The following is a 57,671-nucleotide window of genomic DNA, read 5'->3' as shown; positions in this document are numbered from 1 at the left end:
GATAGAACTTGGCCCAGCGCGACGCCCATACTGTCCAGTATGCCAGCCGAAGCACAGCCGCACCCTGAGCACCAGCCGCATCCTCCCATTCTGCCCTCATCTGTTCCCAGGAGATCCAGAACTGCTCACGCACCTGTTGTCGCTCGGTCTTGCGATTAGCAGCGCTTCTTGCCCCCGCTGACCGCCTCTGCTGAACCAGCACCGCATGCTCCTCACGCCAACGTGCAACAGTCTCGGCAGTGATCGCCATGATCTCACGCCTATCGTGAACAGCGAAGCGACACATGCGCCCGGAGATCCGCACCTCACGATATTCCAGCACCGGCAGCTTGCCTTCCCGCGTCCAGCGCTTGCGTTCGGTAGCCGTACAGTGCAAGAGCTCCTCCAGTTCGCCCGGCACAACGGCTAACTCTATTGGAAACATCGCGAGCAGCCGCTGCATCTCCTGCGGGTCGCTTTCAACCAGTTGACATACCCGTTCCACCAGTTCCGCTTTATAGATTCCTTTCCGGGCAGACACTCCCAGAAACGCACATAGTTGCTCCTTGAGCAAAAGAGAGACCAGTTTCTTATACATACAAAATCTACAACTCCTTTTTGTGGTTTTGTAGAGAAGAAATACCCGGTCTCCTCGCAAAAGCGGAAAAAAGAAAAGGGCACAGGCCCTTTTTGGTCTGTGCCCTGCCACAACAAAATAGAGAATTATGGATGTAACTTCTCTAATTCTTCGTCCAGGCGCTTCATATGCTGACGCCGAATCCGAGCACGCTCGATTCGAGCGGCCTCTTCCTCATCGGCAGGTTCAAGCGGTGGAACAGGCGTCGGCTTGCCTTGCTCATTGAGCGCGACATAAATAACATAGCTGCTTGCGATCTTTCGCACCTCACCGGTCATCAGATCCTCAGCAGTGACCTCAACGCCTACCTCCATACTGGTTCGTCCAACGTAGTTTAACGCGCAATCGACCGTTACTACATTGCCAATGTAGGCGGGAGCCACAAAGTCAAAGCGCTCCACACGAGCCGTCACACAGGGTCGCTGACTATGTTTGATCGCCACAATAGCGGCGGCCTCATCAACCATACGCATAATGACCCCACCATGCACGTTCCCCTGTGAATTGCCGTCGATCAGTTCCATGATACGACGCGTCACACTGCGCGAATACGCGATACTGCGTCCCTTCGTCAGGTCAACCTCCGGGAAACGCATCGCTCTTGCCTTTATATCGTCAAAAGGTTGCATTTGTGATATACCTCATAGCTTCAGGGTAATTTTAGATGTATTATAGCATTTCGTTGATAGCTTTCACGCTTTTGCTCAAGACAGAGTACCGGCAGAAGAGAGGCGCTCTTTCTCTCATTTTTTTTCGAGGGGCGCAAAATATGTCGCAAAAACACTTGACAAAGCTGGTGGCTTTTCTGTATAGTTACCTATGTAGACTACTTGACAAACAACAAATTTCTCGTGAAATGTCAGGTACAGTGACTGCGTGATTGGAGGACAGCATGACACAACGCCTTTTGCATGTTCGCTTTAATGGTCGCAGCGAAGAACTGAGTCTGGCTGCGCTGCATCTGGGCAACCAGGCAACAGATCAAGAGATCAAGCAGGCAGTCACTCACTACCTCGATTTACCCACCCACATACTGGACGACTATGTGATTGTCCGCACCGATCAGGCAGTCATTGTGCGCCCAGAAGCACTCTATGGATAATAGTTAAAAAGACAGACAATAATCCGGGACGCACTCTCACAGATTGAGCGTACATACACATCCGTGGGTTCGAATCCCACTATCCTTTATGGATATGGCCGAGTGGTCAAAGGCAAAGCCCTTTACTGGCTTTTGTTTTTCAAAGCTCTTTCAACTTGTGCGTCTCGACTTCAGCCCGGATCCAGCACATATCTACGCGCGGCGCTATTCGAGCTGAGGCGTGTTCTTACCGATTGAGCTTACACACTTTTGGCAGGTATTGAATGAACAATTCAATACTCGGGTTCGAGTCCCGGCTGATCTACACGATCACAACATCGTTGAAGCTCTTTCGACTCACACGCTTCAGCCCGGATAGCTGTCAGCTATGCGAAAGTGAAACGCGCTCCTACAGGAATGAGCTTACACACTTTAATCTGAGGGTTGCGGGTTCGAGTCCCGCTGGCCGCATATCGTGCGGCCATAGCTCAAATGGGAGAGCATCAGACTTTGCTATCGCTCTTCTAACTCGCGCGTTTCACTTTCCCCGGACTGTTTGTTCGAGCCGAGGCGTGCCCTTACCGATAGAGCTTACACACTGGTAGAGCATCGGGCACTCATCCGACGGTCGCAGGTTCGACTCCTGCTAAGTCCACCTTTCAGGGCTTATAGCTCAGCACACAATAGCTCTTTCGACTCACACGCTTCGGCCCGGAGAGGCAGTCCATAAGCCGACGAGATATCGGATTATCCCGGGAACTTGTATAGAGCATCAGCCGTGCCCTGTACTCTCACGAAAGGAAAACGCATGAGCGATATTCGCACCGCTGAACAGGACGTTCGCATTCAGGTTCTCAACAGCTTCCTCACCACACCACACCGAAAGCTGGATGAGCTTGCTTCCATCCATACCAGCGCGTTGGAGCGAGACCCCCTCTTTTACGGCCATCTTGCTCCCTGGTACTTTGCCAAAGGTGAGGTACGTGACCACAAAATTTTGTTTGTTGCCCACCTGGCAACCAGTGAGTACCCTGAATTCCGCGAGGCGGCCTGGGTCCTGCTGCAACAACTGGCTCCATATGAAGTCGCACGCGTCCTCGATCACGCCAAAAAGGTTATCGGGAAAGTGCCGCGCTCACTGAAAAACGCGATCACATACTATCTGCGGACCCGCGAGGCCAACCCCAGACAGTTCGATGGCGCGGCGCTGCGGGCACGCACAGCCTTGAAGCATCTGTATGCCAGCCTGCGCATCAAGCCGAGTCCCCGCGCTCAGGCCATTCTCTTTGATGAGAAACCGCCCGCGGACAGCCCGCTTGCTGGATTGAAGCAACTGGCGAAGGCACAAACAACGGAAGAGCAGGCAAGCATTATCATCGAGAATAAGATCCCGTATACGACGGCGATTGGCGCTCTCCGCCATATCACGCCCGCGTTGCTGGTCGCGCTCATTAATGCTATGACACCTCAGGAAGTCATCAATAATATGGCGATGCTGAAGCGTAAGGGGGCGCTGGACCATCAGGAAGTCAAGGAGCTCATCAACCAGAAGATCGCGGACTCCCGAACGGATAAACGAGTCTCCACGCTTAAGGCGAAAAAGGCCATTGAGGTGGCAAAGTTGGATGAGGAGACCGAAAAAGAGCTGACCAAAGTGACGGACCAGCGCGTTGCCGCGACGGTCGAGATTAAGCGACCAACCGCGCTGTTTGTCGATAAAAGTAGCTCGATGACGACTGCCATTGAGGTGTCAAAGCAGCTTGCGGCTCTGATCAGCGCGGTTATCAACGCGGAATTCAAGGTATACGCCTTTGATAGTACTGCCATCGAGATCAAGGTACAATCAAAGCAGCCACGTCCAACTATGAGCGAGTGGGAGAAAGCGTTCAAGTTCATTAAAGCTAACGGTTCAACGTCTATCGGCTCAGCGCTGGCAAAGATGACGAAAGAGCGCTTCTATGCGGAGACCATCGTGATTGTTACCGATGAGGGCGAGAACACTGCCCCTTACTTCCGCAAGGCCTATGCAGAGTACAAGCAGCAAATGCAGGCAGCTCCATCGGTAGTCATTCTTCAGGTGGACGGCGGGGGACATGATTTCTTCAATAAAGGCCTGATAGAAGATGGCATTGAGGTCATTCGCTATACCTTCAACGGCGACTACTACTCACTGCCCAACGTCTTAAACTTGCTGGCAATGCCAAGCAAAGCCGAGCAGGTTGAGATGATTATGCAGTACGAGATACCGAGCCGCGCTCAGGTCGCCTGAAGCGGGTGTGGGGAACCGAGTTTTTCCCCACACTGTTTTTCTGTCCGTTACCGCTCTCCCTGTTTGCGTCGATAGATATCGGGATTGGTAATCTCCATTATACGCTCGGGCGTTTTCGGGCCAGTAAAGCCAAATTGTTGATAAAGGCCATGTGCATCCCGAGTCATCAGCATCCAGCGACGCAAGCCCTGTAGCTGTGGATGCGCGGTCATCACTTCGATTAACCATTTGCTCAGGCCTCTTCCACGATACGGCTCGCTGATAAATACGTCGCTAATATACGCAAATGTAGCATAGTCAGTCACTATGCGTCCAAAGCCAATCTGTTGTTCATTTTCATAAATACCAAAGCACAGAGAATGCTCTATGGCACGCTCAACAATCTCTTGCGGAATGCCCTCCGCCCAATATGAATGGGAAAGAAAAGCATGGATAAAAGCAATATCAAGTTTTGTTTTATCTGTGCTGATACAATAGCGATCTCGCCGCCAGTCCTGTTGCATACCTGTCATCTCCACTCAAGCTGAATATAATGAGAACGAGAACAAAGAATATACTGTATTTTCGATGCAAGGACAACAGCCAATACCAGCCCATCCCGCCTGGCGAAACAGCCAATTTGAGAACAGAAAGGGAGCATCACGATGGCTCATGAGCGACGCATTGATCCCCGGGCCCTGATTGCAAGGTTACAACAGGAGAGCCAGAGGCTACTACAACGAGATATTATCGCTCCTGTCATTCATGGAAGCCGCATTCGTACGCGCTTGAATGGTCTGGTCTATGAGTTCCGCCAGAAGAGCTCTTTTAGCGGATGGGGCTGCTTCCGCCCACGCAATGAGCGCGAGGCAGAACTTCAACGCGAAGCGCAACCCTGGGAACGTGGCGCCTATCTGGAACTCTTCCCTGTCTTGCGTATGATACTCCTCTGGCCCGATATTCAACACCCATCGATGTGGTGGGCCATCCCGTTCAATGAGAGCGATGCCCGCCAGCGCTTCGGAATGCCGCCTGAGCCACACCCCGTCCTTCTCTGTGATCCCACCAACGGCGCGGACCGCTTTGAGCGCGTACTTGTACGCGTTGATGGGCGTACGCTCTGGTATGAGGGCCCGGATTTGCTGGCAGATCCAATACAGGCTGAGTGGCTCCGCGATGCCTCCAGTCAACAAGACGAGGTCAAAAATTTCCTGCCCGGTCTGGCGCAAAGTCAAAGGCTGGCCCTGCTCTTCTGGCAGATTCATCGACTGGAGGTAAACGAGCGCCAGGAGCGTGAACAGTTCGAGCTGCGGCTGCACCAACAGCTACGTCATCTGCCCGCCTCACAACGTCTGGCGCGGCTTCAGCAGGAGCGTCATCGTAGCACGCTGGAAGGGCAGCTACAACATGCCCTGGCGAAAGCCAATGCAACGCTTCACAGCTACAGTGAGATCCCCGGGGGACAACTGGTTGTTGAATGGAGCGAACGGGACAATCATTACCGCTATCGCTCAGTGGTCAACCGTCGGCTTGAGGTCATCTCAAGTGGTATCTGTTTAAGTGGCCGAGATCGTGACTTCGATCTAACCAGTCTGGTCAATGTTGTTAGCACAAGCCCGGATTGGGCACAATACGAGGATTAGCAGGCACATTATGGCACAACAGCTTCATTCAAATAGTCCGTTTTTTCATGAGGAACGGCATGCATCGCTTGCCCCCTTCGTCGAGCAACGCATTACTATCTGTGGCGCTGGCGCTCTGGGCGGCAATCTCTGTGAAACCCTCGCAAAAATGGGCTTTACCAACATCAAACTGATCGATAAAGATCGCGTCGAGATGCGCAACCTTTCAACGCAGCCATACGGTCGGGCGGAAGTCGGGGCGCCCAAAGCCCGCGCCCTGGCAAACACACTCTATCGGGCTATTCAGACCAAACTGGAACCTGTTGTAATCGAGCTCACCGGGAAGAACGCAACACAGCAGCTCAAAGACAGCACCGTTATCATCGACGCATTTGATAATCGTCAGGGGCGGCAGGCCATCAGCGATATGGCTCGTTCGCTGCACATTCCCTGCCTGCATATCGGCTTCAGTGGTGACGGACTTTATGGTTCCGGGATCTGGGAGCCGGATTATATCGTGCCACGGGACACGCCCGGCGATCCATGCGACTACCCATTGACCCGCCCATTCGCGCTGCTTATCAGCCAGTTAGCGGCTCGTTCGATTGCTGATTTCTTTCAGGAGGGAAAACGGTATCATTTTGAAGTTACATGGAATGACCTGAAGATCACACGCACTGAAAGCAAGAACACGGCTGGATAATGTCCAGCCATGCTCTTCTTTCTTTGTATCATTAGAGGTTCAAGGCTTCGATCGTCTGTAAAACCTGAGCGGCATGCCCATCCGGCTTGACCTTCGGCCAGATCTTGCGGATAACGCCTTCCTTGTCGATCAGGAAGGTCGCACGCTCGACACCCATGTATTTCTTGCCGAACATGCTTTTTTCCTTGTAGACATTGTATGCCTGAGCGACGACTTTATCGGTATCGGCAAGCAAGGTAAAAGGCAGGCCATATTTCTCGGCGAACTTTTGATGAGAGGCCAGTGAGTCGGTGCTGACACCGAGCACAGCGACGCCCCGCTGCTGCATTTCCTGATTGGCATCGCGGAAAGCACACGCCTCAGCCGTACAGCCAGGGGTATCATCCTTCGGATAAAAATAGAGCACTACCACGCGCCCCTTAAGATCCGCCAGATGTACCTGTCCATTCTTGACGATCGTATCAGGTCCGATAGCAGGAACGGTAAAATCAGGGGCAGGCTGCCCCTCTCGCAGTTCCTGAACCTCGTTTGTTGTCATGCGCTTCTCCTTCTACTACAAAACACAGTAGACAGTACTGCCCGTGGAACAAACAGCGTTCGCACGGCCAGTACTACAGTAACGCATTCTGACAGTTCTGGCAACTCTTATCCCTTCATTGCCAGCATGCGTTCAAGCGCCACACGCGCCCAATGAGCGGTTGTCTCATCGACGCTGACCTGATTGATCACCTCGTCGTTGACCAGCGCCTCCAGCACCCAGGCCAGGTAGGCAGGGTGAATCCGATACATGGTCGAGCAAGGACAGACCACCGGGTCCAGACAAAAGATAAACTGCTCAGGGTGCTCTTTTGCCAGGCGGTGCACCAGATTGATCTCGGTACCGATCCCCCATCGTGTCCCCGCCGGGGCGTTCTCCACCTGCTGGATAATATATTCTGTTGAGCCGTAGAGATCAGCAGCCTCAACGACTTCGCGCCTGCACTCTGGATGGACCAGAATTTTCACATCGGGATACTCGGCACGCGCTTTCTCAATCTGTTGCAGGCTGAACCGCATATGGGTCGAGCAAAAACCCTTCCACAGAATGATCTGCGCTCGTTCAAAAGCCTCTTCCGCATCAGCAGCAGCAAAGGGATCTTTCGGATTCCAGACGGCCATATGTTCTTCAGGAATGCCATACTTGAGGGCCGTGTTGCGTCCCAGGTGCTCATCAGGGAAGAACAGGACGCGCTTCCCCTGGGAGAAGGCCCACCTCATTACCGCTGGAGCATTCGATGATGTGCAGACAATACCACCATTTCGGCCACAGAACGCCTTCAAGTTCGCCGCCGAGTTCATGTAGGTGACGGGGATAATACTTGCATCCTCACCAAGCAGCTCATGCAGCGTCTCCCAACATTCTTCTACTTCGGCAATATTTGCCATATCAGCCATAGAACAGCCGGCCGCCGGGTTTGGTAGCACCACTTTCTGATGAGCCGCGCTGAGAATATCAGCGCTTTCGGCCATGAAGTGAACGCCACAGAACACAATGTAATCCGCTTCTGGACGCCCTGCTGCAAGCTGAGCCAGCTTGAACGAGTCGCCGCGATAATCTGCATATTGAATGATCTCATCGCGCTGATAGTGGTGTCCCAGAATCACCAGCCGCGAACCAAGTGCCTCCTTTGCAGCCGCAATCCGACGATGAATCTCCTCCGGCTCCATCTCCGCATAGAATGTTGGAATGATATCAACGCGCTTTGAAAGGTCATGCTTTGCCCGTGTTTTTGGTGTAAGCAAGGGAAGAATGCGTGCTTCCTGGCTCTCTGCACATTGTGTATTGATAGCCATTGATTCTCTGTCTCCTTTCACGATGCTTGCAGCCGATCAAGCAAATTCCAGTGAGATATCAAATTGTGGAGCCGAGTGCGTGATTGCTCCTAGAGAGATAAAGTCAACCCCGGTTGAGGCTACCGCTTTCAGGCGCTTCTCATCAGTTCCGATGCTCCCGGAGGCCTCAATCAAGACCTGTGGGTTCTGCTCACGAATAGAGGTAACGGCCGCTTGCATCACCTCAACACTCATATTATCCAGCATGATGACGTCAGCCCTTGCCTCCAGGGCCTCCTGCACCTGCTCAAGCGTCTCACACTCTACCTCGACCTTGAATAGATGCGGGGCCATACGTCGCGCGGCCTCGACCGCCTGGGTGATCCCGCCCGCTGCCTTAATATGATTGTCTTTGATCAGAATGCCATCGTCCAGCCCAAAACGATGATTCTGCCCCCCGCCAAGTCGCACCGCCTGCTTCTCAAGCATCCGCAGCCCGGGCATCGTCTTACGGGTATCCAGAATATGCGCTCCTGTACCCTCGATTGCACTGACGCAGTGCGCTGTCAGAGTAGCGATACCTGAAAGATGCCCCAGAAAGTTGAGAGCCGTTCGTTCAGCACTCAAGATGGAACGTGCGGGACCACTGATCGTTGCAAGGCGCTCATCAGGCTTGACGGTCGCGCCATCCTGAACCAGCAAGGTCACCGTAATGCGAGCATCAAACAGCGTAAACGCCTGAGCCGCGACTTCCAATCCGGCAATCACGCCCGCCCGCCGCGCGATTATCGCCGCCTGTGCCTGCTGTGTCCCGGGAACGGTACTTAATGTCGTGATATCGTAATATGCGCCATCCTCTTCAAGTGTTCGTTTGATGATATCGGTAAAAGCGCTATTCATACACCCCTTATACTTTCTTTTCATGGATACACACTACCTGATGAGAAGAGAAGCGCTCTCCCTATTTTCTTGATCAGATGAGCCACTCAGGCGACGCTGAAACGCGAAATGGCGTTGCTTCAGTCGTTCGTCCGTGGTCGGGAAGTCACTTCGCCAGTGACTTCCTCGACTCTCCCATCTGGTCAGAGCCGCGACAATCACCAGTTCCGCGACCTGTAACATATTCGCGGTCTCCTGCTCTTCGCGCGAGCGCTGTTCCGGGAGACTGGCCTTCAAACTTCTTACCTGCTGCAAGGCTGCCGTCAGGCCTTCCGCATCTCGGGAAAGCGACACCGAACGCCACATCGTCTGGCGCAGCGCTTGCCTGATCTGTGATATCGATAGCGCCTCTTCTCCTGAAGCTGGTATATCCTCTTCATATTCGATCATCTGCGCCGAGTCACGCAAAGAATACGCCTCGGGAGCCGGTAGGCACGTTCCCGCTTTGAGCTGCTCAACCAGATGACAGGCTGCCTGTATCCCGAAGACGAGGCCTTCAAGCAAGGAATTACTTGCCAGCCGATTGGCTCCGTGCACGCCGGTACAGGCCACTTCCCCTACCGCATATAGGCCCGGCACCGTCGTTCTTCCCACTGTATCTACCATCACGCCACCCATACAATAATGCGCGGCAGGAGCCACCGGGATAAGATCCTGAGCCAGATCAAGCCCATAGTGTGAACAGATTGTGGAGATTGTCGGGAAACGTGCGTGCATTTTTTGTGCAGGGAGATGGCGCAGATCAAGATATTGATGCGCAACTTCTTCGATTACCATTTCTTTGAGAATTGCTCGTGCGACCACATCACGCGGCGCCAGCTCAGCTTGTTGACTGTAGCGCAACATAAAGCGCTCTCCGGCGTGGTTGCGCAAATAGGCGCCCTCGCCACGTACTGCCTCGGAAATCAGATGAGAAGCACCCTGGATAGCCATAACGGTTGGATGGAACTGCATAAATTCCAGATCCGTAAGGGCTGCTCCGGCTCGCCAGGCCAGCGCAATCCCATCAGATGTAGCGCCCCCGGGATTCGATGTATGAAGCCAGAGCCCACCAGCTCCCCCACTGGCAAGCACGGTAAAACGTGAGGAAAGGGTAAAGGAGTTCCCGGCACGATCGAGCGCGCGAATCCCTGTACAAATTCCAGCTTGCATCAAAAGCTCTGAAACATAGGTTTCTTCATACACAACGATTGAGGTGCGCTCATGCAATGCAACAAGCAAGGCTCGCTCGATCTCGGCCCCGGTCGCATCCCCTCCGGCATGCAATACACGCCAGCGGCAATGAGCCCCCTCACGGCCAAGCAAGAGACCATCAGCCGTAACATGGAGATCGCCCGGCTGCGCCTTATCAAACTGAACTCCCATCTGAATCAGCCATCGGACCGCTGCTGGTCCCTGTTCTACCAGCGTTCGTACTGCTGCCTCGTCGCAGAGCCCGGCCCCGGCTGCAAGCGTGTCCTGAAGGTGAAGTTCCGGGGTATCATCTTCACCAAGTGCAACAGCAATTCCCCCCTGGGCATAGCGCGTATTACTCTCGCCAGCCTTGCCCTTCGTTAACAGTGCCACACGCACCGTCTCCGGGAGCCGTAAAGCCAGCGACAGCCCGGCAATGCCACCACCAATGATGACAACATCAAATGGTTGGTTCTTCTGGGTTCGCATTCTTATTCTCCTTTGAATAAGTGTAATTTGTACACTTACTTGCCGGACAAAAAAGAAAAGGGAATGTGTGAGAAATACACTATCCTTTTGGGCAAGTATACCAGACATTTTTTTGAAAAACAAGGGTAGAATAAGTAGCTTTTGTACCTGACCAAAGTCCCGAACACGACTTACAGGTTTTAACATTGTCTCATAGATAAGGCATGAGCAACAGAAAAAAGGCCGCTTCCAGACAGTGAAACGAAGCGACCGTCAGAAGTGGCAAGAATTAGAATGTCGAGAGATGCAGGGTACGCTCGCGCGGTCCATCCAGCTCAACCAGAATCACGCGCTGCCACACGCCAAGCATCAGCCGCGACTGTTGATAGGGTATTACCAGCGACGAACCGATGATCGAAGAAAGGATATGATCGGGTGCGTGGGCCGGATTATGCGGATGACGATAGCGCAGATTTGGTTGCATATGGCGGAGCGCATCCAGCAAATCCAGATCGGTTCCGGGGTCAAGGTCTGCCGTGGTAATCGAGCAGGTTGTGTGTGCCACAAAGAGCGAGCAGAGGCCCTCTGTCTTTTCGGCCTCACGCAAATATTGCTCTACAGTATCAGTAATATCAACGACCTGATCTTTCTTGTGCGTCGAAACGGTAAAGGTTCGTAACATGCTTTCCCCCATTCTCTGACTTATTCGCCAATCACTTTCACAATGACACGCTTATCACGTTGCCCATCAAACTCGACGTAAAAAATCTGCTGCCAGGGGCCAGAATCGAACTGCCCGTCAGTAATCGGTATAACGACCTGATGGTGAAAGAGCAGGTTTTTTAAATGGGCATCGCCGTTGTCTTCTCCTGTGCGGTGATGTCGATAATCAGGCTTTTCTGGCGCAACCTCTTCCGCCCAATCGAGCATATCCTGCCATAGCCCTGACTCATAGTCCTGTACAATCACCGCCGCAGTAATATGCATTGCCGATACCAGCGCCAGCCCCTCCCGCACACCGCTTTCCCGAATAATCTGTTCTACCTTCTCAGTAATGGGCACAATCTCTTTGCGCTTGCGAGTATGAAAGGTAAGATATCTGGTATACGATTTCATCTCCCAGTCTCCTTGAATCAAGGGTAAGGGAAAGGCTCACAGATAGGCCTTTCCCTTTCTATTAAGATGATACTCGCCCTCAAGCAGAGATGCAATGAGAGCCCGGGAGACTTATTGTGAGGCCTGACGCTCAAGAGGATCAGCGAAATGGTGTTCCATGATGTTATTATGATAGGGAGCCACCAGTTCTTGATAGGCAGGAAACAGATGCTCGGCAAAGGGTGTGAGCGGCTCCTGAGCGGGCAACACACGCCATGAACGCTGCCCCGGGAGATCAGAGCCCCGCGACATGATCTCCGTTCCCAGACGATTCATCACCATCATATTTTGCTGCGCAAGCACCTGATGAGGCACAAAGGCAAACAGAGGAGACTCCATCTGTGCCAGTTGCTGTTCGATCTGTTCCGGTGTATGGCCATAGCGCTCACAGGCCTGTCGTACCTGTTGCAATAGCTCGGGCTCTGGAAGGGTAAAAAGCGTCTCAAGCGCCTGCATCAAATTCATACAGCGATTTAGCAAAACCAGGCGACCGTGAAATAGCCGCTCTCCAAGTCCATGTTCTCCCTGCCGACATTGCACTTCATGAATCTGCCTGGTCAATTCAGCGAACGGCATCAGATCAAGCCGGCGCTGTAAGAAATCAACGACCGATGCCGTATCCTCCTTGAGCTGCCAATCGCGCAGCAGCTCAAGACAAAGCTTCCCTTCATACATCTTTGTCGTACGTGGCACACTCAACAAGTATCCTTTACAGTCGCAGATCCAGCGGGCGTGAAGATAAAAGACCACATCCGAGACCGAACACGTGGAAAAGCGTTTCTGACCGTGCACATCTTGTACGAACCGGAAACATGTCTCAAATTCAGGCAAGAGATGCTCAAACGCTTCTAACTTCTCTTGCACCAGAGCAGGCACTACCTTTGTGGCCATAGGAACCCTCCATCTGCATTTCTGGAAACAGTAAGCGGCTACTTCCTTCACGGCTCGGAGGGAAAAAACGTTACGACTCGCTGGCCTTGCATCCGCTATTCATCAGCGCGACGCACAAGGCCCTGCTGCCATGCACAGACAGCCGCCTGTGTTCTATCGGCTATATGCAATTTACTCAGAATATTGCTGACATGGCCCTTCACCGTTTGCTCACTAATGACAAGCTCAGCGGCAATCTGAGCATTTGAATAGCCATTTGCTATCAGGCGCAACACCTCAAGCTCACGCTCGCTCAGTTCGGTAAAGAGATTGGGAGCACCATTGCGTTCACCGCGCACTTCCTGCACCACACGCGCCGCCACCCGAGGATGAAGAACGGATTCACCCTTCGCCGCCTTACGGACAGCATCAGCCAGCTCGCGTGCATTCACATTTTTGAGAATATACGAGAGCGCTCCCGCTCGTAATGCAGGGAAAATGTATTCATCATCATGATACGAGGTTAACACGACAATCTGAGAATGAGGGCTCAGCCGCTTTACCTGTCGTGTCACCTCAACACCATTCATCCCCGGCATTGCCAGATCCATCAACACGACGTCGGGCACAAGGTCGACCACCTGCCTGAGCGCCTCTTCGCCAGACTCAGCCTCACCTACCACGTCAATATCAGCCTGCGCATCGAGAAAAACTCGTATCCCCTGACGCACAATACTATGATCATCAACCAGCATCACCCTGATGGATTCAACATTCTGTTCTGCCATATCAAACCCGCATCCCGCACGACAAGCAGGATGTGGCCCTCCTTTCTCCAGCACTACAGGCTTCCCGGGATAAGCGAACTTTTCACCAGCTTAACTGCCACCCTGATCGTCGTTCCCTTTCCCGGGCTACTTTTTAGCACAAAATGCCCGCCAATCGCCTCGACACGCTCCTGCATTGAGTACAAACCAATTCCGCGCTTAGGTAAATCTTTCACATGGAAGCCCTTGCCATTATCACTGATCTCCATAATCGCTTCATCCTGCTCACAGAACAGTCGAATCAGCACACGCGTTGCCTTGCTATGTCTCCATACATTGGCAAGCGCTTCCTGTGCAATACGGAAGAATGTTTCCTCAGCGAGCAGGGGCAGCGCAATCTCATCCTCAAACGAGAGCTCCACGCGGATCTTATGCTGACCGGCCCAACGCTCACTGTACTCGCGCAAGGCATCAACCAGTTTCTTTTCTGCCAGAGGAACCGGACGAAGCTGATAGATCAGTGTCTCGAGTTCCTGTTGTGACTGATTCACCAGCCTATCCACATCGTTGAGCCGCTCTTTTGTCTGCGCAACGTCACTCTCAATCAAGGTTTGAGCACTGGCAATCTGCATTGAAATGGCGAACAGTTGCTGTTTGATGCTATCATGCAGATCGCGCGCCAGACGGTTACGCTCCTCAAGCGTGGCGATCCGCTGTCGGGTGTGAAGCAGCTCATCGAGCTGCCGGGCCATTGAATTCAACTGCAAAGAGAGCTGACCTATCTCGTCATTGGCCTTATCCTTGATGAAATGCGAAAAATCTCCCCGACTCCATCGGGCCGAGATCCCCTGCATCTTCTGAAACCGGGAGGTAAACCAGCGCGACACAAAGAAACCAACCACACAACCACCCAGAACCGCCATAATCGTGGCGAGAATCAGACTGGGCCCAATCAGCGGTATCATGGTATAAAGCACCTTCCCCAGGGATGGGATTGCCTGTTGTGTTAAGAGCACAGCAACTACCTTGTGATATTTGTTCAGAACCGGCGTTGCCGCAAGAATAACCTCATCAGATCCCTCCACGGTTACATAATTGGCCAGAGTATGCCCATTTAATGCCGTTAAGAAGATTGCCATTCCACCCGAAGGAAGATAATGTTGAATAGAGCTTCCTTGCTGTACACCTAACTTGCCTTCAACATCACTGGTCGCCAGCACACGGCCTCCGGGATCAATCAGCGCGGTAACACCTGGCTCGACGACCAGTGACACGCTGACATCGGTGCCGGGATTAATATAAGGACGTTGATAACTCTTGTTGATATTTGCCAGTGTTTCGTTCAAATTAATATGGCGTTGCGGGTAGACAAATGCGCCCGGAGGATACCCCTTCATCACCTCTGCACTCTTTTTAAGATCATTCTCCAATAATTGCGGATACCGATTAATCAGTAGTCCGCCAATAATGAGGATACCGAGCACCTCAAAGATCAGCAGGGTTATCGTTGTAGTCAACGCATATGAGAGCGTCAATTTCCATTGCAGACGCCCAAGAAGGGCTGCAAAATGGCGGGTCAACTGTTGCATCCTGGTATGTATCATACAGCACTTCTTTAATTAAGGAAAAGCAAAGGGCACTCAAATCGCCTGTACCAGTTTTCCTTTCAGTATAGCATAAAGAATGCTATATGAAATCTATTCATCCCGCTCATGAATTTTCTGCAAGGCATAGCCAATATAGGGAAGTTGTCGCCGATGCGGGAACACCAGATAGCGGCTCTCCCAGATAGGGTGGAACTTCTTCTTAAAAGAGACAAGGGAACGAGCATGCCCCAGATTTCCATAGCGCGTCACCAAAGCATCAATCCAGCGCTCAAGCCGGGTCTTCTCCTCACCACTCATATTGCACAGAGGTGCTAAACCCAGGCTCATCATCTTTGCCCCCCGCTCTCTGAAATGCTCGATCGCAGCCGTAATCAGGAGCTCCATCGTACCGGGGATCATATCATCAGCGCGCCGCATCAGATCCAGCCCCCACCCATTGCGTCCGTAAATGGGCACAAACGAGACGAAGCCATGCACTTTGTCCTTCTGGTCAATTGCCAGCGCAAGTACCTGCTCGGGATCATGTAAAGCAGCCTCCAGATGCCCCATGCTGAACCCCATTTCATGACCACCCTTGTGCTCAAGCCAGCACTGAGAGATACTTTTCACCTGGTCAAGGCAGTGCTCCTCAATAATGCTCCCCTGATAAAAGCGTACATACACGCCCTCTTTCTCCGCCCGTCGTCGCGAGGTGCGCACATTCGCGATTGCGCCCCCCTTCAAGGTAAATTTGTCAAGCTGCAAAACAGCATCTTCACCAATCTTCAGACAACGCATCCCGGCCCGCCGATAGAGCGGCACCAGTTCAGCCCGCGCCTGCCAGAAAGCAAGCAACCATCCACGTTCATGGCAGTATGAGTGAAAGGCATTCAACACAGCAGGAATCTCATCTAGCGGCCCGACAGGATCACCAACTACAATCGCGACTTTCGCGAAAGCTACCTTTTCAACTGCATAACTGATATATGCCAGCCCCGAAGGAGAAAAGAAACACTGCTTCTCGCGACGCAGACCAAAATACACAATAGAGTTATATCCATAAGCGCATGTTAATACATAAGCACGTCCTTTTTCGTCGAGGCTGGTTGAGCGTGTTCGCTCCGGTAAAGTCAGCACCGAGGAAGGAGCCATAAAAGAAGGAATGAGCGGTTGACTATGTTGCATCTCATACATTTTTGCATACCTCGTATCACCAACTAACATCAGAGTATCAGAATATCTATAAGGCAACTGCACCAAGCTGCAAGCCGTGATATCTCTTCAATTCACGTTCATAGGGAACGTCGTTTTCGTTCCGTACCAGAAGAGTAGCATGTGTTCTTTCTTCTGTAATGCCTCTGAAGGGGGGTTTCCGCCCCCACAGGAGTATTGCAGAGCCTTATCGTTTCAATGCCCTTCTCAAGTGGATGCGGAGCCCTCTCAGCGGTTCACAGGCACAGAACAGACCCCCTCTCAAGAGGGGTGTGATTACCTCCTGCGGGGGCATTCATTTCAGCGCAAAAAAGCGTATGCTCTGAACCACAGGATGAACTCTCTACCACAAGCTTCATTACAGGACAAAATATGTATGCGAAAACTTTTGCTCATAGTGCCACAGACACTCACATTCTTGCTGGCGCTCCTGCTAGGCTCTCTTCTGGTGACGTATCACTTTCAGGATCGTATTATCACGGCGCTATTGACTGTCGGCCTTGATCCGCAACGGTCTCTGCTGACAGCGATGCTAGCGCTCACCGCATTGAGTGGACTGCTTGCGACTATTCTCTTCAGGCGCAAAGGTGGCGCAATCCTCGGTTCAGGCCTTGTGTTTGCCCAGAGCTACCTGATTCCCTTTCTTCAGGAACAGCTTCAACCCCAACGAGACCCGGGCGGGCACCTCTTACCGCTCGATCAGCAGGCATTTATCCAGACCGCACTTATTATGAGCGCCCTTGCTCTCCTCAGCGCCTTTATTGGCTCCGCCGTCGGTCAGGTGGTCGGCGAGGTACTCCTTGATCCCTGCTACACGCTTGCCAAACGGGTCTACAACTTCGGGATTGAGCAGGCCCAAAAGCGGGACATACAATGGGCGCGAAACTGGGAGGAGCGCAGACACAAACAGATCGAGCTTCGAGCCGCACAACAGACGCATCCGGCACTCTCTCTGCTCGGGAAATGGACGGCAGCGCTCTTCCTGGTGCTCCTGATCTACCTTTCCAGCCAATCGGTTTCGCTTTTCCTTTTCGCGCCAGACGTCGGACTGCATAAACCCCCACAGACAGGGAAAGGAGGCGAGGGATCTGCCGTTGCCGGAACTGTACTTCAAGATTCGGTCATCAGTAAGTCGCTTCAAGGGCAGCGCCGCACATTTATGATCTACCTGCCGCCTTCCTACTACACAAAGGAAGGGGCTCAACTCTCCTATCCGGTCCTCTACCTGCTTCACGGAGCGCCCGGACGACAGATAGACTGGATTCAGGCAGGAAGCGCCGTCGAATCGGCTAATACGCTTATCAATCTGGGCCAGATCCATAACCTGATTATGGTCTTCCCTGATGGGAATGGCCGTCCGGGCCCTCCTAGCGAATGGGCCAACACAGCCCACAATCAGAACATGGAGGATTTTATTGTCAAAGATCTGGTCCCCTATGTTGATAGCAAATACCGTACAGAGGCTGATAGTGAGCATAGAGCAATCGGAGGCCTTTCAATGGGCGGCTATGGAGCAACCAACATCGGGGTACATCACCCTGAACTCTTCGGCACCGTTATCACGCTTGGAGGCTACTATAAGGCAGAGGGAGACATCTGGAACAAGGATCAAAAGTTAATGCAGGCAAACAGCCCGCAACTGATCCTGCCCAACAAAAAAGAGGCCTGGAATATCCGCTTCTATGTTGGTGCAGCGACCAAAGATCAGCCTTATTACACCTATGCACAGCAATTTGTGCAATTACTTAAGAAATACCACATCACCTATACCCTTGACGTGCAGAAAGGCTATCACTCCTGGTCCGTCTGGAGAACCCAGCTCTATAACGCGCTGCTCTGGTTGCACTGGCAAGATCCAGAAAAGGGCTAAACCCTGAACGAGAAAACCGTTTTTTCCTGAAGAACGTACCTTAAAGAGAAAGGCATCAACAAGGAAAACACACCTGTGAAGTGATATCTTCACAGGACATCGTGAAAGGAGCCCTATGAAAAAGGAAACACGAGAAATTCTAGCGCCGCCACCCCTCGTCTATGGTGGAGCTTTTGCCCTGGGTATGTATCTGGATTCCTGGTTGCCGCTCCGGCTTTTTCCGCGAAGTTTCCGCACCTTCGTTGGCGGCATCCTGCTCGGGGTTGGAGGCGCGGTCGGGCTACTCTCGTTAAAAGCCATGCGTCAGGCGAACACATCACCCGCACACAGTGAGCCAACAACCACCCTGGTTGTTGAGGGCCCCTATCGACTGAGCCGTAATCCTATCTACGTTGGCATGACAGCGCTCTATATCGGGCTCTCTGTCCTTCTCAACCGCATCTGGCCGCTTGCCCTCCTGCCAGTGGTCCTCAAATTCATCAATATTGGCGTCATCGATCAGGAGGAAAAAGTGCTTGAGCAGCAGTTCGGGGACGAGTATCGTCAGTACAAAGAGAGCGTTCCTCGCTGGCTGCCAACCAGGTAAGCGTGGTGCAGGCAGCCTCTCTATGGCTGCCTGCATGCTTTTCAATGCAATGGCTGACGTATGATAGCAATATCCCAGAAGCAGGACCGTTGCATATGTCCAGTGTCTATTGCGGCTTTCTCATCAACCAGTGAAGCGATATGGATCCCCAATTGAGCTGCTCCCTCAACTGATCCCACGCCTTAGCACTTCATGGGCAAGCGCTCCTTGCTTGCAGCCACGCTATGCCTCTATCAGTAAAACGACTCTCTGGATCCTGCATCTGCTGCCATACTGCGACTGCTACAGGTCGTTTCCCGAGGTATCGGATAACCCGGATAGTTCTGCAATAAGACAAGCGTTTTTGGCACAAGAGGGGAAAATCCTGCCGCTGTACACTCTATTCTCCAGGCATTTTTGTATCAGCGTTGCCGTTCATCCGGGATCTGTTCGGCGAACCAGAGGAAAGTATCCATTGCTTGCGTGAGCGGTGACACAAACCATTGCGCCAGTATCATATTATCCTTTCACTTTCTCACGTACTCAGAAATAATGATTTTTCTCACCATAGTAATGCAGTACATCTTTTTCCGTTTTCATATCGCTATCCGATGTCACTCCTCCGCACCGCCACAACGTATACCAACTAAGGAGGATCGAGAGAGTGAAGCGAAAAATACAACGCAATCCCGCCGACTACGGCTATCCCACAGACGATATTGCCGCCCTATCCCAAAAAGCTTTAGAAGTCACGCACCGCCTGACCGAGTTCTATGGTGTCGCGCCCTGGCCGACCAAAGATCCCATGAGCATGCTGGTTGATATCATTCTGTCCCACCGCACTCGTGACGAACAGACGGCAGCCGCCTATGATAACCTGCTCAAACAGTTTGGCTCCTGGGAAGCGGTCCGCGATGCACCCACCGAGCAAGTGGAGGCAGTAATCTCTAATGTCAACTGGCCCGAACAAAAAGCGCCCCGCCTGCAAGCGATTATGCGGCGCATCACCGAAGAAAAAGGCTCGCTGAATCTGGATTTCCTGCGTGATATGCCACTGGAAGCTGCATCCAACTGGCTTGGTCAACTTGAAGGGGTAGGCCCTAAAACCAATGCCTGTGTCTTGCTTTTCAGTTGCCGCAAGCCAACACTCCCCGTCGATGTACACGTGCATCGTGTCTCGATACGACTCGGGCTTATTGGAAAAAAGGTCTCAGCAGAGGCAGCTCACACCCTCTTACAGGCCCTGCTGCCTCAGGATGCCCAGGTTATCTACAACTTTCACAAAGGATTGCTACGTCATGGACAGCGTATCTGCGTCTATGAGCGTCCTCGTTGCAAGAAGTGTGTGCTCACAGATCTTTGCAACTATTATCAACAAGTTGTCCTCCCAACCAATGTATCCCCTTCCTGATCAGGGCATAAGCAAGCGGGCGTACTATTCAAAGCAAGCAGAGTTTGTTATAATAAAGGCGCTTTTATTCATACATGTGTACGTTTGCATCGACTCTTGCAGGGCAGGAGCAATGCAAAGACGTACACCCATTTTTATATTTGGCCTTATAGCTTGCTGACCACCATTGGCGCCAAGCCCCGCTATTCCAGAAAAGCCCGCAAATCTGGCGAAGAAGGAGAAATGTTTTGAAGAAGATCACTCTTGCCCTCCTCGGTGCCGGGCATCGTGGTATGTTATCTTATGCCCCCTACGTCCTGGAAAATCCGCATGAAGCAGAATTTGTGGCCGTTGCTGAGCCGGATCCCGTACGACTTGAGCAGTTTAAGCAGCAATATTCCATTCCCGATGATCGCTGTTTCACTGATTGGCATGACCTTCTTGCACAACCCCAACTGACCGACGCAATTTTGATCTGTACACAGGATCGCATGCACTTTGAGCCAACGATAGCAGCGCTCAAGGCCGGCTATCACGTCCTGCTAGAGAAGCCGATGTCTCCTGAGCCAGCAGAGTGCATCGAGATGGAGCGATGTGCCCGCGAGCACAATCGTATCCTCTCTATCTGCCATGTCTTGCGTTACACCGACTTTTTTGCAACGATCAAAAAGTTGCTTGAAGATGGTGCTATTGGCCGCTTGATGTCTATTCAGCATAACGAGAACGTTGGCTACTGGCACTATGGGCACAGCTTTGTGCGCGGCAACTGGCGCAACTCGGATCTCTCCAGCCCGATGATCCTGCAAAAATCCTGCCATGATATGGATATCCTGCTCTGGCTGGCGGGCGCTGATTGTGTTCATATTTCCTCTTTTGGCACCCTCACGCACTTCCGCCCGGAGAACGCCCCCGAAGGAGCGCCGCAACGCTGTCTTGATAACTGTCCAGTGGCGGAAACCTGCCCCTGGTACGCGCCCAAACTCTATCTGACCGGCCAAACAGGCTGGCCTGTTTCCGTGATTACCAACGATACTAGCCGGGAAGGAGTTATCAAGGCACTGCAAGAGGGCCCCTATGGTCGCTGCGTCTACCACTGTGACAACAATGTGGTTGACCATCAGGTCGTCAATCTGGAATTTGCGAACGAGGTGACAGCCGTCTTTACCATGAGCGCCTTTACAAACGACGTTGATCGCACGCTCAAATTGATGGGAACGAAAGGTGAGCTTCGCGCCGCAATGGGCAAGAACGAGATCGAGATTACCGATTTCTCAACCGGGCACAAGCAAGTGATCAACCTGAGCAGGCCTAAAGGTCACTATGGTCACGGTGGTGGTGATGGCGGAATCATGCGAGACTTCCTTAAACTGGTGCGCAATGATGGGCAGGTCGAGGGATTGACCTCAGCCGCAACCTCGGTGCAGAGCCATCTGATGGCCTTTGCCGCCGAGCAATCCCGCCTGGAACATAGGGTTGTTCATTTACAGGAATATTATCAGCAGTTTTAAATCACAAAACGGTATGAGCAGGCCTGGCATGCTGTGGCAGGCCTGCTTTTTTCTCTTGCTCTTACACCATATTTTTGCTTCTTTCCCCATCTTCTACCAGCTTATACCAACACATTTTCACGAAAGCAGCGCTTGAAGTGTGAGACAATTCATTGCCTCAGATCCCAAAATCAAGTATACTCACCATGTAACTGCCGGGTTGCTGTTGAGGATTACGCATATTCAATAGCAGAAGGTCAGAGTCAAGAGCCAGAAGAAGCACCCTCTCAGCGGGGAGCAAGCTGCAATCATTCTCTTTCAAGCTTTTTTTGCTATACAGAGGGGAAAAAATATGGGTAGCAACTATAATCCTTATGGGCAATATCCTGAACGCCCTTATGAGGGACAACCGTCTGTTCCTCATTCCTGGCCTCAGGAGGGACAACCGCCAGCATATCCACCAACAAACTATACTGATCCATATCAGCCACAAAATCCGCCAGCATATCAAAATCCTTATCAGCAGCCGACTCCGCCACCGCCGGGACCACAGCCAATCAATATCGTGGTGCAGAACGTACATTCGCAGGCGCAATCACAGGCCCAGGCTGCTCCTATTTACGTGGCTCCTCCCAGACAATCAAATGGCCTTGCCACAGCCGGTCTGGTATTTGGTATTATCGGGCTGGTGTTCTCCCTCTGCGCCGGGTGGGCAGGTCTACCATTCTGTGTGCTTGGCGCGATTCTATCAGGTATTGCGATGTCTTCACGTCAGAAAGGCAATGCAGTCACAGGTCTTGTCTGCTCCCTGATTGGTATTGGTTTAGCTATTCTCAATATCCTGTTCCTGGGTGCGCTCTGGGCCACAATAATAACGACATCCTAAATCAGAATATCTAAATACACGCACGAAGGAGGCTCCTTTGCAAGCTAAAGGAGCCTCCTTCGTTTTCTCACTTAGAAAGAGACAGGCTTACTGATAATTGGCTTTAACGCCGGATAGAGAGCACGATAGATTCCATACGCCTGCTCGTATACCGCGGCACGTTGCGGCTCTGTATGCTCAACCACACGCACAGTCCGCTCGCAGGCCTCTACCACAGAGGCATAGACCCCGGCCGCGACACCAGCCAACAGTGCAGCCCCAAAAGCAGGCCCCTCGGTCGCATTGGTCGTGACCAGTTCAACACCAAGCACATCGGCGATGATCTGACGCCAGAGCGGGCTTTTCGCACCGCCACCCGTTGCCCGAACCTGTTCCAGCGTCAATCCCTGTTCCTGGATAATCGAGAAGCAATCTTTCAGGCTGAATGCGACCCCTTCGAGTACCGACCGGATCAGATAGCGCCTGTCATGGCTTGCAGTCAGGCCAATCCAGCCACCGCGCGCGTAGGCGTCAAGATGGGGGGTGCGCTCACCCTGCAAATAAGGAAGAAACAGCAAGCCATCACAACCGGGCGGCACGCTCTCTGCCTCCTGGGAGAGGGTTTCATATGCATCGACGCCGGTCCAGCGTTCAAGCGCTCGCTCCGGCAAGCCAATATTGTCACGCACCCAACGAAGCGAGAGCCCTGCACCTTGAGTGACTCCCATCAGATACCAGGCCCCGGGAACCGCATGATTAAACGTATGCACCCTCGGCACGGGCCCGGAAGTATCAACCTGCGGGGTCTCGGCATGCGCAAGCACAATACCGCTTGTTCCGACCGAGACCAGAGCCAGCCCTGGAGAAACAACCCCATTGCCCACAGCTCCACAGGCATTGTCAGCACCGCCGCCAGCTACCGGGATTCCTGAGGGTAAGCCTGTGAGCGCCGCCACTTCTTCACTGATGGTCCCACAAGCTGTATCGGCAGGCACCACCTGAGGAAGCAAGGCGGGGTCCAGTTCAAGCGCCTGTAGCACCTCCTGGGACCAGACACCACACCTGACATCCAGCAGGCAGGTCCCGGCTGCATCGGAGATCTCCATCGCGATGCGCCCGGTCAGGCGATAGCGGATGTAATCTTTCGGCAAGAGCATAGTACGTGCCCGTGCGAAGAGCTCCGGTTCATGCTCACGTACCCAGAGTAGTTTGGGAGCCGAAAAACCGGTCAGCGCAGGATTTGATGTGTACTCTATCAGTTGTTTCGCGCCGACTCGCTCCGTCATCCAGCGACACTGTGCATCGCTGCGCTGATCGGCCCAGATAATACAGGGTCGCAGCACCTGCTGCTGTTCGTCCAGCAGAACCACCCCATGCATTTGACCGGAAAGCCCTACTCCACACACCTGTAATTGTTGCCGAGCGCCCTTCACCAGACAGGCCTTGATCGCGGCTATCGTTGCCTGCCACCACTCTTCCGGTTGTTGCTCCGCCCATCCGGGAGCCGGGTGATAGAGAGGATAATCAACAAACGCGTCCGCCAGCACACGACCATCCTCTACGGCAAAAAGAGCAGCCTTCACCCCTGTTGTACCGAGGTCAATACCCAAAAGTGTCTGCATCATGTGCTCCTTCATACAGACCAAAAATAACAACTATCTGCTCTCTATTCTAACAACTTTTTCGCCACTTGACCGAAAAAAAATCATCTCCCTCATCCAGGAGGGAGATGATCCAACAATGTTCAAGTTAGTCAGGCGCGTTTCGAAGTGGCCATGCGACTGTTATGCTGTTACGGTGAAATGCACAACCTGAGCCAGCTCACCATCACTACAACTGGACGAACGGCACCAGTACAGTTCTGCCGCGCCCTCACCTGGGAGCTTATACGTGATGCCAAAGTAGCCACCCGGTGCTGTGTAGGTTGATGAATCGATCTTTAAGGGATCCGCTTTAGCGTTCTGTTTCACGCCTTCAAGGTAATAGACAACACCGATATAGGCAGTATCCCCTTGCTTGAAGTTCAGGCCAGACTTTGAAGCATTCAGGTCAAAGGTGATATACACATCGCTGTTCAGCTTAAAGGTCGATGTTGTTTTCGTTGGCTTGGCCGATTCCTCATCAATAGCGCTGGCAGTCTGTGCATTCAAAATGATCGCCGCCGCAGTTGGTGAAATGGGCTTTCCAGAGGGAGTGTCACCGTTATCACCACTATCAGATGTCGGTGAAGGCGGAAGCGTTACCGTTGGTATCTCAATTGTTGACGTTGGCGCCTGGGTTGGCTCGGTCGTCGGTGTCGGATCACTATCCGCCGTTTTTGTATCCCGCCCCAGAGAAAGCGCCCAGGCACCCAGGCCGCCACAGGCCGCGATCACAACCAGCACCGCCACAATCACGCCGATAATCAGTCCTGTATTCTTCTTTGGAGGACGCGGAGGAGGAGCATAAAAGCCTCCCGGTCCCTGCGGCGTACTGCCATAGGGAGGCGGTCCCTGCTGATAAGAGGGCGGCGGTGGTGCATATGAGGAGCCACTTCCGTATTGTTGTCCGCCATTATACGGATCTTGTATATGCGCGTTATAAGCATCCCCGGATTGATTTGCCAGGACGGTCGGTTCAAGGCCTTCCATAGATGGGCTATTATTCGGATTTGCCCCCGGAGGATAATTTGTATAACCTTGAGGTGTTCCACACACAGGGCAAGTATAGGCACCACTTGGCACTGTTGCCCCGCACTTTTTACATTGCACGCTTTATCTCCTTCCATGCCCCTGTAATATCAGAGTCCTGGTTCATAGTGTGATCACATTCGTTTGTTCCCTCTAGCTTACCATGCTTCTTCAAGAAGAGACATGTCTTATGCCACTTTCTGGCAGTGATCTCTTTCACACTTTCCTTGTGCTCTCTCTTGGGGCTCTTCGCAGTGCATGCCATTGTTCGACTCAAAATAACTGCTTAACCTCAGCAGTTCAGGGGAAAAAGAAGAAAGCGGTGTTCAGAAGACCGCTTTCTGTGATACCTTCTCACCTCAGGAAAGTTGTCCGGCATTGCCGGAGCGTTGCCCATGAGCAACCCCGACCTTCTCCATAGTAAGCCGTGCCGGGACAGTCTGCCCGCTGAGCGGGAAAGTCAGCACGAACACACCGTTCCCATAGGAAAGATTGGCGCGTTCAGCATCGACATTATCAGGTAGTGTAACTTCCCGATAGTAGCCGCCAACGCTCCATTCATCGAGCAACAGTTCCTTGATCTCCTTCAATGAGCCACGCAGCTCCCCCTGAAGGATCAGGCGATTATCGTCCGTTACCTCTGCCTGAATATCCTCGGGTTCCAGACCAGGCATCGGCACCGCAACCATCAATCTATCAGTCGATCTATAGATTTTTAAAGGCACATGTTGCACCTTGAGCTTTTCTGCCATTCGCTTTTTACCTCCTCATTTTCATGGCCGGGGCGGCTGCTTGAAGCTATGCTGTGGGGTTTCCCTCTTCGGGAGAATCGGTCGTATACTCTTTGCTGTTCGCCCAGGCAGTCCCTTCCTCTCGTCCGGGTGAGGGGACACGCGCACCGGGGCGCTTACGTGAAGATTGTACACCACTATGAGCAGGATCATATCCTTGCTGAGCCGGGTTTTGAGACGCAGGCTGACCCACTGTATTATGAACCTCTCCATAGCCTCGCCGCTGCGTCTCTACATACCCATCCATCCGCTCGCTTTCCTCATCGTGTAGATTGGCCTCGCCCGGATGGTGCATTGAGACGGGATAGCTCCCGGTTCTGCGTCTGTACTCCTCCACCTGCTGGATTTTCTGCATTGAGTGCACAATATTCATTACCACTCTTTCCCGCGTGGTTCCTGCGGCCCTGGCGGCCTCATCGATATCGCGTAGAGTGATATTGCGTGCATCACCATGATCATTGTTGGGATCTCCACACCCGCAACTCAAACACATAAGAACCTCCCTGTCAGCAGTAAAAACACCCTGATAGTGGCTGAACTGGTATCAGTGTACAGCACTGGAAACATATCAATTCCACGAATGCCGATAAAAAGAAGTTTCAATGGGGTTGTCAAGGGGAAACTCCATAGACAACCGCTTCCACTTTTGTTACTCTGACAAAGAAGACTTTATCAGACCACAAAAAAAAGATCTGAGTGGAGCAACTGAGTGGGTTTACAGATCACAAAAGAACAAGTTACAGCGATGGCTCCAGATTCCAGCTCTGCTAAAAACGGGCAGAAGCTGAGTGCCATGAAAAACTGGCAAAATCTGGGTCAGAATGAACAGGCACTCTGGGGAGAGTGCAGAGGCAGCGCCATCTATCAGGTAAAAGTTGATGCGGCAACGCTCACTGCTACCTGTAGCTGCCCGAGCCGGAAAATTCCATGTAAGCATGGGCTCGGCCTCCTCTTTTTGGTTGCCAGCACCCCTGATGCGCTCCCGACAACTGACCCTCCTGAATGGGTTGAGGCATGGCTGACGCGTCGCGCAGAAGCGGCAAAGCGCAAAGAGGCGGCGCCCAAAAAGAGCGCAAGCGTTCCCTCTCAAAAGGCCGTTGAGAAGCGCAAAGCGCTGGTAGATAAAGGGATTGAAAGGCTTGACCTCTGGTTAAGCGATCTGGTACGCAATGGGCTGGGAGGCGCTGATACGCAACCTCAGGCCTTCTGGAAAAGCGTCGATGATATCGCGAAACAGATGGTAGATCATCAGGCCTCCGGCCTGGCAAACCGCCTGCGCCGCCTGACAGAGATTCCCGGATCTTCCCCGGACTGGCCGAAACAACTGCTTGCGCAATGTGGCAAGCTTGCTCTGCTGAGCGAAGCATATCGAAATATTGACAGACTCCATCCTGCATTACAGGAAGATGTCCGTCAACTTATTGGCTGGACGCTTAAGGAAGATGAGGTGCTTGCCCGTGGCGAGAAAGTAGCCGACGACTGGTTCTTTCTGGGACAGATTCAAATTACGGCAGATCGAGGTGTCACCCAGCGTACCTGGATGATTGGACGACAGACAAAACGGCCTGCAATGATCTCGCAATTCTCCTTGAATGGTACGGCATTCTCGCAGGTCTATCCTACTGCATCTGTTCAACAAGCCGAGGTTGTCTACTGGCCCGGAGCGGCCCCTATGCGGGTTGTGCTCGCGTCACGAAACGGCGCCTTACAGCCACTCACGGAGCACCTGCCCGGGACGGAAAGTATTGACCATTTTCTGGGTCAGGTTGCGCAAATACTTGCCCTGCAACCCTGGCAAGATTACTTCCTGTGTGTCCTGAACACGGTAATTCCGTTCTATGAGCATGAAACAGGCCATTGGTGGATACGCGACGCCCAGAACAAGGTGTTGCCACTGGCCAAAGGGAATTACTGGAGCTTACTGGCGCTCTCAGGCGGGTATCCTATCGATATCGCGTGCGAGTGGAACGGCGCTACGCTGACGCCGCTTGGCGCCCTGATCGAGAAACGCTACCACAGCATTGTAAGGGAGGGCGTATGAACAAGCTGATTACCACAGCCATTGTGGGCACCGGTCAGATACCACAGCCCGATATCACGACGGGAACGCCTGTCGATACACTCTCCCAACAGTTGAGCGGCGATATAGAACGCAAGCTGCTTCTGACAGCAGGAGTACTGAGCAACTACCAACAGGCGGGACAGAAAGCACCCGAGAACACTGTTTCCTTTTCACCAGCCCCACCCGAGCGGCTTCCCGTCTTTGCTCCTGCGTCATCGGCACTGGAAACCATTATCACGAACTCGCAGAAGGAGCATTTTAAGGGACTGCTCCTCGATGCCTGTCGGCAGCTTCAGGCGCATAAACTGATCCTGCCATTTCACCTGATGCCACAGGTACTCAATCCCGGCCTCACCCATCAAAACAGGATACAGTTACGCTACCATCTGGCGGCAGTGCTCGGCGAAAGGGGCCGCTGGCTGAGCCAGTTTTACCCGGAATGGTCATGGGTGGCCACCTATCAGGCCCTGCACGAGCAGGATCCGACAACATTGCACACGCTCTGGCAAGAAGAGGGACAGTCATTCCGCCACGAAGTGCTGCGCCGTGTCCGTGCAATCGAGCCCGATACAGCACGTGAATGGCTCCAGACCTCCTGGAACGAGGAAAAAGCCGAGGCTCGGGCGCTCTTCGTCAGCGTACTGAGCGATCAGCTTTCCGAAAAAGATCTGCCATTTCTAGAAAAGGCCTTCTCGGATCGTAGCGCACGTGTATGCGGCGAGATCGCGAAGCTGCTGGTACGCATACCGCAAACGGCCTTTGCTCGGAAAGTTTATGAGCAGGCTCCCGAGTTTCTCACTATAGCCAACGGTACCTGTAAGATCCATACGCTCAGCGATATTGGTGAGCCCTGGCTTACACCGACAAAGAATCAACCAACCAATGCTACTGTCCAGCTGCTGGCACTGGTCCCGCCGCGCATCTGGGAAGAACGAACAGGCCTCACGCCAGAGGGCATCATCAACAGCGCTGAAGGCACACGGACCATGTTGATCGAGATCCTGGCTGCGGCGACCATCCTGCATCGAGATGTGCGCTGGTCCCGGGCGCTACTGGACCGCTTCTACCGAGAAGATGACATGGATATGCTTCGCATGAGTTCAGAGGTCGTTGTGGAACTATGCGAGCTCATTCCAGCGGAAGAAGCTGAAGCGTATATGGAACGTGTTCTGACAGCACGAGGCTTCTGGCTATATGTTCTGCCCACGTTGCCACAGCCCTGGAGCGAGAACCTGAGCGCACGCATTCTGGACACAGTGCGCTCTCAGAGCACTCAAAACAGATTCTGGCGTGAACAGCTTGACCTGTTTGCAGCAGGCATAGCCCCTTCGTACCTCGCACAAGCAATAGAGACACTGCAACAGGCAAAAGAGCAAGTCAAAGAAGGCTATTATATTGAAAGCGCGCTGGAAAAAACTATAGAAGCTATTCAGATACGAAAAAATTTGATAGAGGAGTTACCGTAAACATGAGCACAGTCAATGGTCATAATCAGAAAGCCGAAGTTGCCAAAAAAGCCGCTGAAACCGTCTTACGTCAGCATGCCGAACAGCAATTCGCTGAGGAACTGGAAGAACTGGCAAAGATCGACACCCGCAAGCGTCCACCTAACTGGAAGCTGTCGCCCTGGGCTGTTCGTACATACCTGATGGGCGCAACGCTGCCGAACGGCTTTGAGATCACCCCGAAATATATCGGCAATCCCCGCCTGATGGAGATCGCCATTGCAACTCTGGCAACCGACCGTGCGCTGCTCCTCTATGGAGTGCCAGGTACGGCCAAATCCTGGGTCAGCGAACATCTGGCAGCAGCCATCACCGGTAACTCCACCCTGCTCATTCAGGGTACCGCTGGCACCGATGAAACCGCGATCCGCTATGGCTGGAACTATGCCCGCCTGCTTGTCGAAGGTCCCTCCCCGGATGCGCTGGTTGTCAGCCCGATGATGCAGGCCATGCGTGAAGGCAAAATCGCACGTATTGAGGAATTGACCCGTATTCCTAGCGAGGTACAGGATACCCTGATCACGATTCTCTCAGAAAAAACCCTGCCCGTACCCGAACTGAATATGGAAGTTCAGGCCAATAAAGGCTTCAACGTGATCGCGACCGCCAATAATCGCGACAAAGGCGTCAATGAGCTGTCCAGCGCCCTGATGCGCCGTTTCAATACCGTTGTGCTGCCCACACCTGATAGCATGGAAGCCGAGGTCGAGATCGTCGAGCGACGCGTTGCCAGCCTGGGGAAAGCGCTTGAACTACCTGCTGAGAAGCCCGCGCTCGAAGAGATCCGCCGTGTCGTTACCATCTTCCGCGAGCTGCGCGAGGGCCGCACCCTGGATAGCAAGACAAAAGTCAAAGTCCCGAGCGGCACCCTTTCCACTGCGGAAGCCATCTCTGTCATCAACAACGGCCTGGCAATGGCCGGGTACTATGGCGATGGCGTTCTACGCGCCGACGACCTTGCCGCCGGTCTGACGGGCGCGATCGTGAAAGATCCCGTTCAGGATCGCGTTGTCTGGCTGGAATACCTGCAAACCGTTGTGAAAGAGCGTGAAGGCTGGAAAGATCTCTATCGAGCTTGCCGCGAGGTGTTGTAGTGAGTATTCATGTCTTCGGTATCCGTCACCACGGTCCGGGGTGTGCGCGTGCTCTGCGCGCCGCCCTGGATGAACTGAAACCGGATATTCTTCTGATCGAAGGGCCGCCCGACGCCGAACATGTGCTGCCATTACTGACAAAGGAGGAGATGAAGCCACCGGTTGCGTTGCTCGTCTATGCTGCGGACAAGCCCAATCAGGCCGTTTTCTTCCCGTTCACTCATTTCTCGCCCGAGTGGCAGGCGCTCACCTACGGCATGCAACATAATGTTCCAGCACGCTTTATGGATCTGCCCCATGCTATCCATTTTGCGCGTCAGCGGGAAACAGATGAAGAGAACCATAGCGAGACCCCTATTGAGGCCGAGGACGAGCATAAGTCCACCCAATCTGTAGCGGTGCCGCAAGAGGCTGAGCAGCTTCTTCAAGATGATCCACTTGCCATGCTCTCCTATGCCGCAGGCTATGAGGATCATGAGGGCTGGTGGGAGCAACAGATTGAGCAGCGCCTTGATACAACCGGTCTCTTCGAGGGCATTCTAGAGGCTATGACAGAACTCCGTTCGGGACGGCCCCCCAAGAACGAAGAGGAAGCGCTGCGCGAGGCCTATATGCGTCAGACGATCAAAGCAGCCAGTAAAGAGGGCTTCCAGCGCATTGCAGTTGTCTGCGGCGCATGGCATGCACCGGTATTGGTTGATCCTGAGGCACACAAGGGAGATACCTCCCTGCTTAAAGGTCTGAAAAAGGTAAAAGTCGAGGCAACCTGGATCCCCTGGACCAATTCGCGTCTCTCATATCGCAGCGGCTACGGCGCAGGCATCTACTCGCCTGGCTGGTATGAGCACCTCTGGGCCTTTCCCGGCAACGCAACGCCGCACTGGATGGCTCGTGCCGCCCATTTACTGCGTGAACAGGGAATGGACGCCTCATCTGCAAGCGTGATCGAGGCCGTACGTCTGGCCGAGTCTCTGGCCGCCTTGCGCGACATGCCTCAGCCCGGATTGGCAGACGCACACGAGGCCATCCTGACAGTTCTCTGTCATGGTGAACAAGCGCCAATGAACCTGATTCGCGAAAAGATGGAGATCGGAGAGCGCATGGGAACAGTGCCATCCGATGCGCCAGTTGTCCCCTTACAGCGCGATCTTGAAATGCATCAGCGACGCTTGCGCCTCAAGCCTTCAACCGAGATTGTCACACTTGATCTGGACCTGCGCAAAGAAACGGACCTGGGCAGAAGCCAGCTTCTCCACCGGCTGCAACTCTTGCATGTTCCCTGGGGAACTCCAGTGCACGTCTCGGGCAAAAGTGGAACCTTCCATGAATACTGGCGACTTCAATGGAAAGTTGATTTTGTCATCGCCTTGATCGAAGCTAACGTCTGGGGAAACACTATCGCCGAAGCAGCGGCGGCCTACGCCATTGATCAAGCACGGAATACAGAGTCATTACCCACGTTGACATCTCTGCTGAATGAATGTATTCTGGCAACACTTCCCAGAGCTGTTGAGCAGCTTCTACAAGAGCTTCAGAAGCGGGCTGCGGTGACAGCCGACATTCATCATCTGATGCGTGCACTTCCCCCGCTAACAACGATTGTGCGTTATGGCGATGTGCGCAACACCCAGGCAGATTTCATCCTCCCGATCATTCAGGGGCTGTTCGAGCGCATTGTTATCGGGCTCCCGGGCGCATGTTCCTCGCTCGACAATGACGCCGCCAAGCAGATGATCGAGAGCATCAATCAGGCTCAGAGTAGCGTTGCTCTGTTAGAGATCGAGGCTCTGCAAGAAGAGTGGTATGCAACGCTCAAGCGTATTATGGAGGACGAGCAGATTCACGGTCTGGTCCGGGGACGTTGCTGCCGTATTCTGCTCGATCAGCAGATATTGCCAGAGGAAGAGCTACAGCGCCTTACCGGTCTGACATTGTCTCCGGCTGTTCCAGCTACCCAGGCAGCCTTCTGGATTGAAGGTATTCTACAGGGGAGCGGACTGGTGATGCTACATCAGGATAATCTCTGGCGTGTGCTAGACGGCTGGGTCTCTATGCTCACTACAGATACATTCACCCAGTTGCTACCCATTCTACGCCGCGCCTTCTCAGGTTTTGCGTCCCCCGAACGGCGTGCAATGGGCGAGAAAATCAAGCATCTCCATACGCAAACCACCCAGCCAACGAAGAGCGTGACAGGGCAATCCAGCGAGGCATCATTTGACGCTGCCAACGCACGCCTCGTTCTGCCTACCCTGGCACAGATATTAGGAGTCACATTCGATGACAGGTAATAGAGTAGAGCCACAGGAGCAAGAAAGATTACGCCGCTGGCGTCTGATTCTGGGTAAGGCCGCTGAACAGGGGTTAGGGATCAGAGTCAGCGGAAATGGCGCCGGAACCGACGAAGGTGAAGACGAAGGGAGCTTTACGCTCAGTGACGTAGATCAGGGTATGGATGACGTCCTTGCAGCGCTCTATGATGCAGATAAACAGTCCGGACGTCGTGGCGGCCTGGGCGCTTCGTCACCGCGCATTGCTCGCTGGCTCGGAGACATTCGCACCTACTTCCCGACCTCGACTGTACGCCTGATGCAGCAAGACGCCCTTGACCGGCTAAATCTCACTGAGATGCTGCTTCAACCAGAGATGCTGGAGCAGGTCGAACCAGACATCCATATGGTTACCACGCTGCTTACCCTGAATAAAGCAATCCCGGAAAAGACAAAAGAGACTGCCCGCATGGTGGTGCGCAAAGTGGTTGAAGACCTCGAACGCAAGCTCGCGAACCCACTGATGCAGGCAGTTCGCGGGAGCTTGAATCGTGCCACCCGCACCCGGCGGCCTCGTGCCAACGAGATTGACTGGGATCGCACAATCAGAGCCAACCTGAAAAACTACCTGCCAGAAAAGAAAACAATCATTGCCGAACAACTTATCGGCTATGGACATAAGCGCTCTTCTCTGCGCGACATTGTGTTATGTGTGGACCAGAGCGGTTCTATGGGCACATCGGTCGTGTATTCTGGCGTCTTTGGCGCGGTTCTGGCAACACTGCGAGCAGTCTCAACAAAGATGGTGGTATTTGATACCTCCGTCGTCGATCTCACCGAGGATCTTCAAGACCCGGTTGACCTGCTCTTCGGGACACAGCTTGGGGGTGGTACCGATATTAATCGTGCGCTTGGCTACTGTCAGCAGATTATTACCAAACCCAACCAAACCATCCTGGTGCTTATCACCGACCTCTACGAGGGAGGAAACGAGCGCTCAATGCTGCAACGGGCCGCCGAACTGGTTGCCAGCGGTGTGCAGGTAATCTGCCTGCTTGCGTTGAACGACACAGGTGCGCCGATCTACGATCATCGGAATGCTGCACGCCTGGCCGGCATGGGGATTCCCACCTTCGCGTGTACTCCTGATCTGTTCCCGGACCTGATGGCCGCCGCCATTATGAAGCAAGATCTAAACCTCTGGGCTTCACAAAACGATATTGTGACGGCACGTGGCGACGCGAACGATCGGTAGTCAGACCATCGTACGGCTTTCTACAGAGGGCAGATACGCTGCTCTCTGTAGAGCGCATTCGGGATTCTCGCTTGACGCGCTTTGACTACCAGCCTACAATACAGTTCAGATATATTCCCGGAGGTTTCTCTTGACCGTTCAAGCCGATACATTATTAATTGACGGGCACAATTTGTTGTTCCGCTATTTTCAGGGTATGCCTCGCTCCTTGATCTCTCCTGATGGTACCCTCTTTCATGGGGCCTACGGCGCGATCGCAGGCATTCTCAGCCATATCAAGCAGTTTCAGCCACGGAATGTGATCGTCTGCTTTGACACCCCTTATAGAACACAGAGAAGCCTCTTACTGGAAACCTACAAGGCCAATCGCCCGCAATTCGCGCCCGACGATCCAGAGAACCCGTTTACACAGCTTCCTTTTCTTCAGAAAGCCCTGCAACTGCTCAACATATATACCATTGAAATGCCGGGAGTTGAGGCTGATGACTTGATTGGGAGCTATGCACAGCTTGCTCGCAATCGCAATCAGCGCGTCATGATCATCTCAACCGATCGGGATCTGATGCAACTGGTTGACCCCACCACCCACATCTACGTACGTCGAGGAAAAAAGGAACTCTTTTATACACCGGAACTTGTCGCGGAGACTTTCGGCGTGACACCAGCGCAGTTTATCGACTTCAAGGCGCTGGTTGGTGATACCTCAGATAATATTCGGGGTGTGCCGGGCATCGGTCCGAAGACAGCCGCTTCTCTGCTACAAACCTTCGGGACGCTGGAAACGCTCTATGCCAACCTTGCGCAGGTGAAGCCACGGATTGCAACCAAACTACGCGAACATGAAGAGCTTGTGATCCTGAATAAGCAGATTGTCACCATTGATTGTCGGGTTGCTGTCGAGTCAAGCTGGATTGAGCAACCGCAGACGATAGTGCCACTTTCCGCCCGCGATATTTTTGCTCAACTCGGCTTTTTCTCACGCATGGGGCGCGACCCTGGTGATCTTCCAGTGAGCGCCGATTGAACCGATAAAAAAAACAAATCAGGGGTTGATTTTTTGGAGATTTTCAGGTATACTTTATTACGTATCTTCGTGTGAAGCCTTTCCCCCTTACAACCAAACCCATCCCGTATTTTTATCCCCAAAACAACATGTAGCACGTTTTTTACATGCACAAGGGACAGGGCGTTCCTGTCCCCTGGATTTATGAGGGCTGCGATACCTGCGTGCTATCTTCCACAGGCGAGGCAACTTTTAGCGGCAACACGACTGAAAAGACGCTTCCCTTTCCCGGCGTACTCTGAACATCAATACGTCCACCATGTCGCTCAACAATCTGATTGGAGATATAGAGTCCGAGTCCAAGCCCGATGCTAGAACCACGCTGGACTTCAATGCCCGGGACGCGGTAAAAGCGCTCAAAGATGTGCGGCAACACCTCCGGAGGAATCCCCACGCCATCATCAGAAACCGAAATGATGCATTGCTCATCCTCGACACGCACCGACAAACGAATCGGAGCGGAAGAATATTTCCGTGCATTCGACAACAGATTGATAATGACCTGCCCGAAACGATCAACGTCGATAGCCATTTCAATCTTCTCTGCTGGTAAATCCACCTCAACAACCGGAGGCGGATTCGTGCCTACAATGTACTCATCCACCAGGCGACGGCAGAGCTCGTTTATATCGGTCGGCTGCTTATGGAGGACAAACATACCCATTTCGATAAACGAGATGTTCAGCAGATCATTCACCAGCAATTCCATGCGGCGAATGGAGTTCTCCATACTCACCAGACGGATAACGTCGCTTGAGCCAGCACGTTCCAGCTTACGCCGAAGGAGCTGCGTCATCCCCTTGAGGCTGGATAGAGGAGTCTTCAACTCATGCGAAGCCATACTCAGAAACTCATCCTTGGCGGCATTCGCGGCAATCAGCTCACGCGTTCGCTCCTGTACCGCCTTTTCAAGCGAGCGTGCATGCTCTTCCAGCGCTCGCTGCTGCTCTGCCACCTGACGCCGAAGCTGTCGCGTCTGGATCGCCCTGTAGAGTGCGGCAACAAAGTAATCACGGTCGATTGGCTTCTGAATAAAGTCATACGCACCGCCACGCAGGGCCTGAATAGCGAGGTTGTGATCTCCATGACCGGTGATCAGCAGGGTTGGTGTATCCGGGCGCAACTCCTGAATCTTACGCAACAGCCCGAGTCCATCCATGCCTGGCATCTTGATATCGCTGACAATCGCGTCATAGTCTTTGTTGCGTATCAACTCAAGCGCCGTGAGAGCAGCATCAGCCGTTTCAACCTGCACATCTTTCATGCGCAGATGGACGGCCTGTGGAAGCGCCTGCAATAAGGCAGTATCATCATCAACGATCAGAATATGTGCCTGTGCCACCAACTATTCTCCTACAGAGTCATCCGCCCGAAGCGGAAGCTGGACCAAAAAGAGTGCACCCGATCCGGGACGGTTCTGTACAGTAATCATCCCTCGATGCTCCTTAATAATGCCATACGTAATTGATAATCCAAGTCCTGTACCGGTCCCAACTTCTTTGGTCGTGAAAAACGGATCAAATATCCGTTGCTCCAGTCCGGGAGGAATTCCCGATCCGGTGTCAGCCACGCTGACCTCTACCATGTCATTGACTTGTTTGCATTCAATAGTGATAAGTTTCGTTTTCGCACCTGAGAGAGCATCGCGCGCGTTTGTCAGCAAATTAATAAAAACCTGCTCTAACTGAATAGCATTACCGGTCACAACCAGATCTTCAGAGTGAAGGTGTATGCGCACTTCGATCTGGCGCAGCCGTAACTGCTCCCGCATCAGCGAAATGGAGCGCTGGACGACTTGCGGAACATTGACCGGCTCCCAACTCACTGGAGCAGCCCGGCCAAACGTGCGCAGGTGCGAGATGATCTCGGTAGCCTTCCGCACCTGTTGCATTGCGCTATGCAGTTCCTGTAAGATCCGCTCAGGCTCCGTATCAGCCATGCCAAGCTCAATCAGATCAATTGCATTCCCGACAAACAGCCCGATATTGTTCAGGGGATTATTCAACTCGTGAGCCACGCCCGTTGTCAGTTCACCCAATGTCGCCAGCTTTCCCGCCTGCACCAGTTGCTCCTGTTTCTCGCGAAGCTCCTGTTCACGCTTACGTACTGCCTCAGTCGTATCCTTCAGATCACTCATAATGTGAATCATTGCTTTGCGGCTGTTTTCTAACCGCAAATTCGACTTATGTGAATCCTGCAAAATGTGAAGCAGTGCGCGACGGGAATTGTCCAGCCGCTCTGTCTGTCGTGCCAGCCGCCGCCTATCCTGTTCGTAGTCGGCAAGGATGTGAATCATCGCTTTCCGCTGATCTGCCAGCTTGCTATTCATTGCTGTCAGGTCGCTCAGGATATGGATGAAGGCACGGCGGCGCTCCTCGCTTTTCTGTACACGCATTTCCAGCTGTTCCTTCTCTTCCAGCAAAGCCATGTACGCCCGGCGCAATTCCTCCAGGCTGACATGCTCGCTATCTAAAGAAGGCGGTTGTTGCGGTACTACGTCCATCGAGTATGACCCCTGTCCGATTCACGATGAAGACCTTGTGAGCGATATTTTTCCAGTTCCTGCTTCAGGTTCTCGATCTCCTTTTCGAGAGCGATCATCTTCAGTTCGCGTCCGACAACGACCTCCTCAAACTTCTCAAGATCAAGGATCTTTTCCTGTAACTCGGATTTCGACTCCTCAAGATCATGCAACACTTTCTCATATGCTCGCATATCGCGCAGGATGCCGATTGCCCCTATCACTTTGCCGTCCGAGTCTCGCAACGCTGAGGCATTGAGCGTCGTCGGTATCACTTCCCCTGAGGCTGTTCGCGGAGTCAGACGCGCATTTCGCGTCACACCCTTCTCGATCACTTCACGCAGGGCTGCCAGAAACTCACGAGTCTCTTCCGGGCTGATAAAGCGCGAGAGCGACTGTTCCAGCACCTCATCTGGCCTGAACCCCAGCAACTCATACACCGCGTCGTTCGCCTGTTGGATCTTCCCTTCCAGATCTGAAACGAACACCGGATCTGGCGCGTTCTTGATCAGGTTATCCGAGTAGGCCCGGGCTTTATCCAGCTCTCGCATATCGCGCAGGATGCCGATCGCTCCTATCACTTTGCCGTCTGAGTCTCGCAACGCCGAAGCATTCAAGCTTGTGGGAATCACTTCCCCCGAGGCACTCCGCGGATTCAGTCGTGTATTACGGATCACGCCTTTCTCGATCACTTCCCGTAACGCGGCGGTGAACTCACGGGTCTCTTCCGGGCTGATAAAGCGCGAGAGCGACTGTTCCAATACCTCATCTGGCCTGAACCCCAGCAACTCATACACCGCGTCGTTCGCCTGTTGGATCTTCCCTTCCAGATCTGAAACGAACACCGGGTCTGGCGCGTTCTTGATCAGGTTATCAGCATAGGCACGTACCTTATCCAGCTCTCGCATATCGCGCAGGATGCCGATTGCCCCTATCACTTTGCCGTCTGAGTCTCGCAACGCCGAGGCATTGAGCGTCGTCGGTATCACTTCCCCTGAGGCTGTTCGCGGAGTCAGACGCGCATTTCGCGTCACACCCTTCTCAATTACCTCGCTCAATGCGGCCAGAAACTCACGGGTCTCCTCCGGACTGATAAAGCGCGAGAGCGACTGTTCCAGCACCTCATCTGGCCTGAACCCCAGCAACTCATACACCGCGTCGTTCGCCTGTTGGATCTTCCCTTCCAGATCTGAAACGAACACCGGGTCTGGCGCGTTCTTGATCAAACTATCTGAGTAGGCCCGGGCTTTATCCAGCTCTCGCATATCGCGCAGGATGCCGATCGCTCCTATCACTTTGCCATCTGCATCACGCAACGCCGAGGCATTGAGCGTTGTGGGAATCACTTCCCCCGATGCGCTCCGCGGATTCAGTCGCGCATTTCGCGTTACCCCCTTCTCGATCACTTCCCGTAACGCGGCGGTGAACTCACGGGTCTCTTCCGGGCTGATAAAGCGCGAGAGCGACTGTTCCAATACCTCGTCTGTACGGAATCCTAGCAACTCATACACCGCGTCGTTCGCCTGCAAGATCTTTCCTTCCAGATCTGAAACGAACACCGGATCAGGTGCGTTCTTAATTAAATTATCAGCATCCAGAGATCGAGAACTGGTCCCCACACCATTCATGGAGTCCATCTTCTCGGTGGTTGAGGTATTAGAGGATACCGCTTTATCGGCCATCAGAAATATTCCTCCCATCATTGACAAGGCAGCCATTCTGACGAGGTAGACCTGATCGTGTCCTCGTCCGCTCTATGTACGATGTATTTCATGCATTGTCTCTGTTTAGAGCTCAACAGATTGTTTTTTCAAAGTATACAGAAAAAGTCCCATACTGACAAGGAGACCATATTCCGCTGAGGCTTTTTCTGGAATCCCCTTGTGCTCCTCTTCAGTACGTTGACATCTGTTGACATAATACTCCATCACCCGATGAGAGTAAAGGGGGATAGCAAGGATAGATCGCGCTCGTATTTTAGCTCATCCATAGAGAACGCGTCTCTCTGATGCATCCTCACGCTTGTACACCCCATGATTCACACAATAAAAAATTACAACTTTTTCATTTTAGGCACAGTGACACATTTTTCTCAATGTCTATGATATACTTGGATCAAGTGCTTGGCAGCACCTTTTCAGCAGTTTCCCCATGAACCAGATGACCTGTTTCTTTTTTTGGGAGTGTTTAGATTGACACATTCACACCTATCGCAACACGCTAAACAAAAAGTAGTAGGACCAACCAAGGAGAATGAAACCATTCCGCTCTCATCTGAGGCGCAAGCGTTTATTACAGCAAGTCGTTTCTGTGCTCTGGGCTGTACAGATCCATGCGGGGGCCTTCGAGGCCTGTTCTTAACGGGAGATATTGCCTACGCGCCCAACGCTTCCACCTGTCTGGTACAGATCAACCAGCAGTTCCATACCATGCCCACTTTTTTATATCTCTGCCGTGCCCTGAGTATGCAACAGGTAGTCACTCCGGGCCTCTGTTTTCTACACCATGATCTTCGGCAATGCCTGAATGTGAGAAGTATTGCAGAGATGGCGCTACTTGAAAAGAACGGTGTCGCCTGGCTGCGTTTCCAGGTCACGCAGGCAACGACGCAATCACTTCCAGAGAACAAAGAAGAGGCTCTTGCATACCCATGTGCCACCCTCTCCCTGTATCAAATGCTGAAGCATACGAGCGGGACAACAACCATCCCATTCCCCTGCCAGCAGCTTGGTTTCTTCTGGACGGAGCCCCTCAGAGACAGCGCAATGTTCGCAGGCTCTCTATTCAGTATGCTTGCGGTGAGCCCACAAGAAAAGACCGTGTACCTGAAACAGGTCTCTCATATATTTCCGACCGTGACGACAAACAACATGCATTGCTCTCTGATGCTCCCGGATATCCAGCAACAGCATACCCTCTGTCTGAGCGGTCAGGCACGCATGCAGCCCATCGAGGCCCTTTCAGCAGAGCTACACGGCTCAGTAGCACATCATGTACTGGCCTTTCAGGTCCAGAGGGCAGAACTTCAGCGGGCAGACGGCACAATTGAAATCGTTTAGCAGACCACCTCATTTCCGTCTGTCTCTCCAGAGAAGCTGCTGTCATCTCTTGCAGAACAGCGGCTTCTCTCTTTCTACCTACTTGAGCCTCTATCCCTTATTATTGAAAAAGCTCCACCCGGAGTTGTCCGGGCAGAGCTTTCATGCTGCATAAACTTAATCGCCAACAGGTGTCTCAATCTCAAGGCCAAGCCCACGAGCAACACGAGCACCATAGTCAGGATCAGCGCGATAGAAGAGCTTCACCTGACGCTCGGCAATCTCTTTGTGCTTGATATTCTTCATATGCGAAACGATGTTATGCACAAGACGTGCCTTCTCATCCTCGCTCATCAAGCGATAAAGCATGCCGGGCTGCACGAAGTCATTATCCTCCAGATTATAGGCGATACGGCGTGCGGTGCCCTGGACTGGCAGCTCTTCCTCGTTCTGATAGAACTGAGGGGCCGCAACAGGACCATTGAAGCTATTCGGCTCATAGTTCGGGCGCGAACCACCATTATCATCGAAACGCATTGCACCATCACGGCGATAGTTTTGCACCTCAACGCGCGGGCGGTTGATTGGCAGCAGCGCGTAGTTTGTGCCCAGGCGATGGCGATGCGTATCCGGATAGGAGAAGATACGACCTTGAAGCATCTTGTCAGGCGAGAACCCGATACCTGGAACAATATTGGTCGGAGCAAATGCGGCCTGCTCAACCTCGGCGAAGTAGTTCTCCGGGTTGCGATTCAGCACCATGCGACCAACTGGGATTAACGGATAATCTTTATGTAACCAGACTTTAGTGACATCGAATGGATCGAAGCGATACGTTGCAGCATCCTCAAGCGGCATGATCTGCACGTAGAGCGTCCAGGTAGCCTCTCTGCCAGATGCGATATGCTCGAAGAGGTCCTGTGTTGCATAGTCGGGATTCTCACCGGCCATGCGGATCGCCTCTTCGTTAGTCCAGTTCTCAATACCAGCATCGGTCTTGAAGTGGTACTTGACCCAGTGCGCCTTACCCTCAGCGTTGATCCACTTGAAGGTATGGGAACCGAAGCCGTCCATATTGCGATAGGTCTTCGGGGTGCCACGATCAGAGAAGAGGATGGTAACCTGATGCAGGGACTCAGGAGTCAGAGAGAAGAAGTCCCAGTATGCATCGGGATCTTTCAGGTTTGTCTGTGGGTTGCGCTTCTGCGTATGGATCAGGTCCGGGAACTTGATCGCATCACGAATGAAGAAGACCGGAGTGTTGTTGCCGACAATGTCATAGTTCCCCTCTTCGGTATAGAACTTGACAGCGAAACCACGCGGGTCGCGGGCGCTATCGGCAGAACCTTTCTCTCCACCTACGGTCGAGAAACGAACGAAGAGCGGAGTGCGCTTTCCAACTTCGCTCAGGAAAGCTGCTTTCGTATATTTAGTCACATCATGAGTTACCTCAAAATAACCGTGTGCACCAGCGCCCTTTGCATGCACAACACGCTCAGGGATACGCTCACGATCAAAATGAGCAAGCTTCTCAATCAGATGGAAATCTTCAAGCAGGGTGGGTCCGGGGTAACCCGCAGTCAGCGAGTTTTTGTTATCCGGAGCAGGAATACCAAAATCAGTCGTTAGATAATTTTTCTTCTCGTCAGCCATGAAAAACCTTTCTACATTTCCGAGGAGAGGACAATACCATCCCCCAAAGATAAGACAACAACGCTACCGCTTGAGTAAGCTCTGCTGTCCCGATCACTCAGGGCAACCCCCATCTTGAAAACGGATAAGGCCCTCATAGTCGATCGCCTCTCATCCACGGCAAGCCTACAGGATGAAAACGAATAAACAGCAGAAAGACACCGCTGTTTCTACTTTTCTCTCAGGGGAACGTGTCCCTTGCTTGAACAAGCGTACCAGAGAAAAACCAGGATGTCAAGCGGCTTTAAACAGCGAAAGGCTTCTTCTTTAGAACAACCTTGCCTGTCTCCAAGCCTATTATTGCCTGCGCATAAAAAGCAATACAAACAGGCCGGTCATTATCTTCAACTCAATCTTTGCAAGTTTATTACGTACAACACTATACTACTGTTTTCGTCGTATGACAAGAGATGCCATATAGTACCATTTACCCAACCACTACCTGTCCATTCTGCCAGGGAACAGGTGCTTCCTGAGAGGGCTTCCCTTGTCAGGAACAGCTCTCGTGTTGTCTACTAAACTCAGTTTTGTACAGCGCTCTTTTCTTAATTCGCTACGAACAGGAGCACAGAACCTATGCAAGTACTGGTTATCGGTTGTGGCATCTCCGGATTGACAACCGGGATCAGCCTGTTGCGTGCCGGATATTCGGTACATATCAAGGCAAAGGACCTGCCACCCAATAACCACCTCAAACATCGCAGCCGCGGTCTGGTATCCCTACAATGCCTTCCCTAGAGACCGAATTACCGCGTGGGGCAAAATCGCGTTTCGTATCTTTCAGACTCACGCTACAAAGCCGGAAACAGGGGTGCTGATGCGCTCTTTTCTGGAAGTCAAGCCTGCGCCTGTCGGTGATCCCTGGTGGCTCGAAGCCGTTGAGAGCTTCAGACATGCCACACCGGACGAGCTCCCCGCAGGGTACGCCGATGGCTATGTCTTTGAGACCCCTGTCATTGATACCAGTCGCTACCTTCCCTACTTAATGCAGGTATTTCAGCAGGAAGGCGGACTCATTACCCGGGAAACTGTGACTACGCTCGGCGACGCTTTGACCGAATACCCGATCGTCATCAACTGTAGCGGCCTGGGAGCCCGCGAACTGGTTGGAGATCGCGATATCCATGCCGGACGAGGCCAGACCATTCGGATCAAACAGAAAGGCTTCCAGCGCGTCATTGTAGACGACGAGGGGCCTAACAAACTCGCATACATTGTACCACGCACCTCTGATATCATTCTCGGTGGTGTCGATGAAGAAAACAATGAAAACACGAGTATTATTCCAGAACAAAATAGTGGCATTTTACAACGCTGTGCCAACCTTGCCCCACAGTTTGCCAATCTCAAGCCGGAAGATATTCTGAGCGTCCAGTGCGGGCTGCGTCCCCTGCGCTCGCGCATTCGTCTTGAAGCCGAGCGCCCCGTTCCTGATCGCCTGCTGGTGCATAACTATGGACATGGCGGATCAGGTGTAACGCTTTCCTGGGGATGTGCAACAGAGGTTGTCACGCTCGTTAAACAACACACAGCCTGAACGTTTATGGATCCAGGGGAGCTGCATTCAACACCAGAGGCAGGGTGAACCAGAAAGTTGAGCCGACACCCGGCCTGCTTTCGGCCCCTGTCGCTCCCTGATGTAACTCGATGATCCTGCGGCAGAACGCCAGCCCCAGGCCCAGACCAGCCCCGCCTATCGCCTGAGTAGCGGGGTCCAACGCCTTCGCATCAGACCGATAAAACCACTCCCAGATTTTTTCCAGCTCTTCCGCACCCAGACCGGGCCCCTCATCGCGTACCGCAACATATGCACAGGTTTCTCTGCGCTCAAGGGAAACCTCTATTCGGCCATCGCTGCGCCCATACTTCAAAGCGTTCGTGACATAGTTATTAATAACCTGAGTGATACGGTCTGCATCCATAAAGACAAGAAGCTCATCTTTCACTGCCAGCGAAAGCTGAATGCATCGCGCCGGAAATGCAGCCTGTAACGCCGCCACGCTCTCCGAGACCACTCGAACCAGATCACCGGCCAGCAGCCGTAACTCTAACCGGTTGGTCTGCATCCTGGTGACATCCTGTAAATCGTCGACCAGACGTTCCTGTAGTTTCAGTTGACTTCCAGCCTGAGTGAGCAGGTGTGAGAGATCAAGCAGACGCTCCTGTACCTGAGCATCACATTCCTCCTGAAGCCACTTTGTCAGTAACCCTCGAGCGACCTGAAGGTGCATACTGACTGCGGTCAGTGGGGTACGCAACTCATGGCTGACGATGCCAAGAAAAGCTCTCATCCGCTGATTGGGAGAGAGACCTTCTTCCTGAAAAAGCCCGGCCACAGCATCCGCAAAACGGTTCGCCCGAGCTACATCTTCAGGTGTCCAGGGGGACTCTGGATGCGCTCGCAAAACCAGAAATATCGCTTGCGCCCCGATTTCCAGCGGCAGCAGTAACGAGGCTTCTTGCTCCAGCAAAAGCGCCTGACCGGGAACACATCGTTCCACAAGCTCAACAGGAAGTGAGATGGTTTGCTGCTGAAGCTCTTCCCCGCCCGACACAAAGCAAGCGACGTTCATTGCAGCATCTGGAATGGCAGCACGAGTACACACATAGGCACAGGAACAGCGCAACGTGTGCACAGCTAATCGTGCTACTGATGAGAAAACGTCGTCTCTGTGCTCGTCCATTTGTCTTTGGTGTTTATCAATCATACTGTCACCATGCAGGAGCAGACGCCCCGTTTTTCACAAAGAGTTGTAGAAATCGGGCACCCTGGTGGTCAGGGAAGATGATGGCCCTGAGATCTCTCACTGTCTATCCACATCCACCTGATACACTTCTCTGAGCGTCCCTTTTTCAGAGGAAGAGATACCAGCAAAACGAACGCCTTCTTGCTTTGCACTCGTTTTCACAGGTGGCATTACGCTACTAACCTCAAGTATACTCCTGTTATTCACCATTCGCAAATATACAGAAATATAAACCTATCAATAGCTCACCTTGCTGAGTATACAGGGTTTCTTTAGAAGCCCTTGCTTTATCCCTTGAATATCTCGATCAGGTTTTCTCGCGTCTCGCTCAGCACCGCGATCTCATTCGTCGTTGGTGAGCAAGCAACTAACTGTCTTCCGGGCAAAATCGCGTCAGGAGCGCTCTCAGTGGGAGATCCCACCAGCACGGCCTGACACCGTAAAGCCAGCATCAGGCGCCCATCTCCCGTGAGACTAATGCTTCGCGGAGAGCCCGGCAGCTCAGTCCAGAGATAGGGGCGTGTCACATTATCCACGTGCCAGCTTATTACTTTCCTGTCACAAAAGGCGGCGCTCAGCCAGCGGCCATCAGGCGACCAGGCGACCGCTGTTACGGCCCGCTGAGCCTCTATCAGGACTTTCCTCCGGATCGTGCGCCCCTCAACCCGCCAGCAGACCACCATCCCATTCTGACCGCCCGCAAGCAGGAGACTGCCCTTTGGAGACCAATGCATCACCCCGACCGTTTCAGCAACCATATCCGGTGTCATAATCGTCTCATAACGATCGAGCAAGCGGCCAGACAGCGTTTCGGGCGTTATCGCGTAAAGGTCTATCTGGCTGCCATGCCAGACGGCCAGACAGTCCCGCCTCGACCAATCAAGCGCCTTGACTGGTCTTCCCTCATAGGGAAGCATCAGCGGGTAGGGTCGTTGTCGCTGCACATCCCAGAAGGCAAGTCCACCCGGCACACTGACAGCCACAATGTTTCCATCGGGAGACCAGCAGAGCGCTGCGGCCTCAAGGGCGGAACGCACCTGTATAAGCTGTGTTTTGCGTTCCGGTCCAAGAATCAAGGGCGGATAATCATAGCAGGTGCAGCCTAACAGGGCACCCGTTGGCGACCAGAGCAGGCTTCTTGGCGTCACCATTATCCCATAGCTTCTGACCAATTTGACGGGCAAAGGGGTATAAAATGGCCCCTGGGCCTGCTTGTGCTCTTCAAGGGATTCTTCTGCGTCCCGTGGCTCCGGCAACGGCTCATCCAGAATTCGTTCGCTGGTAATTTCCGGGTCCAGTTCAATCATGACATCTGGTGCAATGATCTCACGCTCATCTCGCTCCTGTACCGAGAAATTGGCCGACGTGCCGGGAGCAAGCATCGCACCCGGTTCCCAGATTACCTCACTATAGCTTCGTGCCCCGGCAGCCGTCATATCTTCAGTGAGGGCCTCAATGGCACTGTAGAGCGCCTTACCAAAAGCGAGGACAGAAGGAAAACGCTCTTCTGGCTTCTTTGCCAATCCTCGATGAATCACCTCATCGATCGCCCCTGCCGGAATGCGCTGCGGATTGAGCCTGCTTGGCAGGATAGGAGCCAGATGTCTATGGGCATCGCGATACTCCTGGCGATCAGCTACCCGGTAAGGATAGCGCCCTGTCAACAACCAGCAAGCCATTACTGCCAGCGAATATTGATCTGAAGCACAACAAACAAGCCCATCAATCTGCTCGGGCGCTGCAAACTCATATGTGCCTATGAATCCGCTGGCCTCTTCCACCTCGACCCCTCGATGCAGCATACGGGCAATTCCAAAATCGCAAAGATAGAGTTTGGCAGCTCTTCGGGCGCTCCCGACACTCTCAACCAGAAAGTTGGCAGGCTTGACATCGCGATGAACAATCTGAGGCTTGTGCCTGTGCAAATACCAGAGCGTTTCAGCCGCCTGTAGAATCATATCTGCGATCTGCACTAAAGACCACGGCTGCGCCCGCTTTGCCAGATTTAGTAACGAGCCCTCAGGCTTATACGGTACCACCAGATAGGGCACCCGTTGCGTACCAATATAGGTCCAACCAGAATCGAGAATAGAGAGAATATGCGGATGGTTCAGGCTACGCCCGAGCTCGATTTCGCGTAAAAAGCGCCTTTTTGCCTCTTCGTTCAGGCGCTCGTCATCTTTAATCGGGCACATCAATTTCAGAACCAGTGTATCCCGGCGTAATGGGTCTCGAACCAACCAGACATCACCCATACCACCCTCTTTCAAGGGTTTCAGACACTCATATCGCTCTATCTGTCTGGGTGCTTTTTCCATCTTTGCACACCTCACCCTGTCGTGTTTCCGTTCTCAGTTACGCTTTACTACCCCTTACTTTACTAGACGATTCTCTCCCTCTATTTCTCAATTCTTCTGATTCTCTACATGTTCAATTTGTTTTATTGCTTATTGCGCCTTCCCCTGTTTTCCTTTATTTGAAGGGGCACTTCCACGAAGCACCTCCTCAAGCTGGTTTTTCTGTTGTTCGCAACGACGTGCTAAGTGCTCTACCTGATCCTCTAAATCTCTGACTTTGAGTTGTGCTTTACGCAACGCCTGTTCTTTCTTCTCGCTTTCTGCCTGGCTCTCTTCATATTCAACACGCAGCTTTGCCAGTTCATCCATCAGTGCATCAATCTTCTGTGACATTTCTACATCAGCTTGCTCTCGCTGCTCCCGTTCACGACGCCGTGCATCCCGCTCAGCAGCCAGTTCACGCTTCAGACGCGCAAGCTGAGGCATAAAGCGCCGCCCAAGCAGGACCGCGAAGAGCTCATATTCAGGCTCATTGGGTCCACTGTTCTGCAACAACTCTTGTAAGCGCTGAACATTCCAGGTACCACCCGCCAGCAAACCGCCCAGAGCCCGGAGCGCAACTTCCAATCCCTGCGGGTCCCGAAGCGTTCCCTGTGCATCAAATACCCCATAACTACTGATATCTTGCGCCAGATGCGCAATCTCAGTCGGAGCTACCGAAAGACCAAGCAGAGCAGCCAGTTCCGGGCGCAGCTCTTCCACCGTCTCAGGAGAGGTGAACGCATCTTCAAGCAAGAACTGCGAACGACGTCCCATCAGCAGGAAGAGATACGCCAGCGGTCTATAGCGTCTCGGATCTTCATTATTCAACACATCCAGCAGATGAGTCGCGACCTGCTGTTCACCGGCCAGCAGCAGCGTTGCCATCACACGTGCATTCGCCCTGCTGTCCTCATGCTCCTGTACATACTGAATGAGCGTATGCAGCATCTCGGCTTCGTGATTCTTCTCTTCCTCCCAAACTCGCTCTAAGAGGAAGAACATGCCCATTACCATTTTTGGCGTTTCATCAGATGAGAGCAAAGAAAGCAGTTCTCCAGCCACCACCCGATTCGGGATCTTCTGGAACGCCTCCAGTGCCGCATAGCGCATCGCAGGCTCACGCTGGTTGGTAATCCTCTTCCAGAGTGCTGGCAGGGCGGGGATGCCGATCTTTGCCAGGATATCCTGTGCGACCAGTGCAACCGGTCCCTGAGCCGTCAGGAGTTCCGCGACCTCCTCTGTAGCGTAATCCTTTAACTCGATCAGGGCTTGCGCGGCTCCTCTTCTGCGCTCCTCAATAAAGAGCGCCTGAATCAAGCTTTCCAGTACCTGTTGTTGATATCGTGGATTATACGCAAGTGTCACTAAAGCGACAGCACAATCAGCCTGAAGCAATGCCTGTTCAAGTCCCTGCAAGAGCGCCGGGAGACTGATTTCGGCCAGGTCTTCGGTCAACAATAAATGCAGCTTGTCGCGAGCCTTACTTCCCTGGGTATGCGGAAACAATTTGACGAGTCGCCAGACAATCCCCTGTGGATCTGAACTTTCCTGTACCAGGACCGAAACGACCTCACGGGCCCGCTCGTTTGCAACCTCTTGCTGATGCTCAAAGCCGACAAGCAGCGCCTCAAGAATATCCGGGCCAAAGGCAGGCAACAGACGAGCAGCGGCTTCTCCCTGCTCATCGTCGGCCAGTTGATTGACCAGCAACCCAATGGAGACATCGGGGTGCTTGAGCAGAAGCGGCGTCACCAGCCGCTGGAAGTTCGGGAGATGGAAGACCTCTATCAGCGCCGGGACCACATCACGTCCCTCCATTCCCTGCAACGTCTGATAGACATAGAGACGTACTCGCTGATCCTCATGCAAGAGATGACGCACCAGCACACTGGCAGCCTCGCCTCCTTGCTTTTTGAAGATCGATCTGATGCGTTCGGCTCGGAGGTCGCTGCCCACCCGTAACGCTTCCAGAAGCTCTTCTCCCGGGAACGGCGACATCATCAGGATAGTGCGCTGAACTCGCTCGATGAATGAGGGGTCATGCGGCTCCTCAAGCGCAACCACCAGATCGGGAAGCGCCAGAGGACCGAGCACGCTTAACGAGGTGCTTGCTTCCTCTCGAATGCGGACCTCAGGGTCCTGAAGCAGCTTTAAGAGCGGTGCGACCACTCTTTGCTCTGGGAAACAACTGAGCGCATGAATAATCCCCACCATCAATTGTGTATCTTGCTGCGAGCTCTGAAGCAGGGTCAACAGGGGAGAGACTGCCCGTGGGTCACGCACCAGTGCCAGAGTCTCAACCAGCAAACGCGTGCGTCCCGGCACAATATTAAAGAGGATATCAATGATTGGCGTCACAACCGGTTCCCCAATCATAACCAGAATCCGGATCGCACGCTGCGCAATATCCTCTCGCTGATGACGCAATACGATATCAAGCACGCCCGGGATGCTCTCCGGCGCATAAGCACATAAGGCCTCTTCAACCGCTGTATAGACCTGCCATGACGGATCGGCGACGAGGCGCAACAGAGTGGTTAACGCACGTTGATCTCTGACTGCTTTCAGCACCTCAACGATACGGATACGTTCCTGTTCCGTCGCATTTTTCAGGCGCTTCAGGAGATGGGGTGTTGCCAGCGAGCCAAGATGCTGCAAAATGTACTGTGAGTGGTGCATCAGTACCTGATCTTTCTGCCCCACCTCGGACTGAAGCAGCCCATCAACCGCAGCTTCTAGCACCTTCTCCCAACGATTATCGCGTGCTCCCACCCCCTGCGTATCGCGCCCCAGGCGGATCAGAATTGCACAGGCCAGCGTCTGGACCTTGTGCTCCTTCTCATAAGGCGCGGTCAACACTCTAAAGATACACTCTAAAACCTGAAGATACTGGCGACGCGTCAACTGCTTGTAGACATCCTGCTCCATCAGGTAACGTTCTAGAATCTTTAAGACCGCCTCGTGCGCCAGGGCATGGATCTCGGGTGCTATCTGTCGGTCAGAAGGAAGCGCAGTATTTTCGATGACCGCGATCAGACGGGAGAGCGAGAGATCATGACCGAGCCGAAGCAGTCCGTTCGCAGCCCGATTCACAACCTGAATCTCTGTATCGTACAACAACTGAATCAGCGGCTCGACAGCATGAGGATCACGCGTTCTTCCCAGAATATCAGCGGCAGCTTCGCGCAACAGCGTCTTATTCCCGGGATCTGCAAGGCGGATCGCCCGCTCCACCACAATAGAGCCAAAGCGCCCCAACACACGCGCAATCCTGAGAACCATTTCCCTGGGACTACTATCGACCATATCAAGGAGATAGGTAAACAGCAGATCGGGGACAAGATTTCTATCAAGCAGGACAAGCAGTTCATCGATGCCCTCATAGGAGATCAAGGGCAACAGGGAACGATAGACCTCATCTCCACCCTCCTCAACACAGCGCTTCAGGATGCCAGCCACCGCTTCACGACTGTTCTTATTCCTGACAACCGTCACCAGGGCATTTTCAATGCTCGTTGTCAGATGTACAGGGCGCCTGTTCTCGGCCTGTGGCGGCGTCCAGAGTACTCCAACACAGACAAGCGCCAGGACCAGCCCCTGATAGATATAGCGTACGTTCTTCAAACCTGCTGCCGCAAAGCACTCAGCAAGCACCAGCGGATCTTTCAGCAGGCCTGCCCAGATAGCAACCGGCTCGCTCCAGAGGCTCAGGTCTTTCAGGAGATCTTCGCGCAACTGTGCATGCGCGATCCGGCGTTCATCCGTGGCCATACAGAAATACTCAGCAACAAAGTACTCAGCAATGAGCTCATGCCGGAAGCTCAGAATACCCTTTTGACTGATATCCAGCAGATTCGCGGAGGTCGCAAAGCGAAGACACAGCTCAACCTCATCGCGATCCAGGCTCTCGAACGTCTCGTTATCAGGCTCAAATGGCCCATGAGGTGGGTGATCTGCCAGCCAGAAAACCAGTTCGTCGGCGCTCTGTGTCATACTGATGCCCCGGCCATTCCCAACCGAGACACCAAGCTGCAACGCATTCCGATTGTGGTCACACCGGGCTGCACAGGCAATGATCGCCAGCATCTGAATAAACTTCTGCTCATCTGGAGCGTTGTGCTGCCAGCGTCTCTGCTCTTTCACGATCACCTGTCGCACCCACTCGCGCAAAAGCCGCCCTCGGGTGTCTACCTGCTTGCCGCGTTCCACCCCGATCTGGTCAATAATCTCCATCAGCGTGACAAGCATCATCGGATTCGTGCAATGATAGCGCAAACGGCTACGGTCAATAACCTCCATAATCTCATCATCAGAATGGTGCCATTCCGATTGTGTTTTGACGTAGCGCTCGACGAACTCACGCACCTGTTCGGGCTGCAATGGATGAATCGTTGCCAGTTCGGCCTGACCGCTCTCGACCAGCAATTTGAACTCGCTCTGTCCCTTGTAATCAATTTCGCGACATGTCATCACAATGCAGTTTCCGGTCTCACGCATCCAACCGGCCAGTTCCCGGCTGACAGCAGATTGATAGTCCCGATCAAGCTCATTGAGGCCATCACATAGTAACAGCAGCCTTCCACTTTGCGCCAGTTCTCCCAGATACGGGGCAAGAGTCCGCATCCCGGGAAGATCGCTCTCAACCAGATAGTCCAGGAGGCTCGTTTCCTGCTCTTCTTCCTGTTGTTCCAGAAACAGACCATAGTTTTTCATGGGCACAAAGATAGGAATCCGGCCCCGATGCAGGACCACGGAGAGCGGGTTTTGAGCGGCTTCATATTGATAGACACGGAGCGCCATTGTCTTTCCTGCTCCGGGAACGCCGAGGATCAGGCGATGTATACTTTGTTCTCTGCTCAGATCCAGTAAAGAAATATGTTCTTCCACTTTGCCCTGGCCCTCAGCGGTACGATGAATATTAGTCAGTGCCTTGAGAGGAGTATAGAGAGCCCGAGATTCCTTCTGTTCTTTATTGACCTTCCGCAAATAGAGCAGAAGAGCCAGAGGCTTTCTTCCAAAGAATACAAGCAAAGCAACCACCAGGAACAGCAATCCCATGCCAATCAGCAACCAGGGAATCTTTATGAGTGCTGCAAAGCTCGCTGCCCTTAACACAACAAAACCAATGAAGAGATAGAGTAGTATGGCTACTACAGCAGCCACAATTACACTCATCAGAAGGGGCAGCAGCCACATCGGGCGTGTTGTTCCTATGGTCAAAAGCTGTTGTACTCTCTCATCCGTGTTCCTTCGCGGTTGTTGCTCCTGTAGCATTGCTTCCTTGATACCTTTCCGGGATATGGTGAAAACAGTATAACACGCTTCATTCAGAAACACACTGAAAAGCGGCGTTTCTATCATCTCTGTATCTGACGCTCTTGCCTCTCAATGGGAGAAACACCTGTATGCTACCATATACACTGCTCACGTCAATGTCTGACCTTCCCTCTCTAGTACCAGGGGGCTTGTTACGCAGTACACTGCTGCCTGGCAGGCCCGCTTAACGAATACCCGGTACTGATTGATTCTCCTTTTTCTCTGTTCTTCAATGCCGGCGATACATCAGATTTTTTCGGAATGTTGTGCTCCAATAGGAGGTATTGGCTGGCTTGGTTGGTAAAAGTTTTATTTTCACCATGATTCACGTTACAATATCCCTATGGGTAAAGAGCCATTTCGTCCTTTACGCCTTTTGCGTGCAGATCAATCAAGAGAGACCCAACCGCGCCAGCAAGCAATTACTGGCGTACAGCCCATTATTGCCCCCGCGGTTGACGAGACACCAGGTAGCATACCAACCACAGAACCACATACCGCAACAGCCATCCCATTGGAAAATGATACCGAAGCTACCAATCTTCTGAAGAAGACCCCGAAAAGCTATCTCTTCAATCAGGCGTACGGGCTATGGGTCTATATCTCCATGTTCGTGCTGGTACTGATCCTGACACATGGGCTTTCCGATCAGCAGTACGGAGCCTATGCTGTCGCGGTAACCGCATATAATACGATCCTATATATTATCGCGTTTGGTTTTGAAGATGCGACCTATACCTTTATTCCGCGCGTCTTTGCCGATCATGGGAAAGCAGCAGCGGCACATCTGATTCGCCGCCTTCTGCTCCTGCGTGTGGGGGTCCTTGTCCTGACCGCGCTCATCATGCTCTTTGGGCTACACCTACTCGCAGACCTTTTCGCAACGATCCCGCCTCTGCAGGGAGCCGCCCGCGATCTTAAGAACCCGGAGTTAGAGGCACATCTGTTACCGATTACCATCTACGTCATCAGTAGCAGTGTCGCAAGCCTGTTAACAGCACTCTGCACCGGACTCATGCGCATGCGCCTTGTCTTTTTTATCGGGAGCCTGACGCAAGCGGCTATTCTTGCTTCTGGCTATATTGTGCTACAGCTTGGTTGGGCAGTCGAAGGCGTGCTCTGGATACTTGCTCTGACCTCCGTAGCCCAGATGATGGCCTTTTTCCTCTTCCTCGCGCCGTTCCTCTTCTCACGGGGCACCCAGTACCATCAACCGCTGCTTCCGCTACTCAAACTGGGCTTCAATGCATGGCTAACAAACCTTGTTTCAGGAGCACTGTTAAAACAGGTCGCGATTACTTTATTGAGTGTTTATGCTGTCTCATTAACAGAGATCGGTTACTTTAATCTGGCATTCCAGCTTGCAGATGCTGCGAATCTCTTGCTGGTGTCGGGCTTTGGCGGGGTCGCCGGGGCAGCGCTGGCCGCCGCGTTTATTGGCCAGAACTATCAACGCCTCTCGCGCACATGGCAGACACTCATCAAAATCGAGACACTGCTGGCTGCTCCGGGACTGGTCTTCTGCCTTTTCAACGCGCCAAGTATTGCCCATGCGCTCTACCCCGACAGCTTTGGTCCGGTTGGTGGGCTGCTGGCGGTCTTCGTCTTTTTCAATCTGATCATGCGTGTGCTGGGCACTTATATTCACCAGCCAACGCTCTACGTTGTCAACAGGTCGTCTCTGGCCATGATCAGCCAGTGGGTGGGATTGGGCGTTGTCATTCTCACCGGCGTTCTGTGCATCGGTTATTTCAAGCTGGGAGCAGCAGGAGCTCTGATCGCTGATGGCATGGGCCGTATTGTCACAGGTTCATTGATGCTGCTTTTCCTCTGGCGGAAGCTGCCGCAGAAATACCCTGTTGGCTTTACCTTGCGCTTCCTGCTGGCGCTGGCGCTGGCAGCGATTCCAAGCATTCTCTGGGTGATTCTCTGGCAACCAACTGATCGCTTTCTACTGCTCGGGTATCTGGCTGTCACTGGAAGTATCTTTATCCTGCTCTGTGCAGGCCTGTTGCTCTGGCTCAAGCCGCTCGAAAAAGCGGATCTGGAGACGATTCAGAGCGCGAAGCCCGCACTGGTTCGGTATCTACGTCCCTTCACTCGCACGACACAAGAGAAGCAGGCATAAAAAACGGTGAGCCCCTTAACAGGCTCACCATACGCATTCCTTACTGATCTAACGGTACCACCGTTACCGCTGTTCCATAACACAATACTTCAGTGACACCTTCAGCCAGCTCAGTCGCGTCATAGCGCATACCTATAATTGCGTTTGCACCAGCTTCCTGTGCATGCTGAATCATCAGTTCATAGGCGTCGTTCCGGGCTCCCTCACACAACTCAGTATAGAGAGAGATATTACCACCGAACAACTGCTGAAACGAGGCCCCAATCTGGCCCGCCACACTACGCGAACGCACAATAATTCCTCGAACAACACCATGATTTCTCACAATGCAATAGCCGGGCAGCTCAAATGCTGTTGTAATAAAGTTATGAATGGTCAAACCCGAAGCAGGTGAACTATATTGCATACATCTCCCTCGTAAAACATGCAAGCTATAACACTAGTACGTACAGCGACAGGGCTACGTTGCTTGTCCCTCATCACTCTATGATGATACTATGAGAAGGAGGAAAAAGATTGGTAAAGGATATACACAGCCATTTCATGGACCGAAAGACACACCTTCAACCAGAACCACTTGATCCACAACTGACCATCGCCGCGTATGCGCAGGGTATCTTCCCAATGGCCGACGAAGATGGCCGGATTCAGTGGTATGCACCCGACCCAAGAGCCATTCTTGAGCATGAGAACCTGCATGTTTCGCGCTCTCTACGCGCCACAATTCGCAAGGGAATTTATGAGATTCGAAGTGATACCGCCTTCACGCAGGTCATGCGTTGCTGCGCGATGCGCGAGGAAACATGGATTAACGAAGCCTTTATCCAAACCTATACGCTGCTGCATCGGCTCGGGCTGGCACATAGTGTCGAAGCATGGAAAGATGGTACGCTGGTCGGTGGCCTCTACGGTGTCACGCTAGGAGGCGCGTTCATGGGCGAAAGCATGTTCTCCCATGCGACTGATGCATCAAAAGTCTGTCTGGTTGCGTTGGTAGAACATCTCAAACGACAAGGCTTTGTACTCCATGATACCCAGTTCCTGACACCACACCTGCAATCGCTGGGAGTTACCGAGATTCCACGAAAAGAGTATGAACGACGATTACAGGCGGCGCTTCAGCTCTCCTGTCACTGGTAAGACCTGAGCGCCTCCTGAACTACTGTTTTTCAATCACCTCGTACTCTATCTCGTACTCCTCTTCCTCTTGCACGCGCTCCTGATCCTTTGCCCGTGTCCGCTGCTCAATCTGCATCATCCAACGGAAGAAGATAACCGATAGAATAACCAGATCAACGATTCCCGGGCACAGCAGGACCAGCGCACCCGCCGCCTGATCTGAAAAATTTGGTATGCCAAGCAATGAGGGGAAGAGATATGAGGAATAGAGCGGGGACGTGGTAATCAGCAGCGCAAAGGCCAGCCAGTCCATCGGCTGCCCATCCAGAAACGCATAGAGCATCTGCGTCGGGTAACGCATATGGCGCGTTCCTCTCCACGCAGCACATAACGGTCCCCAACTCAGGAAGGCCAGCACAAAAATACAGAGCAACTGTAGATGATAGAGATTGGTATCTTTAACCACCTGCGCATACAACACCGGAATATGCCAGATGATAAAGGCAAAGTTGAAGGCCAGCGAGCTCAACAAGGGCGCTGACAACATCTCAAGGATATCTCGAATCCCCGGCAAACCAAGCAATCGCCGGGAAACCGCAACAGGCCAGGCAAACATCATCAGCGGCACACATACCGTCGTCAACCCCACGAGCTGCACAGCATGCAGGACAAAATACTGCTGCCCACCCGCGTTTACAGGCGAGAAGAAGATAAGAAAAGCCAGAACCAGCGCGACACCAAAAGCCGCCAGATGATACCATTGCAGCGGTTTCTCCCCGCGCTCATCCTTTATATCCTGTTTCCACGCGCTCCATACAGTCCAGCCATAGAGCACCGCCAGCAGTACAAGCGTGATCAGTGCAGCCGGACTCCACGACCAGCGCATTGTTTGTTCGCCCACGTTTGATAACTCCGCAAATAAAAGACTGATACGATTTATCTTCACAGCTAACTATAATGGAATCTTCTCGAACTTGCAAATCACGAAACGAGGAGCGCATTTCTGCATGATATAATACCGAAGACCAGCACTCTTTTATATGCAGAAAGGCAGGGAGAGATGTAATGCGCATCCTTATCGCTCCGCAAGCACTCAAGGGCAGTCTCACCGCGACCGAGGTTGGTCAGGCTATTGCCGAGGGAGCACGTATGGTATACCCGGACGCTGATATTCAGGTGATTCCGATCGCCGATGGTGGCGAAGGCACCGTGCAAGCTCTGGTAGATGCAACGCATGGAAGTCTCCACTATCATACCGTTACCGGGCCACTCAATACACCAGTACAGGCATTCTATGGCATTCTGGGAGACGGCACCACAGCGGTTATCGAGATGGCCGCCAGTTCCGGGCTCCCGCTCGTTCCCCCTGAGAAACGCGACCCGCGCATTACCACCACATATGGCGTGGGCGAGCTGATCCGAGCCGCTCTCGATCATGGCTGTCGTCATTTCATCATCGGGGTTGGTGGGAGTGCAACCAACGACGGAGGCGCGGGTATGGCGCAAGCGTTAGGAGCATCACTGACCGATACCAGGGGCCACGAGCTGGAACGAGGAGGGGCAGCCCTCGCCAGGCTTGCCCATATTTCGCTTGAACACTTCGATACACGGCTGCAAGAATGTACATTTGAGG

The 57,671-nt window shown here is 52.9% G+C and carries 47 protein-coding genes and 1 pseudogene (2 of these 48 only partly in view); 22 read left to right on the top strand and 26 right to left on the bottom strand.

From position 1 onward, the window contains the following. Both KTH_RS29305 and KTH_RS29300 read right to left on the bottom strand, forming a co-directional pair. A protein-coding gene (locus KTH_RS29305) for a hypothetical protein (RefSeq protein WP_497622412.1) crosses the window boundary here: on the bottom strand, positions 1–577 show its 5' portion. 542 nt of this gene lie to the left of the window's left edge; the window shows 577 of its 1,119 coding nt (coding positions 1–577); the start codon lies at positions 575–577; its stop codon lies beyond the left edge, outside the window. Positions 578–702: 125 nt separating this feature from the next. Beyond that, a complete protein-coding gene (locus tag KTH_RS29300) occupies positions 703–1,245 on the bottom strand; it encodes an acyl-CoA thioesterase (protein WP_111325785.1) in 543 nt (180 codons plus the stop codon). 263 nt (positions 1,246–1,508) lie between these two features. On the opposite strand from KTH_RS29300, the gene KTH_RS29295 reads away from it, so the two are divergent. Both KTH_RS29295 and KTH_RS29290 read left to right on the top strand, forming a co-directional pair. Further along, positions 1,509–1,718, top strand: a complete 210-nt coding sequence (locus KTH_RS29295; RefSeq protein ID WP_497622410.1) for a hypothetical protein — start codon at positions 1,509–1,511, stop codon at positions 1,716–1,718. A 787-nt stretch (positions 1,719–2,505) separates the two neighbouring features. Continuing rightward, on the top strand, positions 2,506–3,966 hold the full coding sequence (locus KTH_RS29290; RefSeq protein WP_497622408.1) for a hypothetical protein: 1,461 nt from the start codon (positions 2,506–2,508) through the stop codon (positions 3,964–3,966). Positions 3,967–4,013: 47 nt separating this feature from the next. Here KTH_RS29290 and KTH_RS29285 read toward each other — a convergent pair whose 3' ends face one another. Then, positions 4,014–4,469, bottom strand: coding sequence for a GNAT family N-acetyltransferase (locus KTH_RS29285; RefSeq protein WP_111325783.1), 456 nt, complete (start codon positions 4,467–4,469; stop codon positions 4,014–4,016). Positions 4,470–4,610: 141 nt separating this feature from the next. Between KTH_RS29285 and KTH_RS29280 the strand changes: the two genes are divergently transcribed. Both KTH_RS29280 and KTH_RS29275 read left to right on the top strand, forming a co-directional pair. Next, positions 4,611–5,588 carry a hypothetical protein gene (locus KTH_RS29280; RefSeq protein ID WP_111325782.1) on the top strand — a complete coding sequence of 326 codons (978 nt, stop codon included), beginning with the start codon at positions 4,611–4,613 and terminating at the stop codon, positions 5,586–5,588. A 10-nt stretch (positions 5,589–5,598) separates the two neighbouring features. Continuing rightward, the gene (locus tag KTH_RS29275; protein ID WP_111325781.1) at positions 5,599–6,270 is read left to right on the top strand and encodes a HesA/MoeB/ThiF family protein; all 672 of its coding nucleotides are present in this window, start codon (positions 5,599–5,601) and stop codon (positions 6,268–6,270) included. 31 nt (positions 6,271–6,301) lie between these two features. Here KTH_RS29275 and bcp read toward each other — a convergent pair whose 3' ends face one another. From bcp to KTH_RS29225, 10 genes are all read right to left on the bottom strand, one after another. Next, positions 6,302–6,808, bottom strand: a complete 507-nt coding sequence (gene bcp / locus KTH_RS29270) for a thioredoxin-dependent thiol peroxidase (RefSeq protein ID WP_111325780.1) — start codon at positions 6,806–6,808, stop codon at positions 6,302–6,304. 107 nt (positions 6,809–6,915) lie between these two features. After that, positions 6,916–8,103 (bottom strand): quinolinate synthase NadA, encoded by a 1,188-nt coding sequence (gene nadA, locus KTH_RS29265; protein ID WP_111325779.1) that lies wholly within the window; start codon positions 8,101–8,103, stop codon positions 6,916–6,918. Positions 8,104–8,139: 36 nt separating this feature from the next. Next, a complete protein-coding gene (nadC, locus tag KTH_RS29260; RefSeq protein ID WP_497622405.1) occupies positions 8,140–8,982 on the bottom strand; it encodes a carboxylating nicotinate-nucleotide diphosphorylase in 843 nt (280 codons plus the stop codon). Between the two features lie 33 nt (positions 8,983–9,015). Further along, a complete protein-coding gene (gene nadB, locus KTH_RS29255; RefSeq protein ID WP_111325777.1) occupies positions 9,016–10,683 on the bottom strand; it encodes an L-aspartate oxidase in 1,668 nt (555 codons plus the stop codon). A 268-nt stretch (positions 10,684–10,951) separates the two neighbouring features. Beyond that, positions 10,952–11,344 (bottom strand): secondary thiamine-phosphate synthase enzyme YjbQ, encoded by a 393-nt coding sequence (locus KTH_RS29250; protein ID WP_111325776.1) that lies wholly within the window; start codon positions 11,342–11,344, stop codon positions 10,952–10,954. A gap of 20 nt (positions 11,345–11,364) precedes the next feature. Then, a complete protein-coding gene (locus KTH_RS29245; RefSeq protein WP_111325775.1) occupies positions 11,365–11,778 on the bottom strand; it encodes a secondary thiamine-phosphate synthase enzyme YjbQ in 414 nt (137 codons plus the stop codon). Positions 11,779–11,889: 111 nt separating this feature from the next. After that, positions 11,890–12,708 (bottom strand): hypothetical protein, encoded by an 819-nt coding sequence (locus KTH_RS29240; protein WP_111325774.1) that lies wholly within the window; start codon positions 12,706–12,708, stop codon positions 11,890–11,892. Positions 12,709–12,803: 95 nt separating this feature from the next. Beyond that, positions 12,804–13,475, bottom strand: a complete 672-nt coding sequence (locus tag KTH_RS29235) for a response regulator (protein WP_111325809.1) — start codon at positions 13,473–13,475, stop codon at positions 12,804–12,806. Positions 13,476–13,528: 53 nt separating this feature from the next. Further along, a complete protein-coding gene (locus KTH_RS29230; protein ID WP_111325773.1) occupies positions 13,529–15,058 on the bottom strand; it encodes a HAMP domain-containing sensor histidine kinase in 1,530 nt (509 codons plus the stop codon). A gap of 93 nt (positions 15,059–15,151) precedes the next feature. Beyond that, complete coding sequence (locus KTH_RS29225; RefSeq protein ID WP_170142944.1) at positions 15,152–16,225, bottom strand: bifunctional lysylphosphatidylglycerol flippase/synthetase MprF; 1,074 nt, start codon at positions 16,223–16,225, stop codon at positions 15,152–15,154. Positions 16,226–16,628: 403 nt separating this feature from the next. Between KTH_RS29225 and KTH_RS29220 the strand changes: the two genes are divergently transcribed. The 6 genes and pseudogenes from KTH_RS29220 (at position 16,629) to KTH_RS29195 (ending at position 22,450) form a co-directional block, all read left to right on the top strand. Further along, a complete protein-coding gene (locus KTH_RS29220) occupies positions 16,629–18,122 on the top strand; it encodes an alpha/beta hydrolase (RefSeq protein ID WP_170142943.1) in 1,494 nt (497 codons plus the stop codon). Between the two features lie 115 nt (positions 18,123–18,237). Then, complete coding sequence (locus tag KTH_RS29215; RefSeq protein ID WP_111325770.1) at positions 18,238–18,708, top strand: methyltransferase family protein; 471 nt, start codon at positions 18,238–18,240, stop codon at positions 18,706–18,708. A gap of 784 nt (positions 18,709–19,492) precedes the next feature. Further along, a pseudogene (locus tag KTH_RS29210) lies at positions 19,493–19,927 on the top strand (endonuclease III domain-containing protein); the annotation flags it as partial. A gap of 101 nt (positions 19,928–20,028) precedes the next feature. Next, positions 20,029–20,109, top strand: coding sequence for a CVP-CTERM putative sorting domain-containing protein (locus tag KTH_RS29205; RefSeq protein ID WP_497623299.1), 81 nt, complete (start codon positions 20,029–20,031; stop codon positions 20,107–20,109). 216 nt (positions 20,110–20,325) lie between these two features. After that, a complete protein-coding gene (locus KTH_RS29200) occupies positions 20,326–21,585 on the top strand; it encodes a Gfo/Idh/MocA family protein (protein WP_497622401.1) in 1,260 nt (419 codons plus the stop codon). A 331-nt stretch (positions 21,586–21,916) separates the two neighbouring features. Then, entirely contained in the window at positions 21,917–22,450 is a 534-nt protein-coding gene (locus KTH_RS29195) for a DUF4190 domain-containing protein (RefSeq protein WP_111325767.1), read from the top strand. A gap of 71 nt (positions 22,451–22,521) precedes the next feature. On the opposite strand, the gene xylB is transcribed toward KTH_RS29195, so the two are convergent. The 4 genes from xylB to KTH_RS29175 form a co-directional block, all read right to left on the bottom strand. Beyond that, positions 22,522–24,054, bottom strand: a complete 1,533-nt coding sequence (xylB, locus tag KTH_RS29190; RefSeq protein ID WP_497622399.1) for a xylulokinase — start codon at positions 24,052–24,054, stop codon at positions 22,522–22,524. Between the two features lie 159 nt (positions 24,055–24,213). Next, positions 24,214–25,059, bottom strand: a complete 846-nt coding sequence (locus KTH_RS29185; RefSeq protein WP_497622397.1) for a hypothetical protein — start codon at positions 25,057–25,059, stop codon at positions 24,214–24,216. A 398-nt stretch (positions 25,060–25,457) separates the two neighbouring features. After that, a complete protein-coding gene (locus KTH_RS29180; protein WP_111325763.1) occupies positions 25,458–25,850 on the bottom strand; it encodes an Hsp20/alpha crystallin family protein in 393 nt (130 codons plus the stop codon). A gap of 46 nt (positions 25,851–25,896) precedes the next feature. Then, positions 25,897–26,382 carry a hypothetical protein gene (locus KTH_RS29175; RefSeq protein ID WP_497622394.1) on the bottom strand — a complete coding sequence of 162 codons (486 nt, stop codon included), beginning with the start codon at positions 26,380–26,382 and terminating at the stop codon, positions 25,897–25,899. Between the two features lie 300 nt (positions 26,383–26,682). Here KTH_RS29175 and KTH_RS29170 point away from each other — a divergent pair, with 300 nt between their 5' ends. The 6 genes from KTH_RS29170 (at position 26,683) to KTH_RS29145 (ending at position 35,099) form a co-directional block, all read left to right on the top strand. Then, the gene (locus tag KTH_RS29170; RefSeq protein ID WP_497622392.1) at positions 26,683–27,930 is read left to right on the top strand and encodes an SWIM zinc finger family protein; all 1,248 of its coding nucleotides are present in this window, start codon (positions 26,683–26,685) and stop codon (positions 27,928–27,930) included. Continuing rightward, complete coding sequence (locus KTH_RS29165; RefSeq protein ID WP_497622390.1) at positions 27,927–29,417, top strand: DUF5691 domain-containing protein; 1,491 nt, start codon at positions 27,927–27,929, stop codon at positions 29,415–29,417. Before KTH_RS29170 ends, KTH_RS29165 begins: the two co-directional genes overlap by 4 nt. A 2-nt stretch (positions 29,418–29,419) precedes the next feature. Next, on the top strand, positions 29,420–30,550 hold the full coding sequence (locus tag KTH_RS29160; RefSeq protein ID WP_111325759.1) for an ATP-binding protein: 1,131 nt from the start codon (positions 29,420–29,422) through the stop codon (positions 30,548–30,550). Further along, positions 30,550–32,841 (top strand): DUF5682 family protein, encoded by a 2,292-nt coding sequence (locus tag KTH_RS29155; protein WP_497622388.1) that lies wholly within the window; start codon positions 30,550–30,552, stop codon positions 32,839–32,841. Before KTH_RS29160 ends, KTH_RS29155 begins: the two co-directional genes overlap by 1 nt. After that, positions 32,831–34,075 carry a VWA domain-containing protein gene (locus KTH_RS29150; protein WP_497622386.1) on the top strand — a complete coding sequence of 415 codons (1,245 nt, stop codon included), beginning with the start codon at positions 32,831–32,833 and terminating at the stop codon, positions 34,073–34,075. Before KTH_RS29155 ends, KTH_RS29150 begins: the two co-directional genes overlap by 11 nt. Before the next feature lie 130 nt (positions 34,076–34,205). After that, positions 34,206–35,099 carry a 5'-3' exonuclease gene (locus KTH_RS29145; RefSeq protein ID WP_497622384.1) on the top strand — a complete coding sequence of 298 codons (894 nt, stop codon included), beginning with the start codon at positions 34,206–34,208 and terminating at the stop codon, positions 35,097–35,099. 181 nt (positions 35,100–35,280) lie between these two features. Here the strand turns inward: KTH_RS29145 and KTH_RS29140 are convergent, their stop codons facing one another. From KTH_RS29140 to KTH_RS29130, 3 genes are read right to left on the bottom strand one after another with little or no spacing between them, the layout of a single operon-like run. After that, positions 35,281–36,480, bottom strand: a complete 1,200-nt coding sequence (locus tag KTH_RS29140) for a hybrid sensor histidine kinase/response regulator (RefSeq protein WP_497622383.1) — start codon at positions 36,478–36,480, stop codon at positions 35,281–35,283. 3 nt (positions 36,481–36,483) lie between these two features. Next, positions 36,484–37,641, bottom strand: coding sequence for a sensor histidine kinase (locus tag KTH_RS29135; RefSeq protein ID WP_111325756.1), 1,158 nt, complete (start codon positions 37,639–37,641; stop codon positions 36,484–36,486). Further along, complete coding sequence (locus KTH_RS29130; protein WP_497622380.1) at positions 37,632–39,341, bottom strand: PAS domain-containing protein; 1,710 nt, start codon at positions 39,339–39,341, stop codon at positions 37,632–37,634. The genes KTH_RS29135 and KTH_RS29130 overlap by 10 nt, the downstream gene beginning before the upstream one ends. A 510-nt stretch (positions 39,342–39,851) precedes the next feature. Here KTH_RS29130 and KTH_RS29125 point away from each other — a divergent pair. Further along, complete coding sequence (locus KTH_RS29125) at positions 39,852–40,718, top strand: hypothetical protein (protein WP_497622378.1); 867 nt, start codon at positions 39,852–39,854, stop codon at positions 40,716–40,718. Between the two features lie 156 nt (positions 40,719–40,874). Here the strand turns inward: KTH_RS29125 and KTH_RS29120 are convergent, their stop codons facing one another. Continuing rightward, positions 40,875–42,350, bottom strand: coding sequence for a catalase (locus KTH_RS29120; protein ID WP_497622376.1), 1,476 nt, complete (start codon positions 42,348–42,350; stop codon positions 40,875–40,877). 615 nt (positions 42,351–42,965) lie between these two features. On the opposite strand from KTH_RS29120, the gene KTH_RS29115 reads away from it, so the two are divergent. Both KTH_RS29115 and KTH_RS29110 read left to right on the top strand, forming a co-directional pair. Continuing rightward, the gene (locus KTH_RS29115; RefSeq protein ID WP_497622374.1) at positions 42,966–43,127 is read left to right on the top strand and encodes a hypothetical protein; all 162 of its coding nucleotides are present in this window, start codon (positions 42,966–42,968) and stop codon (positions 43,125–43,127) included. A 79-nt stretch (positions 43,128–43,206) separates the two neighbouring features. Then, entirely contained in the window at positions 43,207–43,926 is a 720-nt protein-coding gene (locus KTH_RS29110) for an FAD-dependent oxidoreductase (RefSeq protein WP_497622372.1), read from the top strand. A gap of 4 nt (positions 43,927–43,930) precedes the next feature. On the opposite strand, the gene KTH_RS29105 is transcribed toward KTH_RS29110, so the two are convergent. The 3 genes from KTH_RS29105 to KTH_RS29095 form a co-directional block, all read right to left on the bottom strand. Continuing rightward, entirely contained in the window at positions 43,931–45,073 is a 1,143-nt protein-coding gene (locus KTH_RS29105; RefSeq protein ID WP_497622370.1) for a sensor histidine kinase, read from the bottom strand. 350 nt (positions 45,074–45,423) lie between these two features. Then, on the bottom strand, positions 45,424–47,454 hold the full coding sequence (locus tag KTH_RS29100; protein WP_497622368.1) for a WD40 repeat domain-containing serine/threonine protein kinase: 2,031 nt from the start codon (positions 47,452–47,454) through the stop codon (positions 45,424–45,426). Positions 47,455–47,583: 129 nt separating this feature from the next. Further along, on the bottom strand, positions 47,584–52,695 hold the full coding sequence (locus KTH_RS29095) for a HEAT repeat domain-containing protein (RefSeq protein WP_497622367.1): 5,112 nt from the start codon (positions 52,693–52,695) through the stop codon (positions 47,584–47,586). A gap of 472 nt (positions 52,696–53,167) precedes the next feature. Here KTH_RS29095 and KTH_RS29090 point away from each other — a divergent pair, with 472 nt between their 5' ends. Further along, a complete protein-coding gene (locus tag KTH_RS29090; RefSeq protein WP_497622365.1) occupies positions 53,168–54,919 on the top strand; it encodes a lipopolysaccharide biosynthesis protein in 1,752 nt (583 codons plus the stop codon). 40 nt (positions 54,920–54,959) lie between these two features. Here KTH_RS29090 and KTH_RS29085 read toward each other — a convergent pair whose 3' ends face one another. Next, positions 54,960–55,325, bottom strand: coding sequence for a YbjQ family protein (locus KTH_RS29085; protein ID WP_497622363.1), 366 nt, complete (start codon positions 55,323–55,325; stop codon positions 54,960–54,962). A gap of 137 nt (positions 55,326–55,462) precedes the next feature. On the opposite strand from KTH_RS29085, the gene aat reads away from it, so the two are divergent. Beyond that, positions 55,463–56,059, top strand: a complete 597-nt coding sequence (gene aat / locus KTH_RS29080) for a leucyl/phenylalanyl-tRNA--protein transferase (RefSeq protein ID WP_497622361.1) — start codon at positions 55,463–55,465, stop codon at positions 56,057–56,059. A 19-nt stretch (positions 56,060–56,078) separates the two neighbouring features. On the opposite strand, the gene KTH_RS29075 is transcribed toward aat, so the two are convergent. Then, positions 56,079–56,939, bottom strand: coding sequence for a cytochrome c oxidase assembly protein (locus KTH_RS29075; RefSeq protein WP_497622360.1), 861 nt, complete (start codon positions 56,937–56,939; stop codon positions 56,079–56,081). Between the two features lie 164 nt (positions 56,940–57,103). On the opposite strand from KTH_RS29075, the gene KTH_RS29070 reads away from it, so the two are divergent. Next, a protein-coding gene (locus KTH_RS29070) for a glycerate kinase (RefSeq protein ID WP_497622358.1) crosses the window boundary here: on the top strand, positions 57,104–57,671 show its start. Its footprint extends 581 nt past the window's final position; only the first 568 of its 1,149 coding nucleotides appear in the window; the start codon lies at positions 57,104–57,106; the stop codon falls past the right edge of the window.

This window comes from Thermosporothrix sp. COM3 (genome assembly GCF_059696735.1).
Note: the sequence above shows the minus strand (reverse complement) of the source record. Positions and strands in the feature narration are given on the sequence as shown.

Bases quoted from the DNA above. Each gene is read 5' to 3' on its own strand.
- KTH_RS29170 (WP_497622392.1), top strand. From the start codon at position 26,683: ATGAAAAACTGGCAAAATCTGGGTCAGAATGAACAGGCACTCTGGGGA.
- KTH_RS29240 (WP_111325774.1), bottom strand. From the start codon at position 12,708: ATGGCCACAAAGGTAGTGCCTGCTCTGGTGCAAGAGAAGTTAGAAGCG.
- KTH_RS29185 (WP_497622397.1), bottom strand. From the start codon at position 25,059: ATGGAAGGCCTTGAACCGACCGTCCTGGCAAATCAATCCGGGGATGCT.
- KTH_RS29235 (WP_111325809.1), bottom strand. From the start codon at position 13,475: ATGGCAGAACAGAATGTTGAATCCATCAGGGTGATGCTGGTTGATGAT.
- KTH_RS29135 (WP_111325756.1), bottom strand. From the start codon at position 37,641: ATGGACGTAGTACCGCAACAACCGCCTTCTTTAGATAGCGAGCATGTC.
- KTH_RS29115 (WP_497622374.1), top strand. From the start codon at position 42,966: ATGCAAGTACTGGTTATCGGTTGTGGCATCTCCGGATTGACAACCGGG.
- aat (WP_497622361.1), top strand. From the start codon at position 55,463: ATGGACCGAAAGACACACCTTCAACCAGAACCACTTGATCCACAACTG.
- nadB (WP_111325777.1), bottom strand. From the start codon at position 10,683: ATGCGAACCCAGAAGAACCAACCATTTGATGTTGTCATCATTGGTGGT.
- KTH_RS29220 (WP_170142943.1), top strand. From the start codon at position 16,629: ATGCGAAAACTTTTGCTCATAGTGCCACAGACACTCACATTCTTGCTG.
- bcp (WP_111325780.1), bottom strand. From the start codon at position 6,808: ATGACAACAAACGAGGTTCAGGAACTGCGAGAGGGGCAGCCTGCCCCT.
- KTH_RS29285 (WP_111325783.1), bottom strand. From the start codon at position 4,469: ATGCAACAGGACTGGCGGCGAGATCGCTATTGTATCAGCACAGATAAA.
- KTH_RS29300 (WP_111325785.1), bottom strand. From the start codon at position 1,245: ATGCAACCTTTTGACGATATAAAGGCAAGAGCGATGCGTTTCCCGGAG.
- KTH_RS29295 (WP_497622410.1), top strand. From the start codon at position 1,509: ATGACACAACGCCTTTTGCATGTTCGCTTTAATGGTCGCAGCGAAGAA.
- KTH_RS29245 (WP_111325775.1), bottom strand. From the start codon at position 11,778: ATGAAATCGTATACCAGATATCTTACCTTTCATACTCGCAAGCGCAAA.
- KTH_RS29100 (WP_497622368.1), bottom strand. From the start codon at position 47,454: ATGGAAAAAGCACCCAGACAGATAGAGCGATATGAGTGTCTGAAACCC.
- KTH_RS29290 (WP_497622408.1), top strand. From the start codon at position 2,506: ATGAGCGATATTCGCACCGCTGAACAGGACGTTCGCATTCAGGTTCTC.
- KTH_RS29120 (WP_497622376.1), bottom strand. From the start codon at position 42,350: ATGGCTGACGAGAAGAAAAATTATCTAACGACTGATTTTGGTATTCCT.
- KTH_RS29160 (WP_111325759.1), top strand. From the start codon at position 29,420: ATGAGCACAGTCAATGGTCATAATCAGAAAGCCGAAGTTGCCAAAAAA.
- KTH_RS29165 (WP_497622390.1), top strand. From the start codon at position 27,927: ATGAACAAGCTGATTACCACAGCCATTGTGGGCACCGGTCAGATACCA.
- KTH_RS29130 (WP_497622380.1), bottom strand. From the start codon at position 39,341: ATGGCCGATAAAGCGGTATCCTCTAATACCTCAACCACCGAGAAGATG.
- KTH_RS29175 (WP_497622394.1), bottom strand. From the start codon at position 26,382: ATGTGTTTGAGTTGCGGGTGTGGAGATCCCAACAATGATCATGGTGAT.
- KTH_RS29230 (WP_111325773.1), bottom strand. From the start codon at position 15,058: ATGATACATACCAGGATGCAACAGTTGACCCGCCATTTTGCAGCCCTT.
- KTH_RS29195 (WP_111325767.1), top strand. From the start codon at position 21,917: ATGGGTAGCAACTATAATCCTTATGGGCAATATCCTGAACGCCCTTAT.
- xylB (WP_497622399.1), bottom strand. From the start codon at position 24,054: ATGATGCAGACACTTTTGGGTATTGACCTCGGTACAACAGGGGTGAAG.
- KTH_RS29275 (WP_111325781.1), top strand. From the start codon at position 5,599: ATGGCACAACAGCTTCATTCAAATAGTCCGTTTTTTCATGAGGAACGG.
- KTH_RS29215 (WP_111325770.1), top strand. From the start codon at position 18,238: ATGAAAAAGGAAACACGAGAAATTCTAGCGCCGCCACCCCTCGTCTAT.
- KTH_RS29225 (WP_170142944.1), bottom strand. From the start codon at position 16,225: ATGCAACATAGTCAACCGCTCATTCCTTCTTTTATGGCTCCTTCCTCG.
- KTH_RS29180 (WP_111325763.1), bottom strand. From the start codon at position 25,850: ATGGCAGAAAAGCTCAAGGTGCAACATGTGCCTTTAAAAATCTATAGA.
- KTH_RS29105 (WP_497622370.1), bottom strand. From the start codon at position 45,073: ATGGACGAGCACAGAGACGACGTTTTCTCATCAGTAGCACGATTAGCT.
- KTH_RS29250 (WP_111325776.1), bottom strand. From the start codon at position 11,344: ATGTTACGAACCTTTACCGTTTCGACGCACAAGAAAGATCAGGTCGTT.
- KTH_RS29150 (WP_497622386.1), top strand. From the start codon at position 32,831: ATGACAGGTAATAGAGTAGAGCCACAGGAGCAAGAAAGATTACGCCGC.
- nadA (WP_111325779.1), bottom strand. From the start codon at position 8,103: ATGGCTATCAATACACAATGTGCAGAGAGCCAGGAAGCACGCATTCTT.
- KTH_RS29280 (WP_111325782.1), top strand. From the start codon at position 4,611: ATGGCTCATGAGCGACGCATTGATCCCCGGGCCCTGATTGCAAGGTTA.
- KTH_RS29110 (WP_497622372.1), top strand. From the start codon at position 43,207: ATGCGCTCTTTTCTGGAAGTCAAGCCTGCGCCTGTCGGTGATCCCTGG.
- KTH_RS29085 (WP_497622363.1), bottom strand. From the start codon at position 55,325: ATGCAATATAGTTCACCTGCTTCGGGTTTGACCATTCATAACTTTATT.
- nadC (WP_497622405.1), bottom strand. From the start codon at position 8,982: ATGAATAGCGCTTTTACCGATATCATCAAACGAACACTTGAAGAGGAT.